Annotated in this window: 60 protein-coding genes; 54 read left to right on the top strand and 6 right to left on the bottom strand. The window is 37.1% G+C overall.

Annotated features, from left to right (window positions below; genetic code table 11):
- Positions 1–70 precede the first annotated feature (70 nt).
- From J7I90_RS20690 to J7I90_RS20585, 22 genes are all read left to right on the top strand, one after another.
- Entirely contained in the window at positions 71–373 is a 303-nt protein-coding gene (locus tag J7I90_RS20690; RefSeq protein WP_214773558.1) for a P27 family phage terminase small subunit, read from the top strand.
- Positions 370–2028 carry a terminase TerL endonuclease subunit gene (locus J7I90_RS20685; RefSeq protein ID WP_214773557.1) on the top strand — a complete coding sequence of 553 codons (1659 nt, stop codon included), beginning with the start codon at positions 370–372 and terminating at the stop codon, positions 2026–2028. Before J7I90_RS20690 ends, J7I90_RS20685 begins: the two co-directional genes overlap by 4 nt.
- Before the next feature lie 63 nt (positions 2029–2091).
- Positions 2092–3183, top strand: coding sequence for a phage portal protein (locus J7I90_RS20680; protein WP_214773559.1), 1092 nt, complete (start codon positions 2092–2094; stop codon positions 3181–3183).
- Positions 3180–3905 (top strand): head maturation protease, ClpP-related, encoded by a 726-nt coding sequence (locus tag J7I90_RS20675; RefSeq protein WP_214773556.1) that lies wholly within the window; start codon positions 3180–3182, stop codon positions 3903–3905. Before J7I90_RS20680 ends, J7I90_RS20675 begins: the two co-directional genes overlap by 4 nt.
- A gap of 12 nt (positions 3906–3917) precedes the next feature.
- On the top strand, positions 3918–5057 hold the full coding sequence (locus tag J7I90_RS20670; protein WP_214773555.1) for a phage major capsid protein: 1140 nt from the start codon (positions 3918–3920) through the stop codon (positions 5055–5057).
- A gap of 15 nt (positions 5058–5072) precedes the next feature.
- Positions 5073–5375: a head-tail connector protein gene (locus tag J7I90_RS20665; RefSeq protein ID WP_214773554.1), complete on the top strand. Its 303-nt coding sequence runs from the start codon at positions 5073–5075 to the stop codon at positions 5373–5375.
- A complete protein-coding gene (locus tag J7I90_RS20660; RefSeq protein ID WP_214773553.1) occupies positions 5362–5730 on the top strand; it encodes a phage head completion protein in 369 nt (122 codons plus the stop codon). Before J7I90_RS20665 ends, J7I90_RS20660 begins: the two co-directional genes overlap by 14 nt.
- Entirely contained in the window at positions 5727–6119 is a 393-nt protein-coding gene (locus J7I90_RS20655) for a hypothetical protein (protein ID WP_214773552.1), read from the top strand. The genes J7I90_RS20660 and J7I90_RS20655 overlap by 4 nt, the downstream gene beginning before the upstream one ends.
- Positions 6119–6508, top strand: coding sequence for a hypothetical protein (locus J7I90_RS20650; RefSeq protein WP_214773551.1), 390 nt, complete (start codon positions 6119–6121; stop codon positions 6506–6508). The genes J7I90_RS20655 and J7I90_RS20650 overlap by 1 nt, the downstream gene beginning before the upstream one ends.
- Positions 6509–6545: 37 nt before the next feature.
- The gene (locus tag J7I90_RS20645) at positions 6546–7160 is read left to right on the top strand and encodes a major tail protein (protein WP_214773550.1); all 615 of its coding nucleotides are present in this window, start codon (positions 6546–6548) and stop codon (positions 7158–7160) included.
- 3 nt (positions 7161–7163) lie between these two features.
- Positions 7164–7346 carry a hypothetical protein gene (locus J7I90_RS20640; RefSeq protein ID WP_214773549.1) on the top strand — a complete coding sequence of 61 codons (183 nt, stop codon included), beginning with the start codon at positions 7164–7166 and terminating at the stop codon, positions 7344–7346.
- 51 nt (positions 7347–7397) lie between these two features.
- On the top strand, positions 7398–7760 hold the full coding sequence (gene gpG, locus J7I90_RS20635; RefSeq protein WP_214773548.1) for a phage tail assembly chaperone G: 363 nt from the start codon (positions 7398–7400) through the stop codon (positions 7758–7760).
- 38 nt (positions 7761–7798) lie between these two features.
- Positions 7799–7945, top strand: coding sequence for a phage tail assembly chaperone GT (gene gpGT / locus J7I90_RS20630; protein WP_214773547.1), 147 nt, complete (start codon positions 7799–7801; stop codon positions 7943–7945).
- Positions 7946–7978: 33 nt separating this feature from the next.
- The gene (locus tag J7I90_RS20625; protein WP_214773546.1) at positions 7979–11602 is read left to right on the top strand and encodes a phage tail tape measure protein; all 3624 of its coding nucleotides are present in this window, start codon (positions 7979–7981) and stop codon (positions 11600–11602) included.
- Positions 11602–12447 carry a phage tail domain-containing protein gene (locus tag J7I90_RS20620; RefSeq protein ID WP_214773545.1) on the top strand — a complete coding sequence of 282 codons (846 nt, stop codon included), beginning with the start codon at positions 11602–11604 and terminating at the stop codon, positions 12445–12447. The genes J7I90_RS20625 and J7I90_RS20620 overlap by 1 nt, the downstream gene beginning before the upstream one ends.
- An 8-nt stretch (positions 12448–12455) precedes the next feature.
- Positions 12456–14543 carry a phage tail spike protein gene (locus tag J7I90_RS20615; RefSeq protein WP_214773544.1) on the top strand — a complete coding sequence of 696 codons (2088 nt, stop codon included), beginning with the start codon at positions 12456–12458 and terminating at the stop codon, positions 14541–14543.
- Between the two features lie 12 nt (positions 14544–14555).
- A complete protein-coding gene (locus J7I90_RS20610) occupies positions 14556–17195 on the top strand; it encodes a peptidase G2 autoproteolytic cleavage domain-containing protein (protein ID WP_214773543.1) in 2640 nt (879 codons plus the stop codon).
- A 51-nt stretch (positions 17196–17246) separates the two neighbouring features.
- Positions 17247–19553 carry an SGNH/GDSL hydrolase family protein gene (locus J7I90_RS20605; protein WP_214773542.1) on the top strand — a complete coding sequence of 769 codons (2307 nt, stop codon included), beginning with the start codon at positions 17247–17249 and terminating at the stop codon, positions 19551–19553.
- An 85-nt stretch (positions 19554–19638) separates the two neighbouring features.
- Entirely contained in the window at positions 19639–20457 is an 819-nt protein-coding gene (locus tag J7I90_RS20600; protein ID WP_214773541.1) for an SGNH/GDSL hydrolase family protein, read from the top strand.
- Positions 20458–20640: 183 nt separating this feature from the next.
- Positions 20641–20892, top strand: coding sequence for a hemolysin XhlA family protein (locus tag J7I90_RS20595; RefSeq protein ID WP_214773316.1), 252 nt, complete (start codon positions 20641–20643; stop codon positions 20890–20892).
- A gap of 12 nt (positions 20893–20904) precedes the next feature.
- Positions 20905–21150 carry a phage holin gene (locus J7I90_RS20590; RefSeq protein WP_214773540.1) on the top strand — a complete coding sequence of 82 codons (246 nt, stop codon included), beginning with the start codon at positions 20905–20907 and terminating at the stop codon, positions 21148–21150.
- Positions 21151–21198: 48 nt separating this feature from the next.
- Complete coding sequence (locus J7I90_RS20585; RefSeq protein WP_214773539.1) at positions 21199–21882, top strand: N-acetylmuramoyl-L-alanine amidase; 684 nt, start codon at positions 21199–21201, stop codon at positions 21880–21882.
- A gap of 16 nt (positions 21883–21898) precedes the next feature.
- On the opposite strand, the gene J7I90_RS20580 is transcribed toward J7I90_RS20585, so the two are convergent.
- Together J7I90_RS20580 and J7I90_RS20575 are read right to left on the bottom strand one after the other, a co-directional pair.
- Positions 21899–22150 carry a hypothetical protein gene (locus J7I90_RS20580; RefSeq protein ID WP_214773538.1) on the bottom strand — a complete coding sequence of 84 codons (252 nt, stop codon included), beginning with the start codon at positions 22148–22150 and terminating at the stop codon, positions 21899–21901.
- A gap of 11 nt (positions 22151–22161) precedes the next feature.
- Entirely contained in the window at positions 22162–22335 is a 174-nt protein-coding gene (locus tag J7I90_RS20575) for a hypothetical protein (RefSeq protein WP_214773537.1), read from the bottom strand.
- Positions 22336–22472: 137 nt separating this feature from the next.
- Between J7I90_RS20575 and J7I90_RS20570 the strand changes: the two genes are divergently transcribed.
- Together J7I90_RS20570 and J7I90_RS20565 are read left to right on the top strand one after the other, a co-directional pair.
- A complete protein-coding gene (locus tag J7I90_RS20570; RefSeq protein ID WP_214773536.1) occupies positions 22473–22709 on the top strand; it encodes a LexA family protein in 237 nt (78 codons plus the stop codon).
- 155 nt (positions 22710–22864) lie between these two features.
- Positions 22865–23380 (top strand): hypothetical protein, encoded by a 516-nt coding sequence (locus J7I90_RS20565; protein WP_214773535.1) that lies wholly within the window; start codon positions 22865–22867, stop codon positions 23378–23380.
- Between the two features lie 8 nt (positions 23381–23388).
- Here J7I90_RS20565 and J7I90_RS20560 read toward each other — a convergent pair whose 3' ends face one another.
- Positions 23389–23619, bottom strand: a complete 231-nt coding sequence (locus J7I90_RS20560) for a helix-turn-helix domain-containing protein (RefSeq protein ID WP_214773534.1) — start codon at positions 23617–23619, stop codon at positions 23389–23391.
- Positions 23620–23922: 303 nt separating this feature from the next.
- Between J7I90_RS20560 and J7I90_RS27975 the strand changes: the two genes are divergently transcribed.
- Genes J7I90_RS27975 through J7I90_RS20540 form a run of 4 tightly spaced genes read left to right on the top strand, consistent with a single transcriptional unit; the run spans position 23923 to position 26581 of the window.
- Complete coding sequence (locus J7I90_RS27975; RefSeq protein ID WP_214773533.1) at positions 23923–25269, top strand: FtsK/SpoIIIE domain-containing protein; 1347 nt, start codon at positions 23923–23925, stop codon at positions 25267–25269.
- 19 nt (positions 25270–25288) lie between these two features.
- Positions 25289–25789 carry a replication-relaxation family protein gene (locus J7I90_RS20550; RefSeq protein WP_251025394.1) on the top strand — a complete coding sequence of 167 codons (501 nt, stop codon included), beginning with the start codon at positions 25289–25291 and terminating at the stop codon, positions 25787–25789.
- 11 nt (positions 25790–25800) lie between these two features.
- Positions 25801–26214, top strand: coding sequence for a hypothetical protein (locus tag J7I90_RS20545; protein WP_214773531.1), 414 nt, complete (start codon positions 25801–25803; stop codon positions 26212–26214).
- Positions 26215–26227: 13 nt separating this feature from the next.
- On the top strand, positions 26228–26581 hold the full coding sequence (locus J7I90_RS20540) for a hypothetical protein (RefSeq protein WP_214773530.1): 354 nt from the start codon (positions 26228–26230) through the stop codon (positions 26579–26581).
- Positions 26582–27127: 546 nt separating this feature from the next.
- On the opposite strand, the gene J7I90_RS20535 is transcribed toward J7I90_RS20540, so the two are convergent.
- Together J7I90_RS20535 and J7I90_RS20530 are read right to left on the bottom strand one after the other, a co-directional pair.
- Complete coding sequence (locus J7I90_RS20535; protein ID WP_214773529.1) at positions 27128–28345, bottom strand: hypothetical protein; 1218 nt, start codon at positions 28343–28345, stop codon at positions 27128–27130.
- 316 nt (positions 28346–28661) lie between these two features.
- Positions 28662–28901, bottom strand: coding sequence for a helix-turn-helix domain-containing protein (locus J7I90_RS20530; protein WP_214773528.1), 240 nt, complete (start codon positions 28899–28901; stop codon positions 28662–28664).
- A gap of 173 nt (positions 28902–29074) precedes the next feature.
- Between J7I90_RS20530 and J7I90_RS20525 the strand changes: the two genes are divergently transcribed.
- The 3 genes from J7I90_RS20525 to J7I90_RS20515 all read left to right on the top strand — a co-directional run bounded on the left by J7I90_RS20525 (position 29075) and on the right by J7I90_RS20515 (position 30842).
- Positions 29075–30178 carry an AimR family lysis-lysogeny pheromone receptor gene (locus J7I90_RS20525; protein WP_214773527.1) on the top strand — a complete coding sequence of 368 codons (1104 nt, stop codon included), beginning with the start codon at positions 29075–29077 and terminating at the stop codon, positions 30176–30178.
- Between the two features lie 211 nt (positions 30179–30389).
- Positions 30390–30539: a hypothetical protein gene (locus tag J7I90_RS20520; RefSeq protein WP_214773526.1), complete on the top strand. Its 150-nt coding sequence runs from the start codon at positions 30390–30392 to the stop codon at positions 30537–30539.
- Positions 30540–30650: 111 nt separating this feature from the next.
- On the top strand, positions 30651–30842 hold the full coding sequence (locus J7I90_RS20515) for a hypothetical protein (protein ID WP_214773525.1): 192 nt from the start codon (positions 30651–30653) through the stop codon (positions 30840–30842).
- Between the two features lie 27 nt (positions 30843–30869).
- Here J7I90_RS20515 and J7I90_RS20510 read toward each other — a convergent pair whose 3' ends face one another.
- The gene (locus J7I90_RS20510) at positions 30870–31265 is read right to left on the bottom strand and encodes a helix-turn-helix domain-containing protein (protein WP_214773524.1); all 396 of its coding nucleotides are present in this window, start codon (positions 31263–31265) and stop codon (positions 30870–30872) included.
- A 420-nt stretch (positions 31266–31685) separates the two neighbouring features.
- On the opposite strand from J7I90_RS20510, the gene J7I90_RS20505 reads away from it, so the two are divergent.
- The 23 genes from J7I90_RS20505 to J7I90_RS20400 form a co-directional block, all read left to right on the top strand.
- On the top strand, positions 31686–31883 hold the full coding sequence (locus J7I90_RS20505) for a helix-turn-helix transcriptional regulator (RefSeq protein WP_214773523.1): 198 nt from the start codon (positions 31686–31688) through the stop codon (positions 31881–31883).
- Between the two features lie 59 nt (positions 31884–31942).
- Positions 31943–32188 carry a helix-turn-helix domain-containing protein gene (locus tag J7I90_RS20500; protein WP_214773522.1) on the top strand — a complete coding sequence of 82 codons (246 nt, stop codon included), beginning with the start codon at positions 31943–31945 and terminating at the stop codon, positions 32186–32188.
- Positions 32185–32424 (top strand): hypothetical protein, encoded by a 240-nt coding sequence (locus J7I90_RS20495; protein WP_214773521.1) that lies wholly within the window; start codon positions 32185–32187, stop codon positions 32422–32424. The genes J7I90_RS20500 and J7I90_RS20495 overlap by 4 nt, the downstream gene beginning before the upstream one ends.
- Before the next feature lie 3 nt (positions 32425–32427).
- A complete protein-coding gene (locus J7I90_RS20490) occupies positions 32428–32583 on the top strand; it encodes a DUF6906 family protein (RefSeq protein ID WP_214773520.1) in 156 nt (51 codons plus the stop codon).
- Positions 32550–33110 (top strand): hypothetical protein, encoded by a 561-nt coding sequence (locus J7I90_RS20485; protein WP_214773519.1) that lies wholly within the window; start codon positions 32550–32552, stop codon positions 33108–33110. Before J7I90_RS20490 ends, J7I90_RS20485 begins: the two co-directional genes overlap by 34 nt.
- A gap of 122 nt (positions 33111–33232) precedes the next feature.
- Positions 33233–33742, top strand: a complete 510-nt coding sequence (locus J7I90_RS20480) for a dUTP diphosphatase (protein WP_214773518.1) — start codon at positions 33233–33235, stop codon at positions 33740–33742.
- A 146-nt stretch (positions 33743–33888) separates the two neighbouring features.
- Entirely contained in the window at positions 33889–34074 is a 186-nt protein-coding gene (locus J7I90_RS20475; RefSeq protein WP_214773517.1) for a DUF3954 domain-containing protein, read from the top strand.
- The gene (locus J7I90_RS20470; protein WP_214773516.1) at positions 34071–34388 is read left to right on the top strand and encodes a hypothetical protein; all 318 of its coding nucleotides are present in this window, start codon (positions 34071–34073) and stop codon (positions 34386–34388) included. Before J7I90_RS20475 ends, J7I90_RS20470 begins: the two co-directional genes overlap by 4 nt.
- A gap of 230 nt (positions 34389–34618) precedes the next feature.
- Complete coding sequence (locus J7I90_RS20465) at positions 34619–34996, top strand: hypothetical protein (protein ID WP_214773515.1); 378 nt, start codon at positions 34619–34621, stop codon at positions 34994–34996.
- Complete coding sequence (locus J7I90_RS20460) at positions 34993–35205, top strand: hypothetical protein (protein WP_214773514.1); 213 nt, start codon at positions 34993–34995, stop codon at positions 35203–35205. The genes J7I90_RS20465 and J7I90_RS20460 overlap by 4 nt, the downstream gene beginning before the upstream one ends.
- A gap of 13 nt (positions 35206–35218) precedes the next feature.
- The gene (locus tag J7I90_RS20455; RefSeq protein WP_214773513.1) at positions 35219–35488 is read left to right on the top strand and encodes a hypothetical protein; all 270 of its coding nucleotides are present in this window, start codon (positions 35219–35221) and stop codon (positions 35486–35488) included.
- A gap of 22 nt (positions 35489–35510) precedes the next feature.
- Positions 35511–35636, top strand: a complete 126-nt coding sequence (locus J7I90_RS27845; RefSeq protein ID WP_285289455.1) for a hypothetical protein — start codon at positions 35511–35513, stop codon at positions 35634–35636.
- A gap of 32 nt (positions 35637–35668) precedes the next feature.
- Positions 35669–36427 carry a DNA-methyltransferase gene (locus J7I90_RS20450; RefSeq protein WP_214773512.1) on the top strand — a complete coding sequence of 253 codons (759 nt, stop codon included), beginning with the start codon at positions 35669–35671 and terminating at the stop codon, positions 36425–36427.
- A 160-nt stretch (positions 36428–36587) separates the two neighbouring features.
- Positions 36588–36734 (top strand): hypothetical protein, encoded by a 147-nt coding sequence (locus tag J7I90_RS20445; RefSeq protein WP_214773511.1) that lies wholly within the window; start codon positions 36588–36590, stop codon positions 36732–36734.
- 51 nt (positions 36735–36785) lie between these two features.
- A complete protein-coding gene (locus J7I90_RS20440) occupies positions 36786–37052 on the top strand; it encodes a nitrogen fixation protein NifZ (RefSeq protein ID WP_214773510.1) in 267 nt (88 codons plus the stop codon).
- Positions 37053–37096: 44 nt separating this feature from the next.
- Positions 37097–37255, top strand: a complete 159-nt coding sequence (locus J7I90_RS20435) for a hypothetical protein (protein ID WP_214773509.1) — start codon at positions 37097–37099, stop codon at positions 37253–37255.
- Positions 37256–37346: 91 nt separating this feature from the next.
- The gene (locus J7I90_RS20430; RefSeq protein ID WP_214773508.1) at positions 37347–37499 is read left to right on the top strand and encodes a hypothetical protein; all 153 of its coding nucleotides are present in this window, start codon (positions 37347–37349) and stop codon (positions 37497–37499) included.
- 150 nt (positions 37500–37649) lie between these two features.
- On the top strand, positions 37650–37826 hold the full coding sequence (locus J7I90_RS20425; RefSeq protein WP_214773507.1) for a hypothetical protein: 177 nt from the start codon (positions 37650–37652) through the stop codon (positions 37824–37826).
- A 125-nt stretch (positions 37827–37951) separates the two neighbouring features.
- Positions 37952–38113, top strand: a complete 162-nt coding sequence (locus tag J7I90_RS20420; RefSeq protein ID WP_214773506.1) for a hypothetical protein — start codon at positions 37952–37954, stop codon at positions 38111–38113.
- Positions 38114–38131: 18 nt separating this feature from the next.
- Entirely contained in the window at positions 38132–38608 is a 477-nt protein-coding gene (locus J7I90_RS20415; RefSeq protein ID WP_214773505.1) for an ArpU family phage packaging/lysis transcriptional regulator, read from the top strand.
- A complete protein-coding gene (locus J7I90_RS20410; protein WP_214773504.1) occupies positions 38580–39122 on the top strand; it encodes a tyrosine-type recombinase/integrase in 543 nt (180 codons plus the stop codon). The genes J7I90_RS20415 and J7I90_RS20410 overlap by 29 nt, the downstream gene beginning before the upstream one ends.
- Before the next feature lie 911 nt (positions 39123–40033).
- Positions 40034–40744 (top strand): lysozyme family protein, encoded by a 711-nt coding sequence (locus tag J7I90_RS20405; RefSeq protein ID WP_214773503.1) that lies wholly within the window; start codon positions 40034–40036, stop codon positions 40742–40744.
- Positions 40737–41050: HNH endonuclease (locus J7I90_RS20400; RefSeq protein ID WP_214773502.1), on the top strand; the 314-nt coding region annotated here is incomplete at its 3' end. The genes J7I90_RS20405 and J7I90_RS20400, both read left to right, overlap by 8 nt.

The raw sequence follows: 41050 nt of genomic DNA, 5'->3' as shown, positions 1-41050 counted from the left end.
CCCGGGGACCGGGGAGGGGGCTCGTTTTCCCAGATTCATTATCGTTTTTTCAGGGTAGGGGGGTGAAATCATGGCAGTTAAGGTAAGAAAGTTAAAGATTCAGCTAATGGATAAAATTGATCAGTCTGATTGGATGCAAGTTGAAAAAGTTGAAAGGTACATTAATCTCATAGAACTCTTTAATAGTTTGGATAAAGACATAAAAAAATACGGTACCATGATTGAGATAGTGAATGGATCTCAACAATTTAGTAAACCGAACCCTGCAATTGCTGAAAAGGTGAAAATAAGTGCATCTTTATTAAGTATTGAAAAATCATTCGAATTTGATATGGAAAAGGAAATTCAGCATAGTGCTAGTGATCTGGTTTGATTTCGAATAAATATGTTACTGAATATATTGAGCTTTATGAGTCAGGAAAGATTCAACTTAATAAAGAGCGCATTATGTTACTGGAATATTTACAGGAACATATATTAATCAGGGATGATTTATATTTCGATGAAAAGCTTATAGAAGACTTCGTGAAGTTTGCTGAGAAATGGTATTTCCCTTTACAGCCTTTTCAGAAATTCATAGCAGCATTCGTTTTTCTTTTTTATAAAGAGGACAATTCGGTTTTTTATGAACAATTTTTAATCATGATGGCTAGGGGTGGCGGTAAGAATGGATTAATTTCTGCCTTAAGTCATTTCTTCATAAGTCCCTTACACGGGATACCAAAATACAACATTTCCATTGTTGCGAATAGTGAACTTCAAGCAAAAACATCGTTCAAGGAAATTTACGATGTCATTGATGCCAATGAGGTATTAGATGATCTCTTTTATAAAACAAAGGTTGAAATAACAGGAAACGATACAAAGAGTGTTCTACAATATCACACTTCGAATGCAGATTCTAAAGATGGACTCCGTGATGGCTGTGTAATTTATGATGAAATTCATAGATATGAAAATTTTGATGTCGTAAATGTATTCTCAAGTGGGCTTGGGAAAGTCGACAATCCTAGAGAATTTTTTATAGGAACAGATGGATACGTGCGTGAAGGGTTCTTGGACAAAACGAAAGAGCGCGCCATGAACATCTTGAAAGGTGAAGACCTTGATGACCCACTATTTCCATTCATTTGTAAAATTGATGATCCTATAGAAGTGGACAATCCTGAACTGTGGGAAAAGGCGAATCCAATGTTTAGTGAGCCAAGGGGCACTTATGCTAAAAGGTTATTTAAGAAGGTGCTTGCCCAGTATAAACAACTCGTAAATAATCCCTCCAATCGTCAAGAGTTTATGACTAAACGGATGAACCTTCCGGAAGTTGATTTGAATAAGACAGTAGCCAGCTGGGAAGATATTATGAGGACTGGTTATGAAGAAGACGGAGAAACCTTAAGGAATGTTCCAGAACTCCGGCATCGTACTGCAGTTGGTGGTCTTGATTTCGCCAGTATCAAAGACTTTGCAGCAGTCGGACTTTTGTTCAGGGTAGGCGAGGATTATATTTGGAAAACACATTCATTTGTTCGCAAAGGATTTTTGGATAAGGTGAAATTAAAGGTTCCGATATATGAATGGGCAGATGAGGGTTTATTGACCATCCTGGATGAACCGGTAATCAATATTAAGCACATCGTGAATTGGTTTGTTGAAATGCGTGAGATATATGGGGTTAATACAATTGTGGCGGATACCTTCCGTTTGGATTTAGTAAAATCAGCATTAGAGGCTGAAGGATTTACCTTACTGTACATTCGGAATCCAAAAGCTATTCATGCCCTTTTGGCTCCCCGTGTGGAAACTCTATTTGCCAACAATAGTATCATTTATGGGGACAACCCTCTAATGCGTTGGTATACGAATAATGTTTATGTTCACACAAAGAAAGATGGCAATAAGGAGTACTTAAAAAAGGATGAATTTAAACGAAAGACGGATGGATTCCAGGCATTTATTCATGCTTTGTGGCAAGCTGATGAAATTTTAATCGCTGATGTGGACTTTTACTTAGATGATATAGATTTTTAAAAAGGAGGTGAGATATTGGGAATATTAGACCTATTTAGTAGCAGAAATAAAGAAATAGAATTCATGTTGGACTTTGATCTGATACAAGATACATCCAAAAGAATCCATATGAAGCAATTGGCTATACAAACATGTATCAATATGATTGGTCGAACAATTAGCCAATCAGAGTTTTATGTGAAGAAGGATAAAAAGATTGTGAAAGACGAAATGTATTACCGGTTAAATGTTAGGCCAAATCCCAATATGTCAGCGAGTCAATTTTGGCAAACAGTTGTCCATAAGCTGATCTATGACAACGAATGCTTAATCATCCAGTCCGATACTCAAGATTTATTAATTGCTGATTCTTTCACGCGGATTGAGTATGCCCTGGTCAATGATTCATTCAAAGATGTAACCATTAAAGACTATACATTTTCCAGGACATTTCAAATGAGTGATGTGATTTATCTGGAATATAGCAATAAAAAGCTATCGACATTGTTTGATGGTTTATATTCTGATTATGGAGAACTATTTGGCAGGATCATAGAATTTCAGAATCGTAAGAATCAAATACGTGGGCTTGTTGATGTAGAGGCTATCACTGATAAATCGGAAAAGGGACAAGAAAAATTACAGAATTATATAAACAAAATTTATAATGCTTTCACCTATAAGTCAGTAGCAATTGTTCCGCAACAAAAAGGATTTAAATTAGAAGAAATGAAAAATACAACTCAGCTTCAAAGTGTGGATGAAGTAGCCAAGGTAATTGATGGTTTTTTAGATCAGGTTGCCAAAGCCTTGGGTATTCCGGTTTCTTTGCTGCATGGTGATATGGCTGATGTAGAAAAGCCTACACGAAATTACATGACGTTTTGCATTGATCCTTTTTTGAAAAAAATTAGGGATGAATTGAATGCCAAGATGATTGATAAAAAGGAATACCTGGCAGGTAAGAAGATGGAAACTAAACGGGTTTCTTACAGTAATATGTTTGATGTCGCCACAGCTGTAGATAAGTTGAGAGCTTCAGGAGCATTTAACGGCAATGAATTGCGTGAAGCATTAGGTGAGGAAAGGGTGGACGATCCTATGATGGATAAATACTTCATCACCAAAAACTATCAAGAAAGTTCAGAAGCACTTAAAGGAGGTGAGAAAAGATGAAGCATAAAATCAAAGGTGACATTATTAATTGGAATTCGAGTATTTGGGATTTCAACTACTATATGAAGTCAATTAAAGAAGATGAGGATATTGATTTATCCGTTAATTCTTATGGTGGTGATGCCTTTTTAGGAATTGATATCTGTAATACTCTTAAAGATCATAAAGGATTTGTTACAGTAACGATAACTGGAATGGCAGCAAGTGCTGCATCAGTTATTTGTATGGGTGCTGATAAAATTAAAGCTCATGCCAATACAATGCTAATGGTTCACAATGCTCAAACATATGCTATGGGCGATGCTAACAAACTTCGAAAGGCAGCTGATAATGTAGAAAAGGTAAGCCAAGCTGTACTGAAATCATATACTACTCGGGTAGATGAGGATACCATGAAAAAATTACTCGATGATGAAACATATCTTACTGCTGAAGAAGCTTTAAAATATGGGTTGATTGATGAAATTATTGATGCTGAACCAGAAGAAGTTGAATCTGAAATCTTTGAAAACAAAGCAAAAGAATTTAATAATAAAATATCGGCTGCTGTTGCTCCGAAGCAACCTATCTCGGCGTCAACATCAGGCATTGACGAAAACACTTTAAAACAAATGTTTGCTGAATTTAAAAATGAAATTACAAATGAATTAAAACCAAAAGAGATTGATCCTGTTCCTGTTGCACCTAAACAGAACTTGAGCAGTCTCTTTTTAAATTTATAGGGGGAATGGAAAATGACAATTAAATTTAGTAACTTCGCTGAGAAAAAACAGGCATTTGCTTTAGCAACACAAGAAGGAAGTGCTGAAGAACAGGCAACAGCGTTAAATAATATGCTTGAGGCACTCGCAACTGATGTCCAAGGGGACATCATGGCGAAAGTTAATACGCATATGGCTGACAACTCAATCATGCAAGCAAGGGGCTCTAATGTACTTACAAGCGAAGAAACCAAATTCTTTAATGTTGTCATTGAAGAGGGTGGTTTCAAAGAAAATGCTACTTTGCCGGTCACTACCCAAGAGCGCATTTTTGAGGACTTAGTACAAGCACATCCTCTATTAGATCAAATCGGCATTCAAAATCTTGGTGCTGTAACTGAATACATCTATGGTGATCCTGAAGGCATGGCAGTATGGGGCGAATTATTTGGGGGAATCCAAGGGCAATTAAACGCTACGTTCCGTAAAGAAAAAATCAGCCAACTTAAATTAACAGCATTCATTCCACTATCCAATGACATGCTTAACCTTGGACCAGCATGGGTAGAGCGTTATGTCCGCACTATGGTTGTGGAAGCTATGACAGTTGGATTGGAACGTGGGTATGTTGCCGGTGATGGAAAAGGCATGCCAATTGGTCTCTTGAAAGACCTAAAAGGTGCTGTTGTGGATGGGGTATATCCAGACAAAGCATCTGCCGGCACTCTTACATTTGAGCCAGGACGCAAAACAATTGATGAATTAAAAGGCGTTGTTGAAAAGCTGTCTATTCGTACAGTCGGACCAGATAATGAAGAAAAAGTTCGCAATGTGGCCGGGAAAGTTGTCATGGTTGTCAATCCATTCGATAACTTTAGCATTCAAGCAAATGCAACAGTTCAAAACGCTGCAGGTATTTACGTGACAAGCCTGCCATTTAATCCAGTTATAACGGAATCCATGTTTGTACCAAAAGGTAAAGTCGTATTCTTTGTTCGCGGGGAGTACATTGCAGCTATTGGTGGAGCCATGGAAGTGAAGAAATACGATCAAACATTAGCTCTGGAAGATGCTACCCTTTATATCGCGAAACAATATGCAACAGGTAAGCCGAAAGACAATTATGCGTCACAAGTATACACTCTTGAATTAAACCCTCCTGCAGGCGTATAACCGGGGGTGATGTGATTGGAAATCACTACTGATTTACTTGAAGAGTTTAAGGAGCGTATGCATATTTCCCATTCGAGTGAGGACGACAATTTAAAAAGATTGTTGTCCTTTTCTATTTCTGCGATAAAAAGCAGTTGTGGAGAGTTTGATATTAATGGTGAAAAGGATACTGATCAGAGAGCAAAGGAACTTATATTTGAACGTACTCGTTATGCTTACAATGATGCTCTTGAGTATTTTGATGATAATTTCTTAAGTCAGATAACAAGCTTAGGGCTTTCATTGATACCGGAGAGTGATTCAGATGCAACCATTTAAATATAAACCGCCCAGGGTTAACACAGGGGACTTACGTACCCCAATTACGTTTTATGAGTATGCAGCCAATGAGGGGCCGGAACCAGGCGAATCTGAAAAAAATGTTCTATATCAGCCATGGGCCAAGATTGATAATGTTTGGTTGAAAGATTTAGAGATTGCCAAGGCTAATGGGACTTTAACTGATATCACCATTAAGATACGAGATCCACAAGCGGATTATATCCCTAATAATAAGCATTATCTTTCTATCGATGCTCCTGAATACCACGATAAGCGATTTAACGTTAAACATGTTCAACCTGACTTGCAGAATAGAAAATTCATCACCATTGTGGCAGGGCTAACCGAATGAGTGTGAAATTGACAGGTGAAAAGAAATTGCTTGCGGATATAGAAAAACATATCGGGAAATTGAAGGTGCAGCAATTAAGCGACACGGCTCTAAAAAAAGGAGCCGAGGTTTTTGTCAGCGAACTAAAGAGTCAATTTGAATCCTTTAAAGACGAAGGCTATTCACTTGAGGAAATTACAATAGCTGAACCTGTATGGGAAAACGGAATGAGAGTCGTTAAGATTCACTGGCGCGGCCCTCATGATCGTTATCGTATTATCCATTTAAACGAATTTGGTACTGTGAAAAACCCTAATCCAAAAGGTAAGGGAGCAATAGCCAGGGCCATGAGAAATGCCGAGAAAGAATATCGTGACACCATAAAAAGGGTGATAAAGGAGGGGATTTGATGGATGTATTAGGGATGGTATATAACGAGCTAATTGCTGACCCGTTTATTAAGGAGAAGGCTGAAGGAAGGATTAAATTTTATGAGTTTCCTGAAACCAGCAGCGTGACAACGGCTCCTAATATCATCATAGATCCATTGGATATCCCTCTGCCTAAAGATTTTGCTGATGATACTTGGTTGACCTATGACTGCCTTTATCAAATTGAAGTGTGGTCAAAAAACAGAACTGAGACAAGAGAATTATCTGAACAGATCCGAAAAGTCATGTGGGGTTTTGGTTTTCATCAAGGAACTGGTGTCGATGAATGGGATGAAGATACAGGTGTTTACCGCGATGCCAGAAGGTACCGCGGTAAATTATACAGAGAAGACTTAGACACTTTATAAGGTGTCTTTTTTTATATCATAAAAGGAGTGATTAGGAATGGCAGGAGAAAAAAGTTACCGAGCAACTACAGGGGTAGACGAATTTCATTATGGGACATTGGACGAAACAGGTGTTGGGGTAACTTCAATGGAACCTGAGCGAGTGAAGTTTCTTCAGGAAATAACGATTGAAATGCCGCAAGAAGCAGTTAGGGCTTACGGTGATAATACAACAGCTGAAATTGCTGTATCAAACGGAAATATCAGTGTTACATCAGCCTTTCACAAGGTACCAGTTGAGGATAAGAAAATATTGTTCGGATTGGAATCAACTGTGGATGGTCTGTATTCATACGGTCCAAATGATTTCCCTCCATATGTGGCCTGTGTATTTGCCAAAACGTATCAAGATGGATCAACTGAATGGGTAGGACTACCGAAAGGGATTTTTATGCGTCCTAACATTTCTAGTAAAACGAAAGAAGATAGCGTAGAGTTTCAAAATGAAGAAATCACAGCTGAATTCATGGACCGAGATGTAGAAGGATTTGAAGATGCTAAATCTGTACTTTTCGGTATGGATAAAAAAGGCGACACCACTAGCCGTGATGCAATCTTCCAAGCCATCTTCGGTAAAGCTTACCCTGGTTCTGGCGCACCAGCGGGGGTGTAATAGATGAGCAAGAAAAAGAAATATCAAGTCACCGTTGATTTCAAAGATCTTCAGGACAAAGATAAAATTTATCGTAAAGGGGATTCGTTTCCTAAACCGGGCAATAAAAAGGTTGAGGAAGAACGTTTAGAGGAATTATTGTCTTCTGAAAATAAGTTGGGAAAACCGGTAATTAAAGAAATCTAAGGAGTGGGCTAATGCCTGCTCTTTTTTTATTAGAAAAGGAGATGTTTTGGAATGGCTAATTTAAAACGTAACATGATCGAATTGGTGAAAGAAGTAAAAGAAGGGGAAATCGTCACAGAAAAACATCTAACTCCAATATTTATCCCTTTTTCAGTAGTATATGAGGCTGTAGATCTCACACAAGAATTGGAGAAAAGTGAAAAAGACAAAAATGCGTCAACCGAAAAGGATATGATCGACAAACTGCTGGAATTTGTCGCGAACAAGATTTATAACAAACAATTTACAAAAGAAGATCTATTTAATGGTCTGCATGCACCTGATGCTATTCAAACGCTTCAAGAGCAAATCATGTTTGTGGCGCAAGGACGTCAGACTGATGAAACAAAAAAGTTTTTGGCGAAGAAAGGTTAACGGATGAGGACTTTTCCCCAGCCAAGCAAAAGGAATACATGGATAAAGTCATCCTTGAAAGTATGAAGAACGGAAAGGACATCAATGAAGTGTTAAGCATGCCTTATCATTTTTTAATTGAAATCCTCAATGAACAAAATAAGCCAAGACAGGAAAAGTCCCTAATTGCCGCATTCGGAGGATAGGGACTTTTTTGGCATGTGAAGGGAGGGTGATTGATGGAGAAAATTGAAGGATTATCAATAGGACTAGATTTAGATACTCTTAATCTAAATAGTGGTCTTACGGATCTACGTTCAAAAATGAAATTAGTTTCTTCTGAGATGAAAGCTAATCTATCGGTATTTGACCGTGCTGACAAATCAGTAGGAAAATACCAAACAACACTCGATGGCTTAAATAAAAAAATTGAATTACAAAGAAGAATAACTGAAAAAGCACAAGTGGCTTATAGAAAAGCTGTAACCGATTTTGGTGAAGGCAGTAAAGAAGCCGATAAAGCAGCGAAATCTTATAATTACCAATCAGCAGCGTTACAAAGTTTACAACGTAATATCGAACGTACTTCTGACGAACTAAAAGATTTACAAAAAGAGCAAAGAATAACGGAATCCGGATGGGCAAGGTTTGGTGATTCTGCAGAAAAAGCAGGATCAAAATTAACTGGAATTGGAAGTGGGTTGAAGGACCTTGGTAAATCTATGTCTTTGTATATTACAGCCCCTATTGCTGGTCTGGGAGTAGCAGCCCTTAATACAGCTAAAGAATTTGAAGCGCAAATGTCCAAAGTAGCTGCAATTTCAGGGGCAACTGCCGAGGAATTAACAAAATTAAAAGATGCTGCGATAGAACTAGGTGCCTCCACAAGTAAATCCGCAAGTGAAGTAGCGGCCGGTCAAGAAAGTTTAGCTGCAATGGGGTTCACTGTCGAGGAAATATTAGGTTCTTTGCCTGGTGTAATTAGTGCAGCTGAAGCATCAGGTTCGGATATGGCTCAAACTGCGGATGTCATGGCTTCCTCATTAAATATATTCGGATTGGAAGCCTCTGAAGCAAGTAAGGTTGCAGATATTTTAGCACAAACCGCCAATCAATCTGCAGCTGATCTCACAGATATGCAGTACGCTCTGAAGTACGCAGGTCCACCAGCGGCAGCACTTGGAGTCAGCTTGGAAGAGTTATCCGGTGCTATTGGTATTATGACTAATGCGGGAATGCAAGGTGAACAAGCTGGGACAACATTACGAGCGGCCTTACTTTCATTACTAGATCCATCAGAGGAAAACAACAAAATGATGGCTGAGATGGGACTTGCAATAACTGATGCTGAGAATAACTTTGTAGGACTATCTCAACTAGTGGAGAATCTCTCGGGTTCAATGGAAGGTCAAACAGAGACACAGAAGGCCGCAACCCTTGCAAGCCTTGTTGGTACAGAGGCAGTTTCAGGAATGCTTTCTCTTATGAAAGCTGGTCCAGATGAAATAGATAAGATGACCAAAGCACTTGAAAATAGTGGCGGAGCCTCAGCAGAAGCATCAGCAATAATGAGGGATAATTTAAAAGGAGCATTAGACGGGCTCCAGGGGTCTTTAGAATCCGCGGGCATAGAAATTGGGACCATTCTTACCCCTACAATTAAAAAACTATCAGAATTTACACAAGGACTGGTTCAAAAATTTCTAGATCTTTCACCAGCTACTCAAAAAATGACCGTTGTTTTTGGTTTACTTTTAGCCGGTTTAGGGCCATTGCTTCTTGTAGGCGGGTTATTCATTGGCTTTTTAGGAAGTTTTCTAACAGGACTTAATACAGTTTTCCCGGCCATCGCAAAAGCAGGAGGATTGCTTAACTGGTTAAGGTTAGGTTTGGTAGCATTGACTGGACCAGTTGGAATAGTCATTGGGGTTTTGGCTTTGCTGGGTACATCATTTTATCTTCTTTGGACTCGTTCTGAAACCTTCAGAAATGGAGTAATTTCTGGATGGAATGCGATAAAATCAGCAGCATTATCTGTTTGGGGTTTTATCCAACCATATATCATGCAAGCTATTGGTGCAATGGTTGGGTTTGTTTCAGAGAAATTGACTCAAATGAAAATATTCTGGGATCAAAATGGCGCTCAAATATTGGGACTGGTTAAAGTATACTTTTCATCCATTTGGAAAAATATCCAGGTAGTTATCGGGTTAATTAAGGGGATTTTCCAAATAGTTTTCCCTATCATTGTGGGCATTGTAAAAGTAGCCTGGGCTAGCTTGAAATTAGTCATTAATAATGGGCTTACCATAATCTTTGGTATTATAAAAACCATTTTAGCGTTGATTCGTGGCGATTGGGACGGAGCATGGAAGGCAATTAAGAAAACGGCTCTAGGAATCATGAAAAATATCATTGGTTTTTTCAAAGATATTGATCTAAGGAGTACCGGGAAAGCTATTATCAACGGATTAATAGATGGTATTGGTAGTATGGCCGGAGCTTTGGCGAAAAAGGTTAATAGTTTAACCGATGGAATCAACTGGGTTATGGGGAAAATAGGGATAGACTTTGAGATTCCTGATTGGAACCCAACTGGTGGTAAATCTTCAAGTGGGGTAAACAAAAGAGGTGGTCCAGCGAAGTATGCAAAGGGAACCCCCTTTCATCCTGGAGGCCCAGCGATTCTAGGTGATGGATTAGGACCAGAGCTATTCAGAACATTAGATGGCTTTATTGGATTATCACCTGGAAGAGCCACATTAATGAATATTCCTAGAGGGACAGAGGTTTTACCTTACCAGCAAAGTAAACAGCTTTTAAAAGCAGGATTACCTGCCTATAAAAAAGGTGTGAAAGGGGAAGGTTCAAAAGGGAATATTTTGAGCCAAGCAGTCTCCAAAGTTAAAGATATTGGACTTGATGTATGGAGTTATATATCTGATCCTAAGAAACTCATGGGGAAAGTCTTTGAAAAGTTTGGTGTTTTCTTTTCTGGATTTAGTGGTGCGTTAGGAAAACTTGGTAGTGGGACATTGGACTTTCTTAAAGATAAATCCACAGGTATTGTTAAAAACAAAATGAAGGACTTGTTAGGTTCAGGTGGAAGTGGAAATACGGGACCTGTAGGCAGTGGAGTTGAAAGATGGCGCGGAACTGTTATGCAGGCTTTAGCAATGAATGGACTTCCAGTAACAGAAGCTTATGTAAATGCATGGTTAAGACAAATCAAGTCTGAATCAGGCGGAAATCCCAACGCAGTACAATCAACAGGCGTCAAAGATATTAATTATTATACTGGAAATTTAGCTCGTGGACTTGTCCAGGTAATCCCGCCAACATTCCGCGCCTATGCATTCCCAGGGCATAAGAATCAAATGAACGGCCTGGACAGCTTGCTTGCTGGTATGAATTACGCCAAGTCAAGATATGGATCTGCAAGTATGCTTAAATACATTGGTCATGGTCATGGTTATGCTACAGGAGGGCTTATTAATAATGCCGGTATGTATGAGCTAGCAGAGGGCGGATGGCCTGAGTTTGTTATCCCTACTGATCCAAGCAAACGAACAGACGCGATGAAGCTTTTGGCTTTAGCGGGAAAGAAAATTGACAGTGGAAACAAGCGACCTAATCAATTGCCGAATGTACGTGGAGGTAATAGCGATTCCGTCATGAGCCAACTTTTAAATGCGACATTACGGCAAAATGAAATTCTTTCTAAAGAGATAGCTAATTTATTAAGGATCATTTCGGAGAAAACAGGAGACGTTTATCTTGGCAAAGACCAGGTTGGCCGGGTACTTGATAATCGCAGTACAAATGTATTAAAAAGTAAATCTTTCAACATGGGGGTTAGATGATGGGAGAGTATGACTTGTTAATCGATTATGGCAGCGGTGAACAGAAATTGAGTGAGTTATTACCAAAAGTAAATCTCCTATCATTTAGCCCACCAGCTCCCATTATCGAAAGGGATGTACAGTCCATTCCAGGTAAAAGTGGATTGATTCAAACCAATCAAAAAAAGGTAGTCTACAAAGAAAGGTCAATACCCGTAAAATTGCTGATTAAATCAGTAATCCCTCAACAATTTTATTTGTGGAGAAGTGAAGTATATAGATTGTTAGTAAGAGATGAACCTTATTATATTTCCAATACATTTGAGCCATATAAAAGATGGTTAGTCACATGTGATGGGAATTTTTCCATTGAAAAGGAAGAGCGATACAACCATAAGGAATTTCAAGTTGAGTTCACATGCCTCCCAGGTGTGGCGGAGTCCAAATACAACACAGCATCTGCATATAATTTAAGCAAGGAACGATTCGGCATTGGAATGAATATTCCTAACGAAGATCTTGTCTATCTTTTTGAGGATAATAATGACCAACTCCCTTATCAATATAGGGTTTATAACGGGGGAGATATTCGTTTATACACTACGGAACATGACTTTGAAGTGGAGTTGACCCTTACAGGTAAAGACGTAAAGATCAGAAACAGAAATACTGGGGAGTATTTAATCATCAATGAAACGTTAACCAATGCGAAGGTAAGTATTTTTCGCCAATACGTCACTGTGAATGGGAAGATTTCTAAGACTACTGGGCGTTTTCCTTCCCTTCTCCCTGGCTATAACCTTATGGAAATAACCGGAGCTAGTCAGAAAAACATCAAATTTAACACAAGGTTTTATTATAAGTAGGTGGTTGAATGATTAAAGGGATTGATGTATCGCATTGGCAGGGTTCAATTAACTGGGGACTTGTTGCAGCTGATGGTGTGAAATTTGCTATTATTAAGGCAACACAAGGAACCACTTATATCGATTCAACTTTTAAAACGAATATCACCAATGCCAAGAATATCGGGTTAAAAGTGGGTGCCTATCACTTTGCCAATTTCAAGTCCAATTCAGAGGCTTTGGCAGAAGCAAAATTCTTTTTAAAGACCGTCAAAGATTTTGAAATGGATTTACCCCTGGTATTAGATATTGAAACAGATTCAGGTAATATTGGAAAATCGGCTTTGACAGCAGCAGCCAAGACTTTTCTGGATTATCTAATATCTCAAGGCAGAAAAGTAATGATTTACACTTACTATTCCTTTTATCAAAATAAAATCGATGCTAGTGGTTATCCGTTGTGGATAGCAAGATATACCACAGCTTCGGACCCAGATGTTAGTGGTTGGACTGTTTGGCAATACACACAAGAAGGAAAAATTAATGGGATAACTGGAAATGTGGATGTGAATCGAGCAATCGATTCTTTTTTTGATGATCTTATTACTTCCACACCTACACCTGAAGCTCCGATATTGGATACGCCTATTCTGGAAGTGACAGGCGATACAACATATGAAGTGGTGAAGGATGTATTTTTAAATCAAATATTTGTGGAAAGTAAAACCACAGGGGAACGGGTTGAAATTGTGGACGTAGTCCCTTCTATAAGTGATGGATTGAATGGAAAAAAGGAATTGTCCTTTACCATTAGTCGAACCGAGGAAAATCAAGTGGAATATGACATGTTGGTTAATGACAACATCATCGTCATCGATGAAAAGAGATTTAAGGCTCAGAGATATTTCATTTTAGATATAGATTCAGATAATATTGCATTCACGAAAACCATTACGGCTTCACATACGTATGTAGCAAGGCTGGTTAACAATATGGTAAACACGTCCAAAACGGGAACGTTGAAACTCACGGAGGCTTTAGATATAGCTTTAAAAGGAAGTGGGTTTAGTTATGTATTGGATGCCTCTGCAAAAACCATAGAAGCAGTAGAACAGGAGAATTTTGGGGAACAAAATTCCCAAACGTTGATGGATGAAACCATTGAAGATTATAAGATTGAATTGGATGTAGACAATACAAAAATTTATGTCTATAAACAAATGGGTAAGAAAGTGAATTATTTATTAGACACTCGGTATAACGTAGCTGGATTGCAAATTTCTTCATCCACACGAAACAGTACCACAAGGGCATGGGGATATGGAAAGCAAGATGATAAAGGGAAGTATCTATTTGATCCTGTTTTGTATGTCCACCCTGAAGAGAAGAATTATCTATTGGATGGATTTCCTCGGTATGCTGATGATATCAGAGATGATAGGTTCACTAAAGAAAGTAGTATAAAAACTGCTTTAGAAAACTTAGTCAATCCTTATCCGGAAGTAACAGCAAATGTAGATTTGGCCATTTTTTACGACCCCAGACTGGAAGGCTTTGAAGAGGTTTTCTTCAAGGGAGACACCATTAGCATGATTGCTGATAAGGCTGGCGGTGGGACCTATCAGGATGAGCTTAGAATCATCGATATGAAGTACAATCCACTTGATCAGTACAGCAAACCAGAATTGAACTTTTCTACCTTCCGGAAAGATATCTACGATATGCAAGTGGATGACAAAATACAAATCAAAAGGCAAGCGAAGTACATCCGAAATACATCGAGTGGGATTAGAAACAGCTTACCCCAACAAATCATGTTGATCTTGCGTTTTGATGGAACGAAATGGACCATTAAAACAAGCAACCTATCATCAGCGAGTATCTCTGTTCAAGGGGATGCTCTTTTTGTATTGACCGGTGGGGTTTCTGTTAACACCATATCCATCGTAATCAACGAAGATTTATTACTTAAAGGAAATGGTTTTGATGCGTTGACTGATTTCGAGACAGCGGACAACGCTATCAAGATTAATCTAATGAAAGATAGGGTAATTGTATCTCCTGAAACCAATATACCAACAGGCGCGCAAATTACCGTTTCCGCCTATCTACAGTAAGGAGTGTGAGAAATGTCCTTTAATTTAATTAAAAATTATGATCCTACGAAAAATGCAAAATTTCTTTCTGAATTGGATCAAAACGCAAGATATACAGAATACGCCCTGAATCAATTATTAGGGGAGATTAGAAATCATATCCTCACCAAAAAGGCGCATGATGCTCGAGACATTTTTTTCGATGATGACTCGGTATACAACCGGATCGTTAACACCAATAAACGTATCAATAATTTAATCTTAAACACGGCTGAATTAGCCGAAGTTGTGGATGGCCGTCTTGATACGGAAGGTGAGCTCCATCCAGTATTAAAAGACCGGTTAGATAAGGAATACAATAAATTAAAGAATCGAATTGACCGAGTGGTAAATGTTAAAGACTTTGGCGCTGCCGGTGACGGTGTTACGGATGACTCAGAAGCCTTTAAGAGGGCATTAGGAAACGGCCGGGTAAGATTGCTAGTTCCAGCAGGCACCTACATTATTAGAGGGTTAAAGTTACCTTCATGGACCTATTTAATTGGTGACGGAAAAGGATTAACGATCCTGAAATTACACGAAGAAACACCTGCAGGCGAATGGGTCATCACCAATAATGATTATCTAAACGGAAACAGGAATATATTCATCCAAGGCATGTCATTGGATTGGAATCCAGACAGGCAAGGTGGCGTGGGGGCTGTCGGTGGACAGAAATCCAGCTGTTTAACCTTAGCCAAAGTAAGTTATGGATGGATTAAGGATGTAGAAGCTATTAATGCCGGATTACATGGATTTGATATTACATCACCTGTCTATAACCATGCGTCCGATACAGATTACACGAAAGACGGTTGTCGATATATTTGGATTGATAGCTGTGTAGCTTATGGTTATGGCGATGATGGAATCACCACTCATTATAGTGAGTATGTGTTTATTAGTAATAACTTTTGTGTTTCTCCTAGTGGAAATGCTCATGAAGATGGGATCAGTAATTCAAATGGGGTTGAAGTGGATGACGGTTCCAAACATGTATGGCTGACCAATAACTTTACGAGTGGAAATATCCGAGGGGTGGAAGTAAAGGCACATGCCGACTGGCCAGCATCCCAGGATGTTCACATCATTGGGCATGTCTCTTATAGAGATGTTCGGTCTTATGATTTCCGCCATATAGGTCATCATGCTGCAACAGATCCAGTTTCCACAACGGCTTTCGATATCAATGTAACCAACTGTACAGCAATTGAACCAATTTTCAATGGTTTATACGAAGGATTAACACCTCGTGCACTTGCTATTTCGGCTTATCAAAATGTGGCGGTTTCAGGATTCACAGCGATTGGAGACCCCAATTATGACTATCAAAACAATCCGGTTATTGCGATTCAATATAAAAGTAAAAATATCGGACTTCATAATATAAACATTCGAGGTTTCAAGAAAGCAAGCACCGATATTAGATTGTTTGGTGGGGATCAAAATACAGATTACATCAATATAAGTAATATCCAAATTCTTAATTCAGCAAAAGAGGGAATAGGCATAGGCGGGGCCATTTATCATGTGAATATTTCAAATGTAAACATGATAAACGATGGTAGTGGAGAAACGGGACTCATTTCGGTTAATTCCCAGGATAGTATAACGGGTGTTTTTGCAGAAGGTTATGCTAACGCCGCAGTAATTGCAGGTAACACCTATAAAGATTTTGTTCCGAATAATCTCAAAGGCGGAACAAGGATTGCTTCATCTAGTGGTCAACCTTTAACAGAGACTTCGGTAATTATTTCTTCAACGGTAGACTGCAGGGCAACAGGAGATAAAACAGCCGTAATAGCTTCTTCTAATTCTGAGGCAAGAGGGGAAGCAAGTGTTATTATTGGATCATCTGGGGGCTCTAAGACAGAAGGCGGCCGTGACGTCATTATAGGTTCCAATAATTCAAGGACACCCGGGAAAGATGAAAACGGTAAGATTATTTTAGCCAGTAATAGTGTTGTGAATGACAATAACTATTCTGTTCGTGGTGGATATGGGGCCAGCGAAATTCCAACAACAGCTAATGCAAAGTGGGAACTCGATTCGATGAACGGTAATATCAAAGGGGCAGGCAGTATAACAGGGTCCTCTTCTTTTTCCGATTATGCGGAGTACTTCGAATCGGTTGATGGTAAATCAATCAAGACAGGAACTATTGTCACATTAGAAAATGAAAAAATCAAAGCTGCTGTTGAAGGGGATCATATGCTAGGTGTAATTTCCGAAACAGCTGGTGTGGTTCTGGGGGAAATGACCTTTCACTGGAAAAACCGATATATACTTAATGAATTCGGCGGATTGATTTATGAGGAAACAACCGTCAAAATCATCAATGATGAAACCGGAGAGGTAACGGAAGAAGTCAGAATGATGCCTAAAGAAAATCCTGAATGGGTAGACGGGGAGTATTTATCAAGGGAAGAACGTCCAGAATGGAATATTGTCGGGCTTTTAGGTCAAGTTTATGTACGTATTGACGATACGGTTGAAGCCGGTAATTATATCAAACCTCATGAGGGAATTGCTACAAAATCCGAAGAATTCGGGCAAGGATGGAGAATCATGAAAATCACCTCTAAATACGACCCGGATAAAGGTTATGGAATTGCATTATGTTTCATTCGGTAAGGGCTGGATATCCAGTCCTTTTCATTTTGTCTATAGAAAGGTAGGGATACCATGGTAAACGAAATTTTTAAAAGTGCTTTCATTAGAGCCAATGTTGCCGTCACATCCAACATAACTAAAACATCCATTAGGTTCACAACGCAAGACAATGGTACAGCAAAACTTGTATTTAATATAAATAAAGATAATTCGCCCTTACCTTTAGGTTCCGCAGCTACTGCGAAAATTTTTCTCAGAATGGCAGATGGAAGTGCATTCGAAAAGGATGCAACTATAATTGATCCTGTGAATGGGCAAGTGGAATATATCCTCGTTGAAGAGATCAATCATCCTGGTGTAGTAAAAGGAGAAATGAATGTTTATTTTTCTAATGGCCAATCCATGACAGTATGCCAGTTTCAGTTCACAATTGAAAAAACCTTGAAGGATAGAGATATTGTCCCTTTAGCTGATTATTACGTGAAGGATTTTGAATCATTAAAAGGGGTTGTAACGGATCAGGCAGCAGAAACAGAGCAAGTCCTTTTCAATACAAAAGAACAACTTGAACGGCTGACTGAGGAAACAGGTGCCAATATTGCTGTGCAGGTGGATGCAGCAAAGAAAGATACAGAAGGGGTCACACACAATGATTTACCTTCCAGGTTGGACGCGGAATTCGGAAAAGTTACCACACAGTTGGCGGATATGGTGACGGAAAATAACACCTATAGCGTAAAACAGGAGAGAAACTTATCATCCTATTCAAGCAAAATGAATAATAACGAACCTGTGGTTATTGTGTGTCAGGGGGACAGCCTGGACAACAGTCAAGATACTGAAAGTGCTGACCGCAGACCTTATACAGCAGATCCTACTTATGTTATAGGTGGCTCTACAGATACAACAATTGGAGCATATACTTACCCCGAAATTTTACAAGCTTCTTTGAATGAATCAGGTAAGCAAGTCACTGTTTTAAAAAGAGGGTTTAACGGAGATACTGCAGAAAAGTCTTACAATCGTTGGTCAACTAACCCAAATGCAGATTTACACATCATTCAATTAGGAACCAATGATACGTGGGTTGAACAAGATGTATTAGTCAATCTGCAAAATTATTATGATTTAATTAAAAGAATTATTGATTGGGGAAGCGCGGTCGTTATTTTTACCCCACCGCGAAAAAACGGCTACTCTAAAAATCAAGGAACTTACGTTTCCGTTTTAAAGGAAATGGGGAAACGTTTATCAATACCTGTCATTGATACTACCTTATTCCTTGATGGCTACTATGCAAATGATGTTTTTCAAAGTGATGGTGTTCATTTAAAGGGTAAGGGTTATTACATCATGGGGGCTAAAGCAGCATCAGTATTAACAGGCATCACAACAATAATTGATCCATATAAGATTCGAAATAATCGTCAGCTTGTCATAGATCCAAATTATAACCATTGGTCTTCGAGAGGAAGTATAACGTTTGAAAGTAATAATCAGAGTCCTTTCGGTTCTGGTGTAACTTATGGTGATGGAAACGTTGCTATAATTGGGGCTAACTCTCAAATTAATTTTGGATTTTATGCAGATGAAGATGATTTATTGATTATTCCCCAATTTAGAACAACCGATGGACAATGTACGATTGAATTAAATTATAGGGCTGAGACCCCCTACCCTGTTTCTTCTTTAGTTGATGGAAAAGTAAATAAAGAGGGGCAATCCAGACCTCCTTTTTCATTAACTTATAATTACGGTCAAAGCCAAGTGTTGGATTACCGATACATTAACATCAATGACTTGAATGGGTGCGCGTTTAGATTGACCTCTAGAGGTTATAACTCTATACAAGTAAAAAATATACTAACTAGTGGAACTGTATGGTTATACGGATTCACTGTGATAAATTTATCTAGCTATTTAATTCACCGTTTCATTGTTGCTAACGCAGCAAGTACAGGGCTTACAATTGGTAATTCAAGTTTAGAATCCATGGGATTGTTGGCAAAGACCATCTTTACGCAAGGGTTGCTATTACCAGATTTAAGTTCCGGGGAAAAGGATATCGGGGCTTATCATACAAAGTTCCAGAAAATGTTTTTGAACGGGTTTGTTTCAACAGGTGCTTTTTCAACTGCAAACATACCCTCTTATAATGATTATCAGCCGGGAGCAATGATATATGACACAACCTTAGATAAACCTATTTTCAGGAATGCTGCTAATAACGGGTTTGTGGATAATCTAAGTAAATTTGTTTCGGTCCCAACTAGTGCAACAGCTTCGGGTTTCCCAGGGGAATGGTCATCCGATAGTAATTATCTATATGTTTGTCATGCAAAGAATACTTGGAAAAGGTCCCCTATAAGTACATGGTAGTAAGTATAAATGCATAAAGAATACCAATACTCGCCAAAAAGGTGGTATTATTAATCAAATATACTACTTTTTGGAGTGAAAAGAATTGAAGAAGAAAATGAATATAGTATTAATTGTTGCTTTTTGCCTTTTAGTAACCCTTATCGGAAAGTTTTCTTATGATGCTAAAGTTGAGAAAACACAGGTTGAATTGAAAGCATATGCAAAGGTTCATGCTGAAGAAGAAAAAAAACTTGAGCTAGAAGAGGCAAAAACTAAGGCTAAGAAAAGGGCAGAAGAGAAAAGAGTTTTTGAAGAGCATAAGGGAGAAAAATTAGTATACTCACCAATGGGAGATAGTTTAGCTCTTGGTCTTCACGCAACAAAAGAAAACAAAAAATATACTTCACTCCTTTCTGAAATGATAGAGAATAAGATGGGATACGATGTTCAGAGGGCAGATGGAGCTGTAGATGGTGGAAAAGGCTTAGTTGATTTAGGTATTCCAGAATTACCAAATGTATTAAATGAATTTCCGGATTTTGTAACCATTGAATTCGGAACTAATGACTCTGATGAAAATTTAGATGCTTACTCAACACCGGAGGAGTTTAAGGAAAGATTAGAGTATGTGATTAATAATTTGAAATCAAATTCAAAAAAACCAAAAATACTGCTAGTCACAACGTGGAACTTAGGAGAAAAATCATTGATCTATGATGATATAATTGAAACTGTTGGAAAAGAAAATGAAGTTCCAGTCGTTAACATACAATCTGTTTGGCAAAATAGAACAAAAACGTATGGACCTGAAGGTTATAAGGATCTTTTTGGAAACGAAAGTGATAACTGGCACCCAAACGATCAAGGACATAAAGAAATAGCAGATATTATATTTGATAAAGCCTACAATATTTTAAAATAAAAATGTTTTACTGTGCAGTAGGAACAAACTGTGCGGTACTGAAACTAAAAAGCAATACAATTCAAGTCGTCCAAATGGGCGGCTTTTTATTATGTATAAAATCAACCTAGACATACAGAGATAGAGAGAATTTTATGTTAAAGGGGGTCATGAACATTGAACAATACGGAGGTGCCTCATGACATGAACGTTTACGAGAAAGAATTAGCTGAATTGAAAACAGATTATAAAAATCTTGAACAACGTGTTGGAACTCTAGAGAGAACAACAGACAGACATGATCAGCAAATCATTAATATGACAGAAAAACTAAATAAGATTGATGATAATACGACCTGGATAAAACGGACCATTACTGGTGCCATTATTACTGCAGTTAGCACGGGAATTATTGGTGGAACTATAGCGATTGTATTTGGTGTTTGGAAAGGATAAGGGGGAAATAAAATGGATAAGGCAAAACAATATGTAGCAATGATTGGCGGTGCTCTTGGGGCACTGCTTTTATTTTTTCAATCATTAGGTTTTCATATTGAATGGTTCAATGAAAATACGATCAATTCATTTATTAACTTTCTAACAGCTGCGATTCCCCTGGGATTTGCTCTATATGGAGTATATAAAAATCAATATTTAGTAACTAAGAAAGCCCAAAAACAAGAAGAGGTTTTGAAAGAACAAGGATTAAAATAAGCTGCCCATCGGGTGGCTTTTTATTTAAACTAAAGGAGAAGATGACAAATGAAGAAAATTGTTATTGATGCTGGGCATGGCGGTAAAGATCCTGGTGCAGTCGGTAATGGATTATATGAAAAAGATTTAACTTTAAAAATATCTAAACACATGCAAAATTATTTAGAGGACAACTACACTGGGCATGAAATAAAATTAACTCGTACCAGTGATATTTTTCACGAATTATCCAAACGTGCTGATATTGCTAATAATTTTGATGCTGATGTCTTCGTTAGCAATCATGTAAACGCTGGTAAAGGTACTGGATATGAATCATTCATCTATAACAAGCCAAATGCGGCCACTATTGCCTTGCAGAATGTATTGAATGCAGAAGCCCTTACCGTTGCTAAAAAGTACGGTCTAGGCTCTCACGGAGAGCATAAAAAGAGAGGCAACCTTGCTGTTGTACGAGAAACCAAAATGCCAGCGATATTGACAGAGACCTGTTTCATCGATAGCAAAGATGCTGCACTTCTAAAAAAGGATGCATTCTTAAAGGACATGGCTGAAGCATATGCCAAAGGAATAGCAAAACACTTAGGATTACCAGAAAAGCCAAAATCCGAAAAGCAAACGGTCACTGGCAAGCTCTATCGCGTCCAAGTCGGTGCTTTTAAAGATAAGAAGAATGCAGAAAAGCTTGCAGCTGATTTAAAGAAAAAAGGATATCCAACTATAATTCTTTAATTTGAAAAGCCTTCTCTTAATTGAGAGGGCTTTTTCTTTGTTTTATTACCTCAGTTATATCATGATCTCGGTCATAAATAACCTGATCAATTCGGAAATCTTCGCTATACCCCATTTCTTTGTAAATCGTCTGAATCCATTCATAAGCCGATTCTGCAGCTGCTCCGTCTGGATCTTTTTTATATTTAGCTACTTTTACAGGGAAAGTACCAGACTTAAAAAATCTTGAACCATGAGCATATAGGTAAACTTGAATGTTGACCCTCATATCATCACCCCTTACTTCTCCTTACAGACTATATTACCAATAATATCAATAACCTCTTTTGGCAGTATCCCCTTTGATACAGCCTCATTTATAATTGCAGACAGTTCTATTTTCCCTTCCTCAATTCTCACGGATAAATCCCCTAATTTAACTAGTTCCAACACAATTTTTTGTAAATTATCCATTGCAAACGTCCTCCCAATAATTCCATTGGCTGATTTTAAGTATAATGATATAGGAAAATATGTTCGATTAATAGCTTTAAATAGAATGTACGTTCGTATATAATGTTAATTATATATCATATTAAGGGGTTGCAGCCATGTATTACGAAAAATCACAAAAGGAACGTATTCAAGATTTAGAGGATAAGGTATTTCTGGAAGTCAAAAAATATATAAAGAAACATGGATACTCTCCAAGCGTTCGGGATCTAAAGAGGTTAGCCAGTATCCCTTCTACATCCACCACCCTTCAATACATGAAGAGACTACGGGATAAAGGCCTTATTGATTGGGAGCCAAACAAAGCAAGAAGTTTGAAATTTATTAGTAAGTAACACTTTAGGACCATTATTACCTTTCATGGGTAGTATTGGGCCTTTTTTGTTATAATGGTGTAAACAAAATGTTATAGATATAGAAATAGAATGTTTACAAAAAAGTTTACATGTATACAAATTTGTAAACAAACGTATTCAAGGAGTGATGACGAGTGGGACTTTTGAAGAAGATGTCAAAGAAAACCGAGAAGGAATCACGGAATCAACCTATTGCAACAAGGCTCACAGAAAGCGAACATACAGCCTTTGTTAATCTTTGTGAAGAAACAGGCTATTCAGTAGCAGAAGCCTTAAGATTGCTTGTACAACAAGAGATTAAAGGTGAAGATGACGAGATGTTTACAAAACGTATTCAAACGTTTACAGAACGGAAACAATTTGAATCAGAAAGTAAACAAATTGAACCGACCCATACACAATTACCACCAAAAACGAATACAACTGTAGACAATCGTAAACGAATTGCTACGGCAACTGGTCGATGGACAGCAAATGAATGGAAAGTTAATGATGAATTGCCCTGTACAATTTGTGATGCTTGGGTAAGTGCTTCGAACTTCTCCAGACACCTTAAGAAACACGGTGAGATAACTACCCAGGAATTTTTCACAGAACATGCAGATAAGGCAAATGAAATGGTTGAACAAAGAAAAGGCACCCTTTTATAGGTGCCTTTTTATAAATCCCAAAAATCATTGCTTTTTACATTAGGATCCAAATTCCTCAGACCTTTTATTATCTTCTTCGCTGTACTCAAATTAGGTTCATATTTCCCGTCTGAACAAAGACGAGTGATTGTGGGTCGAGAAACTCCGGTTATTTTAGAAACCTCCGATTGAGAAACTCCACGGCGATCTAACCACTTTCCCAACTTAGAACGATTCTTACCAAGACCAAACCACTCCATATGTATTCACCTCTTTTTCCCTTATGTCGTCTGTATCACCAGTTTGGCCAAGAATTTCATTTTTAAACATTTTGATCATAAATTTAGCAACATGTACAAGCAGGGGTGCATATCATCTAACATAACTTTAAAATTCGATTTGGATGACGCACGTCAGTTCCTTAATCCAGTTCGTATTAGTGTTCATAGTGGAGAACTGTATACCGAACACTGAAATGTTGATACAGCTATAGTTAAACCATGTTTTATAAGGTCGTTTAACCAGGGACTATATATTCTATATAAAAGATTGGGGTGGTGCCGGTGTTTGCTGAAATAGTGTCAGGAATTACATTTGCTTCTGTATATGGAATTGCAAAATTAAAGAAAGATGGACACAGTGGAGATGATGCCAAAAAGATAAAAACTATCGCTGATGCAATTGGATTGAAAAAAGACGGCAAATCGATTCGCATCTTTAGAAAGTCCAGACCAAAAGGAAAAAAATACACAGAGTATGTCTACCAAATACCATTAGGCTTAAGCCTAAAAGATTTCAATGACAAGATTGATAAGTTTGAAGATGGATTGAACAATAAGAAAACGCTGTTCATGATCAACCTATCAGACTTAAAGAAAATCAAACTTAAGGAAATTCGCAAAGCTACGAACATTCAAGGTGCATTCAATTACATCAAAAAAAACATAGGTCAAAAAGTACTGATTAGAAAGACAATTGAAATGAGTTATGATGGAATGCTTCATTTCAAAGTTTACGATAGTGGGATTCCAAACTTCATTAAGTTTAAAGAATCTTTATGGAATGATTGCAAAGGGTGGCAAATGCCTGTAGGAGAGACCAGAGAGGGTGTTCTATTCCACGAGCTAGATAATGGGCACATAGTAGTTGCGGGGGCTACAACGTTCGGTAAGAGCCAATTATTGAAGCTTCTAATAGCAACCCTATTGAAAAACAAGCCCGATGAAACAGAATTAAGTCTTATAGATTTAAAGGGTGGCTTGGAAATGCAATATTATGAGGATTGCAAGCAAACCATTAACTTTGCAGAAGACTTGGAAAGTGCTGTAGAGGTATTACGAATCATTCGTGAAGAAATTGAAAAAAGGCAAGAATTACTTCGCGTAAAAAGATTTAACAATGTAAAAAAAGCAGGCATCACCAAACGCCATTTTGTCATTGTTGATGAAGCAAGCCAATTAGCACCTTCACAACAAGTGGGAAAAGTAGATAAAGCATTAGCATTAGAAGCTCAATCACACATGGCCTTTATTACTCGAATCGGTCACTCGATGGGATATACGTTGATTTACGCGACACAGTATCCAGTTGGCGATGTTATGCCAAATCAGATAAAAGCAAATTCAAATACCACAATGTGCTTCAGATTAGAATCCGACACACAATCTTTAACCGTATTGGATAGGGCCGGTGCAGAAAATATTGAATTAAAAGGGCGCTGTATCTATTCTGTTCCAAGTGGATTTCAAGAGGTTCAATCATATTTAATTGATGATAAAACCATTGATAGCGTGGTATCTCAAAACACCATTATTAGGCCACGAAAGGATGATAAGAGTGCAGCATTACATGAAAAGGGAACTAAGAATAGAAAACATACTCTTGAGCTTGAAGAAATTCACCTTCCTTAATAGATCACAAATTCAAAAAATGCACAATTTAGGAGGCGAAAGAAATGCCCAAAAATTCCTCAAATCGATGGGCGAATACTTAAATTCATTTCGAGATGGCGAAACCATCTATTATTTATCTAAAGAAGGGCGTGAACGTGTAAATTGCAAGAAAATAGTAAAGAAAGCAACAACAGCCCGACACTACATCATGAGAAATGATTTATTCATCGGTTATAGGTTCCCTCCTACCTGGAAGAATGAAGTGAATTTAAAAGTAAAGGATGTAGCTAATATTGTCTGTGATGCAACGTTCACCATAGGTGAAAAGAGATACATCATTGAAGTGGATCATACACAAAAAATGAACGCCAATAAAAAGAAAATCGAGAAGTATAGGAAAATCATTGATGCAGGTGTATTTCCTGCACCGCCAGTATTTGCATGGGTAACGACTACCGAATATCGAAGAAAACAGATTAAGAAACTTTGTGAAGGATTAGATACGCAAATTTATATCGCATCTGAAATAAAAAATTAGGAGTGATTGGTTTGTTTAAATCGAACAAAATTCAAACAGTTGGTACTATTGGTGAGTTTTTAAATCCTACGCCCAAAGCTATAAAGCGCAAATCACTTTTATTAGCAGCTGGCACAATGTTTCCTATCTTCCTCAATTCAACTCCACACGCATCCTTCGCCCAGGATTCTGTTACTGCAACCACAGGAATCAAAGAAAATGTTTCCGAATCAATAATCACAGCTTTTAACCCCTTAACAGATATGGTCCAAGGTTTGTCACATCCAATCACACTTTTAGTCTTCACTACTGCCGGAATCTTCTGGTTAATTGGACGTAAAGATAAAGCAGTCGAAATGATGCAATCTGGAACCATCGGATATATCATCGTGCAGATCGCGCCAATGTTGATGAAGATGCTTGTTCAAGTAACTGCAGGATTTTAAGGAGGCGATTTTTATGTGGAGCAATAAAATACAAACAGTTGGAAGTATAAGTGATTTCTTGAAAAACGGAACAATAGGGGAAGCAATTGCTCCCATAACCTTTTCCGATTGGCTCATACATCCTATACAAACAATTAAAGATGTTGGTACGGATACAGCTTACAACGCTCTACATCCATTCCTGGACCTTCTAATAGGCATTGCATATCCCGTAGCAAACATACTGCTGTTAATCGCCGGGATATTATATATTTTAAACATGCGAGAAAGGGCAATTTCTTGGCTAACAAAGACTAGCATTACGTATATTCTGATCAACATGTTACCCATGTTACTAAAAGCACTCTTTCAACTAATGACAATATAAAATAACGATACAGTGGGGTTTGTTCTTTAAAGATTTTAAAAAAGAAGCAAAGCTGACCTAATTATTTTAAAAGGACAATTTAATATTGTATAAAATCAAAAAAAGTAAATAATCATAAAGGATAAAAAAATCCAATAAAGATAAAAGAAATTCAATAAAGATAAGGCGATATTTGAGAAGGACAATGCCCCTTACTTAGAGAAGGGCTTTACAGGATTTTTAAGTAAACAACAAATTTATTATTAACAAATTCCACAAGACAACAACCGTATTATATATAGGATTAGTAAACAACTATCATTCATCATAACAATCAGTAAACAACTATCATTATTCATCTAATTTAGTAGACATCTACCGATATAAGAAAAACGTTAGATTTACACCAAGAGGTAGATTAATAGGATGGAAATTTAAACAAAAAAAGGCGAATACTCTTATAAAGAGCACCGCCATAAAAACTATTATAAAAAACTGCAGCAAAAATACCCCTCTAAAAATGGACATTTTTTTACAAGGGTAGCAAAATTATTTTTTTAAAAAGGACTAAGCAAGAATCATTTTTTTGTGGTTACGGTACTTTTCCCAAATTGCAGGAATAGGTGATTCTGATTGATGGTAAAACGTTTCAATATCGATATAAAGGTTATTATCATCTAAGAATTGAATCACATATTCTTGTAACTTTACATTAATAAAGGCACCAACAGATTTAATCGTGTTTCCTTTACGCATGTAGTCTTCCAACTGTTCTAATGCATGTTGCATTGAATCCCTAAGTAATTTTGTTTTTTGTTTCTTACCCTTGATGAATTGGGCAATTTCTTTTACAGATCCTTTATAAGCAGCTCTTATTCCGATTCTGTCTTTTTGAAACATCGGGAGCTTTAATAGTCTAATTCGATAATCCGCATCTTTATATGCTTTTGTCGTTTCTTCATTATGTGCTTCCTTTTCAATGATGCAGCCTGGCTTAATATGTATTTCATACTTACGGACCCATATTTGAGTTACGGATTTTCTTACACGCGTTAAAATATCACGACGAGGTTTTCTTTCTTCTAAATCAACAGGCTTAAAAGTGAAAATAGGAGAAAGAACTTCTAGAATTTCTCTTACACGTTTAGAGCTACTTTTTCCTAGTTTTTCTTTTAGCGTGCTGGTTTTTCGTACTGTTTTATAATCAGAAGCAAACGCCTTTTCGCCTCGTAATTTTTGACGAAAATCATTTAGAATTTCAAGCATAAGTATAAGTCCACGTGGAGATTTCTTGCTAACAAGGCTAGCAAGTACCGTAGATTGAAGCACATCAAAGGGAACGGTAAAATAATTTAACTTTTTATCTGGATTAACAGATTCTTCACGTGATAAATTATTAGCCGCATAACCTACTATTTCATATTGATTTTTTTTATCCGTTTCTCGTTCAATAACCAGACCACGATCAAGCAGTTGGTTAATACCATTTGCACCAGTTGCAGTAGGGATATTTAATTCTTTTGAAAGAGCAGAAACATGAAAGTCTGCATCAAGGAGACCAGCACTGCTACATTTGGAATGTAAACCGATATAGATAGCGATTGCTGAAGCATCAAGGCCCTTATCGTGACCAAGCGAAGAATAGTTGTATACTTCTTCTCTAATTTGATTTAAAGCGTACTGGAAGAATTTAAAACCGTGGATTTTGAATTTCTTTTTTTCGTTGCTTACTGCTGAATTGGTCAGATTTTTTTGCACAAAAAAATCGGAACTACTATTAGTCATTAAGATACACCTCTCCCGAAAATACGACAAAGATATGACCGATAGCACCCCGAGTTAAGGTAAGAAATTCATGTTTTGTCACATGATTTTTCTTGCCTAAATTATTAGCACAGTTTATACTAATAGTAATTAATCCTATGGGTAATAGGTTGTTCGGGGGCTCTACTGTTGACGCAGTAGGGTCTTTTTCTTTGTTCTTTTTTTATTGTAAACTTTTTATATGTATAAATAAAGGTTTCTTATAATGCATTATAAGGAATATAATCGCATCATGCAACACATTTATTGTAAAAAGGCTGTCCATTAGGGCAGCCTTTTATTCTATATATTCAATTATATCTTCTAAATTGAATTTACGAGTTTCATTGTTTTCTTCTGCAATTCTATTAAGAGTGTCAATAATAGCGACAAGCGTCTTCCATGTAATCATCTTCGTTTTATTGTTAACAAGATCATAGATTGTGTTAGATCTAATTTTACTTTCCACAGCAAATTTATTAGGACTTACAGATATCTCTTCCAGCACCTCATTTAACTTCACTTTAATATCTCCCATTATGTATACACCCTTTATCAATTAAACGAATTTTAACTTAATATATCACATTATAGCCATATTTAACCATCTTTTTAATTTTTATAGATTATGCTTTCATAAATACTGGGAAAGTAGTAGAATTACAACAATAAAAGTTCAACTCAAAACGTTGAATGAAAAGAGGGGGATGTATGGAAAAACTACTAATTAAATTAAACAAAGATATAAAACGAAAAGAAATTGAGAAGCAATGGCTTGCAGCAAAAATGGGAGTTAGCCCTCAATCTTTGCAAGCCTACTTAAAAGGGACTAGTAAGATGACCTTTATTCAATTTTTTCATCTAATAAGCAATATATATGAAAATAAAGAAGAGTTAAGGGAAATGATTAAAATATATCTTGAAGATGCAAAAAAAATGGATTATATCAAAGAATGTCTAGAATGGTCACTGCAAAATGCAGAATATGAATTATTTGAATTAGCCATTTCGAAAGTGAATTCTGAAACAAGGAAAATTTATAATTTGCTAATGTTACGCAATCAGAAGAAAATTGATGAAAACGAGTTATTGGAACAGGTTGAAACCATAAAACTTGAAAATTTGAAACAAAAAGACATGGAAGTGTTAGTACAAATCGTTTATTTATATGCATTGAATGATACTAAAAACTACAATCTTAATACGATTTATTCCAAGTTCATTATAGAAAGAGTTGAGGGGATGAAGAAGGGATTTCTAAAAGATACATATAAGATGAAAGTGAAAGAATTAGCAGCCGTTGCGAACTTGAAAAATAATAATCCTGAAATGGCTAGAAGTATCGCTGAGCAACTTATCCAAGAAGTGAATGAAGATCTCCTTCCATTAGTCTTAAATTCTGTGTATAACTTGTTATCAGAAGTGTATGTTTTTACCGATTATCATAAAAGCATTGAATATAATAAAAAGGCAATTCGATTGTTTGAGTCTTTAGAATTTGGAAAATACCAATATAGAGAATATTCTTTAAAGGCTACTCACGACTTTATCAAAATTACAAATAACAGATATGAAGACCTTTATTTTAACGATCAATCAGAAGTAGCTCATTTTTTAGCCAAACAACCAAGTTCTGAGATGAAAGAAGAAGCCCTGGAAATTCTTATGAAGATGGAAAAACAGAAACCACTATCTCCACATCAACTTTATTATCGCTATCTAGCAACCGGAAAAGAGTTAGATCGTAAGATTGCTCTAAAAGAATTTTATAAAAAAGGTGATCTTTATTATAGTAGGTTAGCTGAAAATCCCTAATACATGGTCAAATTCAATGAAATTCGGAGGATTACTAAGTTAAATATAACTATAGGAATATTTATATCAATTGGCATGGTTAATTGGTAACATATTTTTAGTATCCTTCTTTCTTTTATACTATTAATTACTATAAAAATGTATAGACAATATGTTACATGTTGGTATAATTATGGTATGACGCATAATGCGTTAACAGGAGGAGATAAAATTGAATAATTTGAAAAAAATGATTACTACTTCACTGTTTGTAGCTACTTTAATTGTTGGAGCAGGTGGGGCTTATGGCGCGTCAAGCGATACGACCGATCAAAGCTCCATCACCATCCTAAAAAAGGACCCAGGCACAGTAGGATCGTAATTAGTTCGAAGACATCATCCTTAACAGGACGGTGTCTTTATTCATTTAAAGAGTAATTAATAAAATATTAAAATTTTTAAAAATATTAATTGAACAAGAGGGGGATTCATCATGGGACAAAAAGGAGAAGCAACACAGAGATTAATAAGCGCAGTTCAGGCACTTTTTCAAATGGAGGGTATTCAAACAGAACATACTAGTGTAGAAAATGGCCAATTTAACCTTTCTTCTTTTCTTTTGGATTTAGAAGGAAAAGTACCTTCGTCTTTAATTAGTGATATCACAAAAGCTGCAACAAAATAAAAAGGCCTACCCTTTTAGGGTTGCCTTTTATTTCTCACCGTTTTTTAAATAAGCTTCTATAAGAGCTGCGATTGTAGATCGTTGATCATGGGTCAACGATTTACCTTCAAATACTATTTCATCAACTTCATCAACAAGCACATCTTTTAGATCCTTTTTTGAGTCCTGGTTAGGGTTATCAGTATTTAACATAAGATAATCAACATTCGTTTCCAAAAACTCCGCTAAATCATTAAGGGATTTTGAAAGAGGAACCCTTTTTCCTAATTCCCATCCAGCATATGTGGATCTAGGTTTATTTAACGCTTTATGAGCTTGTTCTATGGAATGACCACGTTTGGTCCGTAGGTCTCTTAATCTTTCCCCGAACCGTTTTCTGAATTCCTCAGTGTGACGGTAGTTAGTTTCTTTTTCATTAATCATTCCGATTCCCCTTTTCCATTTTAATCTGACAGATTAATTATATTTAAAGCAGTGACTATATAATGTACGATGCGCCTCATCAATAACATTTATGGTATAGCTCACGCAATGGATTAATGTTTTAAGTTAGTGGAATATATATGTCTTAATACTTTTGTTTAACAGGATAATGATGAAGTGCCTTACACTGCATGGCACTGCATTGCACTATATATATACTATATTATCTTCGATAAAGTTGCTCTATGCAACATTTTTAGGGAGAAAACAAAAAAATGTTCAGCACTTCTATCCATTAGTAAAGAAAAAAATTCAAAAAAATACTAATTTTGTATTGAAAAAGTCGCATGAAGCGTTTATTATAAGAGTATGCCTAATGGTTGCATGTGGCAACTAAGGGAAGGTGTGGGATCAGCATTTATGAATATTGAAAACAATCGTGAAAAAATGAAAGAAGCAAGACTTATAAAAAAGTTACGGCAATATGAAGTGGCTAAAGCAATTGGCGTTTCTCGAACTTTCTATAATCAAATAGAAAGAGGGGACAGAAATCCTCGACTAAAAACTGCATTAGAGTTAAGTAGAGTTTTGGAAATTGATGTGAAGGACTGGTATTAGTCTATTTTTTTTACTTTTAAATAACGCATAGTGCGTTATTTGTGAAAGGAGGAAGTTTTATGGGACTAGATTCCTGGAGACCTAAACAAAGCAAGGCAGAGGAAGAAAAAAGAATGGCTTTTGGTCATGATGTCAAACAAATTCGAATAGAAAAAGGACTTTCCATTGCTGTAATGGCAGAGAAGTTAGGTGTTTCCGAAGAATTAATGGTTCGAATAGAAAACGGAAAGGTTTCACCAGATATTCCAAGATTACAATCTAAACTTAGTCATTTAAAAGATCGAAGGAATTTAATCATTTCATGAAACAAGAAAAGAAATGGCCGAAGTATATTGAGCTTTATTATTACGATGAAGATTCCGGAAGCATTATGGGGTTTAGAGGTTTTATGAATGACGCGGGTATGATTATGGACGTTCTTTTTCGTTATAGAATCACCGAGCCGAATCTCTTGAGATGGATGGTCAATGATACATTGCTGGACGAAGAAGGAGTTTCTAAAATGTTCGTACTCTATGAGAAGTATCGAAAGGGGAAATGAATCATGAAAAACGGGAAACGTCTTACAAGGAAACAAAAGGAACTGATCCAGGAGGAAAAACTTAATCCGAAAGATTGGTTGGTCGTGAAAAATCCAACAGGGGAATTACACATCGTACATAGACAATGCAGCAAGACCAAACGAATGATTCCATGCTGACAGACACTTTTTTAAATACACATGCTAGTAAAGTAAGAAGCATGATCTATATTGCATTGGAAGACATTAATTATTCCTGGTCCAAAAAAAGCATTCTTAGAGTGCTTAACTTATGGAATGAAGGGTTCTCATTAGAATTTATTAGCAAGGACGTTGAGAGGGAGTTTGATGAGGTGGCGTTGCTCATTATGGATTTAGACCATTATTTGTTTCTTCCTCGAAGCAGAAACATCCAAATTTCAAAACCATTAAAAAATCTATCCCCAAGATTTCAGGGGAATAAAAAACGGTTCTTCCTGAATCTAGATGAAGAGTATTTAGTCTTTGAACAGTATGTTGATGAACTTTATTGGGATGAACGAGATGTAAGGAAATTCGAGAACCTATGGAACCAGGGTTTATCCATTAAAAGCATCGCCATCCAGGTACGAAGAACAGAATTTGAAGTGATGTTGCTTGTTATGGACAGGTGCAGGCTTCGTTACATCGCTCCCCGACCTTCAGGGAGAGAAGGAGTATGTGTATGATGTTTAAGTTAAATTGGAGTAAGGCGAGCCTCGAGCAGCTACTCACCATTATGAAACATGAAGTGTGTTCGGATTATTACAAAATAAGCGCCAGGGCAGAAATGAAAAGGAGGTTGTCGTAAGTGTACGCATTTAAAGAGCTACTCGAAGAGCAACGCAAGTTAGACCTTAACATTATCCAAACCAAGAAATTGGACAATGAGGATCGCACGTTGAAAAAGCTGGCGGCCTTCACAACGGAATTAGGGGAAATGGTGAACGAATTACCAGAAACCTTCAAGTTTTGGGCTAACAAAAAGAACGACAAACAAAAGGCCCTTGTTGAATATGTAGATGGGATTCATTTTATTTTAGGTCTAGCTGTAGACCTGGGAATTGAGGATATTCGTATCCTGAATGCAGAAGTCAGTGTGTATACAAAGGAAAGCTTTTTGGAACAGGTTCTCTATCTAAATACCATTCCAAACAAAATTAGTACACGGGGTCCATCACATCAAAAGAGATGGGTAGAAATCCTAATGGCTGCTTACATAGGTTTAGGACAACTCATTGGTTTTGAATGGGATGAGGTAGTTGAAGCATATCACAAGAAAAACAAGATTAACCATGATCGTCAGGATGCGAATTACTGATGAAAGGAAAAAAGAGCGAGTGTTCATGCTGCGGGAAGCTATTCGTGATTAAAGAAGAAGAACGTTACCTATTTTGTACAAAGCGATGCGAAAAGGCTCATGATCTTTTTAGATGGAAAAATGAATGATAACAGGGGTTGGATCAAATGGCTAATGAAACAAAAATTAGTTTAGAAGAAAACAAGATTTATATTGTAAGCAATCAAAAACTGACTCCCATGAATCCTCCAGATGGCGGGTTCGGGGAAACCAAGATCATGTGGCAAAACAATAACGCGGTTCACGCTACCACTCAATTCACCACTCCAATTGAAAAGAGGAATGTTAAATGACGTCATTTATTGCAGGGTTGTTCTTCGTGACACTCATTCTTTTATGGATTGTATTGGGCTTGCTATCCATTGAACGAAAAAAACAGAGATCGGAATTTGAGGCATTAAAAAATAAAATGCGAAGATACAGCAGCCTCTACTCCGAAAGAGCGCAGCTGGCAAACTTTACGTTAAACGAGGCCAACTATTTGAACGGCGAGGTTAAACGAGAATATACAAGAATCAAAGGGACAAACCGTTTTGTTGAAAAGGCCATCAAGGAAAAAGTCAACAAGAAAAAGATACGCGGAAAAAGAAGAAGGAAAACAGCTTAATTTTATACAGCTTTCTATTCAGTCTTTGAAAATTCCACTGGACCCTAAAAAATCATAAAAATGAGGCGTACCAGTGGTTTTCAACGAGTGCATAAAAGGCCATAAAAAACCGAAACACACAAACCTTGATAGAACAACGTTTATGCATCGTATGAACTGCCGCAAATGTGCATTATGTAAACTAATTTTGTATATGCATGTATGGAATATTCATAAAGGAGGAAAGAGCAGTGAAACCGATTCTTCATAAAATCGATTTGAAAAGTTTACCTAAACAGCAACGAGCAAAAATTTGCGTTTGTAAAACGCACTGTACAAAAGGGGTCAGTATTACATCCTATAATGACGGATTTATCATTTGTTGGAATGATGCTCGAAAATTACTTTATGAAATGATCCATACATTAGATGAAGAAAAAACAACATCATGGACAAAAGAAGATGAAGAGTTTGTCATTAAGTATTATGCAAATGGAGTGTATTACAGAATAAACAATGAAATTGCGGAACATCTTGGGAAAACATATCAGCAAGTCAAAAGTAAGGTTAGAAATTTACGAAAAGCCGGACGAATCCCAAATAAAGTGAACATAGTAGATGCTGTATGAAAAAATCCAAGAATCCAGTTATCCAAAAAGCCAGAGAAGACGGAATCAAAGTGGGGATGAAAATTGCTCAGGAGCAAACCTTTTTATTCTTCTTTGAATTTCTGGAAGAGAATTTGAATGAGATCCCTGGTATAGGTCCAAAGCGAAAGCAGCATGTTATTGATTACTTTCTAAAGAATTTTGGAAATGAAAAAATCCAAGAAAAATAAAGGAGTGGATACAATGACAGCTGTTCTTGAATACACCAATACAGATGGTTACAGAAATCAAAGGGCCTGGAAACCCAATAACGACAGAAGGTTCACGGCCCTCGCTAAATGTTATGTTCAGTTACCAGGAGAAAAACAACAGATTATAGAAAAACCTTCTACTCGACCAGCAACATTCTATGAGTGCTGCTTGTTGGCTAAAAAGCTAAAAAATGAGTACGGCAATAACTTGAAACAAATGATCATTTGGGACATGGACAAAATAAGCGAAATTTCTTACTGATGAGAAGATAAGGAGTGGGCAAATGTTCATTTACATTGTGGTGGCTTTAATAATTGGGGTTTGGATAGGAATGTTCTTTATGTCCATATTTTCTGTAGGTGCTTATGAAAAAGGATTTAAGGATGCAAAAGGTTTAAAAGAACGGTAGACACAAACTGTGACATAGGGAGAAGGAGAAAAATGAATCAAATCATTAATGGTGATTCTTTGGAATTGATGAAAGATATTGATAATGGATCCATTGATTTAATCATCACATCGCCACCTTACAACATTGGCAAGGAATATGAAAAGGTGATGGATATACAGGATTATAAAGCGTGGATTAAGCAATATGTTAAAGAGTTTTATCGACTTATTAAAGATACAGGAAGTGTTGTTTTCCAGATAGGCAATTACGTTGAAAAGGGAAAGGTTTACCCATTGGATTGTCTGCTATTCGATTTATTCTTAGATGAGGGTTTTATCCCTAGAAACCGTATCATTTGGCATTTTGGGCATGGCTTACATGCTAAGAAACGGTTTAGTGGTCGGCACGAAACACTATTATGGTTTACCAAAACGGATGAATATAAATTCAACTTGGATCCGGTGAGGGTTCCGCAGAAATACCCGAACAAAAAAGCATATAAAGGAGACAAGAAAGGTCAGTTGTCTGGGAATCCATTAGGGAAAAATCCAAGTGATGTTTGGGAAATATCAAACGTTAAAAGCAATCACCCCGAAAAGACGGATCATCCTTGTCAGTTCCCGATTGAATTAGTATCCAGGTGTATAAAAAGCATGACTGATGTTGGCGATCTTGTAATGGATCCATTCTTGGGAAGTGGTACAACAATCGTTAGTGCTATTCAAGAAAACAGAAACAGTATTGGAATTGAAAAAGACGCTCATTACTGCCAAATAGCAGAGGAAAGAGTCTTATCAGTTACTGCATAGTACGAATAAACAGGGAACAAAAAAAGCAATGGTTCCCACGCCATTGCTTTCCCGTAAGGTGTAATTCGTTTAACTTCCCACCTCAATTATATGTTATCTCACTGTAAATTTAAAGGAGAAAATCGTATAAATTAGTGACACTAAAAAGGAGTGGTTAATGATGTTAGCAAACGAAACTTCGAGGGAAGAATTACTTTTGCGAGATGTCGGCATTCAGTTTAGGGAGATACGGAGGATTAGAAAGGAAAATGATCAGCTAAAGAAAGAAAATGAAAATTTGAAAAAGCAATTGAAATCTGGAATGTAACCAAGTAAGTGGTTTGATACATTCGAAACGTGATAAGAGAGGGGAATTTCAATGGATTATAAATATGAAAATGTTGAAAATGTTGAAGCGAAAAGAGATTTTGAAGTGTTTAGACATGATGAAAACGGCGAATTAGTAGGGGCTGTAACAGTCCCAAAAGGTACAAAAGGCACAATTCAATCAATGGGTTCGAGCAGTACTGATAACTTTAAAGTTTCTTATGATATTCAGTTTGTTTCAGGTCCTACAGAAATTGAAGTTGGTCTGTATGAAGATGAAATTGAGTTGTATTTAAACCTTGATGTACCAACAATATGAATGTATCAAAACCAACAAACAGTGACATGAGGGTGAGTGAATTAATGACCGAGTATAAAAGACTGCAAATCATTAAGCATGCCTTACAGAAATACCTTGAAAGACCGGATGCTACGTCAAAAGAAATAGAAGAAGAAAAGCGTCTACTTAAAAAAGTTACTGATAAAGTTGAAGAATTAAAGCAGGAATACAGCATTAACTAGTTGTTCGATTAAAATGCGAGGGAATAACAATCGGAATGTAACTAAACAAATGTTATGTGATATTCACAATAATTTGAAAAGGGGAATGAAAATGGAACAATATTTGAAAAATCTAGAGCTAATTATGACTACAGAAAAATATTCCTTATATATTGATAGAAAATCTAACGAGGTTTCTATTTATAATGGTGATGATATTTGGACGATAGGCGTTAATGAACTAGGTAATTTGGGTTTTAAATAAGCTTGATATACTAGCATTCCGAATGTATCAAAAGAAGGTTAACGTGACATTCGAGGGGAAAACGCGCGTTGCTGAGGAGCTCTCAGACGAAATTAGTTTTGTTTTTACGTAGGACTACCCATTAAATTTGCCTGAGGAGGCTATAAGATTATGGAATTAATCAAAGAAATTCAATTAGATAGCAAAGAAGTGGAAGAAGCCATTGCCGATTACTTAAAAAAAGAGGGATATAAAGCCGTATCATTCCGATTCAAATCAAACAATCCTTTATTGCCTGTATACCCTTTAAAAGCAGCCATTGTTGTGGAAGAGATCCGAGTAGAATAAAATGCACAATTACATAAATCGTCTGGCCGGAAAAACTGGAGGACATTCAATAAAGATAGGAAACTTGATTTCCTGTTTTTACTGGATGTCCTTTTTTTAATAGAAAAAGAGAGAAGGTAAAGCGAATGAAAAAGCCAAAAACGACAAGAAAAATGAAGCATGTCATCAAATGGACCGTGAATCCATACCGGAAGGACAAACGGACAGGTGCCATCAGCCCGATTGAAACAAGCCGATATCTTCAATATGCCTATGATGAATTAGAACGTCAATTCCCTAAGAAGTAAAAGGAGGTGCCAGGACACATGAAAAGAAGAAGTGATATGCCCATTGTCGATGAAAAAAGGACCAAGAAAGAAGTCGAAAAGGCGATTGCGGAATATCGGGATTATTTAATTACCCTGCCTGTTTTCTTAATGCCGAAAGTGACACCATCTTTTTCATTGGTGCCTCCTTCTAATACGAATGCTTTTCATTCCAGTACGGAAGATGCAGCGCTTGAACGGATTGAATTTGAAGAAAACCGAGATGCCTGTTTAACCAAAATGCATGATGCTGTGAATAGTTTAAAAGACTCCGAGAAACAAATCATGGTAAAAAAGTATCTTCTCCATGATCAACATGGTTACGATTCGGAGATTTGGACAGAATTAGGCCTAGGAAAAACCAAGTATTATGCGATTAAAGGTCAAGCCATGTTGCGCCTGGCCTTCGCCTTGAAAGTGGAAGTCTATAAAAAAGGAGGCGTAACGGATGAACGTGGTACAGCCCATTCGCGATAAGGTCCTGCTACAGGAAATGAAGGACTTCCTAAAAAAGAATAATGAACGAAACTATATCCTGTTTTTACTGGGCATTCATACAGGCTTGCGCATATCGGATATTCTTCGTTTGCAGGTTAAGCATGTGGGGGGATGGAACATTGTGTTGAAGGAAAAGAAAACGGCTAAACATAAGGAAGTGAAGATGTCGAAAGAATTGAAACAGGCCATTCGAAGCTATACAAAAGGTAAACCGCCGACTGAGTATTTAATAAAAAGCCGAAACGGTAAGAATAAACCCATCACAAGGGGAATGGCCTATGTGATTTTAAGTCAGTTGGCGGAAGAATTCGGACTGGAACGAATCGGGACCCATTCTCTTCGAAAAACATATGGGTACAATCATTATAAGAAATTCAATGATGTCGTAGCCCTTCAACAGATCTTGAATCATACGGACCAACGGGAAACCTTGATTTACATAGGAATAAAACAAGATGAACTCAATAAAATGCAGGGGAAAATCGATTGGTGATTTCCTCTTTTTTGTGTGATTCTTTCTCTTTTTGGCTATTTTTAATTCGCTTCAACCTGGCGGTTGTTCAATTCATTTTTAGAGACAAGGAAATCCCTTGGGGCTGTAAGAATAGGTGGGTGCGTGTGAATTATACACAATATGGTTTATAACGAATTCAAAGGGGTATTTTAACCTCATTTTGCATCGAAAAAGCAAATGAAAGAGGGCAAATTAATGGATCAAATTTAGTGCGAACTTTTCGCGAACGATTGCCGAACGATTTGCGAACGATAAACGGACACTTATTCATTTTGGATGTGTTAAAGTAATAGTATGGAAGTTTTGAAGAAGACTTCTAAATAAAGCGTGGTAGTTTCTTACTGTCACGACTTTATCACCCTTTTGTTTTATTATTCATGGTTGCTTGGAGGCATGTCCGAGTGACCTTCTTTTTGTTATTGGAGTACGATCACGCGGTGGCGGAATAGGTAGACGCTCTACTAATCGGGCTACAATAAAGGCGGACCCGACCATGTAAGGTGCAAATCCTTACCCGTGTTTATTCTCGAAATGCTCACTTACTTAAAGGTAACCCGTTCCTTTCGGGAGTGGTAAGTGAAAGGAAGCAGAATAGGGAAGAGAGACGCTAGTTCATGATGAACCAGCGTCTTTTTATATTCTTTGTAAACTAGGCATGTAGATTACATGATCGCTAACAAGTAAACGTTCAAGTAAAATCCTTGTGCCTAGTTTAGAGTGAATATACATTGGTAATAGACCATTTCGAGGACATGCTCGGTATGGTACAAGACAAGGCATCCATTCATTGGGTGCTTTTTATTTTGCTCATCTACCTAGTTGTAGAAGGAGACAGCCGGAATTCGTAATGCGATAACCGGCATTTTTTTATGGAGAAAGGGTGAGTAAGGATGGATATTAGATTCAACCCATACAATCCAATTCACATTTGCAAAGCAGCTATAAATTATCTTATGAAACGTTATGACAACAATGATATCTTCGGAGCTCCAAGTATGAAGGATACCTTTAAAGGTGCTAACCATATTGGTTATTCAAAAGGTGGGTTAGTATCGATAGGTGAGCATCACAGTATGAGTATGATTCATAATCCATGGGGAAAGGGAGATGAAGTAAGAATGGGTAAACGTCATGTTTGTTTAGATTGTGGACATGAGGATAGAGTTGAGGGATATTTTGTTGAAGTAATTTCTTGTCCAAAGTGCAGTGGATTGTATGTAGATACGTTCAAAAAGATCCACTATCAGGGATTGCTTAGACCGGATAAGACCAAGGAAGAAATAACAGCCTATTGCAAGGGTTGTGGTTATAAAGTAAAAGGAACAAAAGACTTTTTAGATCGTTTTATATGTCCTGAATGTAAGAGAGGTTCAGATGTACCAAAGAAGCCATTGCTGTCCATTGTCTTAGATGATATCAATAGCGTGCCAACTGTTCATTACAAAGGTGAAGAGGTAACGCATAAAATGAGGCTGATGCTTGACTGGAAGACTGACAATGATCTAGGCGTGTATCCAACGTATATTCTCATTGAACATCATGATACTGGTATTAATACTAAAACCATACAACATAATGATCCGTTCGGTAGCCATGTCTGAATACAAGACAGAAGCACAGAAGAAGAAGTTCTATCGTACCAGTGACTGGAACAAGCTAAGGCAGCAGGCATTGGAGAGGGACAATTATGAGTGCCAACAGTGTAAGCGAGAGGGCAAGGTACATGTGGACTCAATCAAGGTACAAGGTGAACGTAAGAGTGTAGAGCTCAACGTTCATCATAAGTATGAGATAGAACACTATCCAAAGTTAGCATTAGTATTAGATAACCTTGAAACCTTATGTCTTCAATGTCATAACAAGATGCATGATCGAGTGTTTGGTGCGACAAAGAAAAAGAAATGGGA

The sequence above is a fragment of the Bacillus sp. ISL-57 genome (genome assembly GCF_018613135.1).
Classification (GTDB): domain Bacteria; phylum Bacillota; class Bacilli; order Bacillales; family DSM-1321; genus Peribacillus; species Peribacillus frigoritolerans.
Note: the sequence above shows the minus strand (reverse complement) of the source record. Positions and strands in the feature narration are given on the sequence as shown.

What these genes read in the sequence shown, in the direction of transcription:
- J7I90_RS20440 (WP_214773510.1), top strand. Translation starts at nt 36,786, where the DNA reads ATGGATTATAAATATGAAAATGTTGAAAATGTTGAAGCGAAAAGAGAT.
- J7I90_RS20405 (WP_214773503.1), top strand. Translation starts at nt 40,034, where the DNA reads ATGGATATTAGATTCAACCCATACAATCCAATTCACATTTGCAAAGCA.
- J7I90_RS20585 (WP_214773539.1), top strand. Translation starts at nt 21,199, where the DNA reads ATGAAGAAAATTGTTATTGATGCTGGGCATGGCGGTAAAGATCCTGGT.
- J7I90_RS20445 (WP_214773511.1), top strand. Translation starts at nt 36,588, where the DNA reads ATGTTAGCAAACGAAACTTCGAGGGAAGAATTACTTTTGCGAGATGTC.
- J7I90_RS20515 (WP_214773525.1), top strand. Translation starts at nt 30,651, where the DNA reads ATGGGACAAAAAGGAGAAGCAACACAGAGATTAATAAGCGCAGTTCAG.
- J7I90_RS20660 (WP_214773553.1), top strand. Translation starts at nt 5,362, where the DNA reads ATGCAACCATTTAAATATAAACCGCCCAGGGTTAACACAGGGGACTTA.
- J7I90_RS20540 (WP_214773530.1), top strand. Translation starts at nt 26,228, where the DNA reads ATGTGGAGCAATAAAATACAAACAGTTGGAAGTATAAGTGATTTCTTG.
- J7I90_RS20420 (WP_214773506.1), top strand. Translation starts at nt 37,952, where the DNA reads ATGAAAAAGCCAAAAACGACAAGAAAAATGAAGCATGTCATCAAATGG.
- J7I90_RS20615 (WP_214773544.1), top strand. Translation starts at nt 12,456, where the DNA reads ATGATTAAAGGGATTGATGTATCGCATTGGCAGGGTTCAATTAACTGG.
- J7I90_RS20485 (WP_214773519.1), top strand. Translation starts at nt 32,550, where the DNA reads ATGCAGCAAGACCAAACGAATGATTCCATGCTGACAGACACTTTTTTA.
- J7I90_RS20625 (WP_214773546.1), top strand. Translation starts at nt 7,979, where the DNA reads ATGGAGAAAATTGAAGGATTATCAATAGGACTAGATTTAGATACTCTT.
- J7I90_RS20590 (WP_214773540.1), top strand. Translation starts at nt 20,905, where the DNA reads ATGGATAAGGCAAAACAATATGTAGCAATGATTGGCGGTGCTCTTGGG.
- J7I90_RS20495 (WP_214773521.1), top strand. Translation starts at nt 32,185, where the DNA reads ATGAAACAAGAAAAGAAATGGCCGAAGTATATTGAGCTTTATTATTAC.
- J7I90_RS20490 (WP_214773520.1), top strand. Translation starts at nt 32,428, where the DNA reads ATGAAAAACGGGAAACGTCTTACAAGGAAACAAAAGGAACTGATCCAG.
- J7I90_RS20580 (WP_214773538.1), bottom strand. Translation starts at nt 22,150, where the DNA reads ATGAGGGTCAACATTCAAGTTTACCTATATGCTCATGGTTCAAGATTT.
- J7I90_RS20675 (WP_214773556.1), top strand. Translation starts at nt 3,180, where the DNA reads ATGAAGCATAAAATCAAAGGTGACATTATTAATTGGAATTCGAGTATT.
- gpGT (WP_214773547.1), top strand. Translation starts at nt 7,799, where the DNA reads ATGGATAAAGTCATCCTTGAAAGTATGAAGAACGGAAAGGACATCAAT.
- J7I90_RS27845 (WP_285289455.1), top strand. Translation starts at nt 35,511, where the DNA reads ATGTTCATTTACATTGTGGTGGCTTTAATAATTGGGGTTTGGATAGGA.
- J7I90_RS20575 (WP_214773537.1), bottom strand. Translation starts at nt 22,335, where the DNA reads ATGGATAATTTACAAAAAATTGTGTTGGAACTAGTTAAATTAGGGGAT.
- J7I90_RS20510 (WP_214773524.1), bottom strand. Translation starts at nt 31,265, where the DNA reads ATGATTAATGAAAAAGAAACTAACTACCGTCACACTGAGGAATTCAGA.
- J7I90_RS20595 (WP_214773316.1), top strand. Translation starts at nt 20,641, where the DNA reads ATGAACGTTTACGAGAAAGAATTAGCTGAATTGAAAACAGATTATAAA.
- gpG (WP_214773548.1), top strand. Translation starts at nt 7,398, where the DNA reads ATGGCTAATTTAAAACGTAACATGATCGAATTGGTGAAAGAAGTAAAA.
- J7I90_RS20610 (WP_214773543.1), top strand. Translation starts at nt 14,556, where the DNA reads ATGTCCTTTAATTTAATTAAAAATTATGATCCTACGAAAAATGCAAAA.
- J7I90_RS20475 (WP_214773517.1), top strand. Translation starts at nt 33,889, where the DNA reads ATGGCTAATGAAACAAAAATTAGTTTAGAAGAAAACAAGATTTATATT.
- J7I90_RS20455 (WP_214773513.1), top strand. Translation starts at nt 35,219, where the DNA reads ATGACAGCTGTTCTTGAATACACCAATACAGATGGTTACAGAAATCAA.
- J7I90_RS20470 (WP_214773516.1), top strand. Translation starts at nt 34,071, where the DNA reads ATGACGTCATTTATTGCAGGGTTGTTCTTCGTGACACTCATTCTTTTA.
- J7I90_RS20650 (WP_214773551.1), top strand. Translation starts at nt 6,119, where the DNA reads ATGGATGTATTAGGGATGGTATATAACGAGCTAATTGCTGACCCGTTT.
- J7I90_RS20525 (WP_214773527.1), top strand. Translation starts at nt 29,075, where the DNA reads ATGGAAAAACTACTAATTAAATTAAACAAAGATATAAAACGAAAAGAA.
- J7I90_RS20410 (WP_214773504.1), top strand. Translation starts at nt 38,580, where the DNA reads ATGAACGTGGTACAGCCCATTCGCGATAAGGTCCTGCTACAGGAAATG.
- J7I90_RS20530 (WP_214773528.1), bottom strand. Translation starts at nt 28,901, where the DNA reads ATGGGAGATATTAAAGTGAAGTTAAATGAGGTGCTGGAAGAGATATCT.
- J7I90_RS20570 (WP_214773536.1), top strand. Translation starts at nt 22,473, where the DNA reads ATGTATTACGAAAAATCACAAAAGGAACGTATTCAAGATTTAGAGGAT.
- J7I90_RS20535 (WP_214773529.1), bottom strand. Translation starts at nt 28,345, where the DNA reads ATGACTAATAGTAGTTCCGATTTTTTTGTGCAAAAAAATCTGACCAAT.
- J7I90_RS20605 (WP_214773542.1), top strand. Translation starts at nt 17,247, where the DNA reads ATGGTAAACGAAATTTTTAAAAGTGCTTTCATTAGAGCCAATGTTGCC.
- J7I90_RS20560 (WP_214773534.1), bottom strand. Translation starts at nt 23,619, where the DNA reads ATGGAGTGGTTTGGTCTTGGTAAGAATCGTTCTAAGTTGGGAAAGTGG.
- J7I90_RS20680 (WP_214773559.1), top strand. Translation starts at nt 2,092, where the DNA reads ATGTTGGACTTTGATCTGATACAAGATACATCCAAAAGAATCCATATG.
- J7I90_RS20435 (WP_214773509.1), top strand. Translation starts at nt 37,097, where the DNA reads ATGACCGAGTATAAAAGACTGCAAATCATTAAGCATGCCTTACAGAAA.
- J7I90_RS20620 (WP_214773545.1), top strand. Translation starts at nt 11,602, where the DNA reads ATGGGAGAGTATGACTTGTTAATCGATTATGGCAGCGGTGAACAGAAA.
- J7I90_RS20505 (WP_214773523.1), top strand. Translation starts at nt 31,686, where the DNA reads ATGAATATTGAAAACAATCGTGAAAAAATGAAAGAAGCAAGACTTATA.
- J7I90_RS20450 (WP_214773512.1), top strand. Translation starts at nt 35,669, where the DNA reads ATGAATCAAATCATTAATGGTGATTCTTTGGAATTGATGAAAGATATT.
- J7I90_RS20640 (WP_214773549.1), top strand. Translation starts at nt 7,164, where the DNA reads ATGAGCAAGAAAAAGAAATATCAAGTCACCGTTGATTTCAAAGATCTT.
- J7I90_RS20415 (WP_214773505.1), top strand. Translation starts at nt 38,132, where the DNA reads ATGAAAAGAAGAAGTGATATGCCCATTGTCGATGAAAAAAGGACCAAG.
- J7I90_RS20690 (WP_214773558.1), top strand. Translation starts at nt 71, where the DNA reads ATGGCAGTTAAGGTAAGAAAGTTAAAGATTCAGCTAATGGATAAAATT.
- J7I90_RS20670 (WP_214773555.1), top strand. Translation starts at nt 3,918, where the DNA reads ATGACAATTAAATTTAGTAACTTCGCTGAGAAAAAACAGGCATTTGCT.
- J7I90_RS20425 (WP_214773507.1), top strand. Translation starts at nt 37,650, where the DNA reads ATGGAATTAATCAAAGAAATTCAATTAGATAGCAAAGAAGTGGAAGAA.
- J7I90_RS20460 (WP_214773514.1), top strand. Translation starts at nt 34,993, where the DNA reads ATGAAAAAATCCAAGAATCCAGTTATCCAAAAAGCCAGAGAAGACGGA.
- J7I90_RS20550 (WP_251025394.1), top strand. Translation starts at nt 25,289, where the DNA reads ATGCACAATTTAGGAGGCGAAAGAAATGCCCAAAAATTCCTCAAATCG.
- J7I90_RS20645 (WP_214773550.1), top strand. Translation starts at nt 6,546, where the DNA reads ATGGCAGGAGAAAAAAGTTACCGAGCAACTACAGGGGTAGACGAATTT.
- J7I90_RS20430 (WP_214773508.1), top strand. Translation starts at nt 37,347, where the DNA reads ATGGAACAATATTTGAAAAATCTAGAGCTAATTATGACTACAGAAAAA.
- J7I90_RS20655 (WP_214773552.1), top strand. Translation starts at nt 5,727, where the DNA reads ATGAGTGTGAAATTGACAGGTGAAAAGAAATTGCTTGCGGATATAGAA.
- J7I90_RS20500 (WP_214773522.1), top strand. Translation starts at nt 31,943, where the DNA reads ATGGGACTAGATTCCTGGAGACCTAAACAAAGCAAGGCAGAGGAAGAA.